This window comes from Ureibacillus sp. FSL W8-0352 (assembly GCF_038004345.1).
GTDB lineage: Bacteria > Bacillota > Bacilli > Bacillales_A > Planococcaceae > Ureibacillus > Ureibacillus thermosphaericus.
This window is the reverse complement of sequence record NZ_JBBOQT010000001.1, coordinates 3094214-3151884: the sequence shown is the minus strand read 5'-3', so window position 1 is coordinate 3151884 and position 57671 is coordinate 3094214. Positions and strand designations below refer to the sequence as shown.

The window sequence follows — 57671 nt, the reverse complement described above, 5'->3', positions numbered from 1 at the left end:
CTTTCTTGTGCAGTTAGAATACCAGTTCGTGTAAATACAATCCTCTCTCAAAAAAAGAGCGTGCATTCATTACTCTGCACACTCTTACAAATTTTATCCATTTATACTTAATTCATATTTACATGCTGTTGTGTTGCCTGTTCGGGATTTACTGTTAGCTTTTAATATTCTAGTTGCTTCGAAACGATTTCTTAATCTTAAGTAGTTCATCGCTTCACTAGGAGATATCGTTTTATTGATCAACATATAATAATCCCTCAAGGCTTTTTCATGGGCGTACATGCTCCGCGTATTACATTTTTCACAATGCCATGTACGTTTGAGTCGTTTCATCGGAATGGTGCCACAATTCGGACATTCTACTCCAGTTCGGATTTCTTGTGGGTTGATGCTGTAATACTGGGTTAGGGGGAAATGATCCCAAATTCGTTCTTTTGAATATTGAATTAATAATTCTCCTACTTGTTTTGAAGGAATGACTTCTTTTTTTGGCAATGACCAAATGTATTGAATAATACCTCTTCCCATAAATAACGGGTATTTGGAAGGCGGTTTATCGATAATTGCATTGTTATACGGTAATACGATTGCACCATAAATGGGGACTTTGATTTGATGTTGTTCCAAAAATGTTGTTAACCCCAAAATATATTGGTCGATTTGGGCTTCTGGGCTGCGATAGGATAGCTTTTTATCTTCTTTCACGCAAATTAGTTGAGGTGGATTGTTTGTAAACGTTAGTTCTCCATTGAGATTTTTCACTTCTAAAATGAGGCACCAGCTTGGTGAAATGAGTATAATGTCGATTTGAATCGTGATGATGGATTTAATACTGATGTTATGAAGAATGTAGGTGTTTTTAGGCAATTGATTTTCTGTCAGGATGGTTAGCAAATGTTTTTCTCCGTTTTCTCCAGCTTCTTGCAACGATAATTCTTCTTCGATTTTGAAAGCTTTTTCGTGACCCGGATTTAAACGTTTGAGAAGAGACTCTAATGCGATTTTGTAATCACTCGTTTTGTATGGTTTGAGTAGCAAATATTTCCCTCCTTTTTTCCTATTAAATTAGCAAATGGAAATTGAGAGGGGAATAGTTTGCTGTAAACTTTTATTTTCGCGGAATTTTTGGTGGGAAAATGAAAATTTCAATGTCTCTGGTACTCCATAAAAAAACTCACAGACGTCCATTTCTTTTCACGCCTGTGAGTTATTTTTTTCCGGAGTTTAGTAGCATTAAGATGGATTGGGCTTGTTGTAGATGGAGCGCAAGAACTTGTTGTGCCGCCATGGCAAGAATGCTTGCTTTTGTATAGTTCATCATTTCTTTCGCGATATCTGCATCTCTTATTCGAGATTCTGCTGCAGTTAAGTTTTCTGCCGTGTTCACTACATTATTATAAGCATGTTCCATTCGATTTTGATAAGCGCCAAGCCGAGAGCGTTCACTGGATACTTGTTGTAAAGCTTTATCTAATGCACCAATCGCTTTGTCCGCACCATCTCTAGTTGTGATGTCGTGATTATCTAGGCCAAGGCTGGTGCTATCTACATTGCCAATATAAATCTCCATATATTGTCCAGCATTCGCACCTATTTGAATTTTTAATGGATTTGATTCGTAGTCACCGTTTAAGAGAGGGCGCGTGTTGAATTCTGTTTGTTTCGCAATTCTAGTAATTTCCTCTTTCAGTTGTTGGAATTCAAGATCTAGGTGCTTTCGATCATCATCAGTAAGTGTGTCGTTTGCAGCTTCGATTGCTAGTTCACGCATACGCTGTATGATGGCATGAGTTTCATTGAGAGCGCCTTCTGCCGTTTGAACGAGGGAGATGCCATCCTGTATATTTTTACTCGCCATGTTGAGGCCGCGAATTTGAGCACGCATTTTTTCTGAAATGGCTAATCCCGCGGGATCATCTGCCGCGCTGTTAATGCGATAACCTGAAGAGATTCGTAATAACGCTTTATTGGCATTCATCCAGTTTTGATGAAGATTATTTAAAATCATCATTCCCGTAGCCGACCATTGCCCCAGCATCGTATTCCTCCTTTCTTATGGCGAAGGTTCTATTGATATTCATATCGGTTTTTTTCAATTAATTTTTATGAGAGAATTAATAATTTTATTATTCATTGAATAGATTGGTTGAAATTAGGTTTAATAATCGTTTTTTTGGGACATACTGGCTCCCAAGGAGGGATTTGTCATGAAAGATATGAAACTTACTTTCGAAGATTGCTTGTTTGGAATTATTGGTTCAGGGATTGCAGTGAGTGTACTTTATTTCTTTATTTCTTAATACTCGCTTTAATGGATGAGGAGTATAGTGGTCAACTGATTTCTTCTAAAGTAGATGGGATTCTAGCTATGTGGATATCTTTTGCATTTAGGTACAGTTTCGTGCAGGGGGATGTCTGATTGTGTTGATAACTTTGCTGCTTGTGTGGTGGATGGCTACTACTCGTGCGGATAATTCCCCTGCTTGTGCATTTACCACTTCTTTTTGTGCATTTGGATGTTTCACTTGTGTGGATGGCAATCTTACACGTGCAGATAACTCTTTCGCTTGTGCATATAATAACCCTACTCGTGCGTTTACTACTTCCTCTTGTGCAGATAGCCCCTGCTCGTGTGGATAATCCCCCTGCTCGTGCGTTTACTACTTCCACTCGTGCAGATAGTTACCCAACTCGTGTAGATAACTCCTTCTCTTGTGTGAATAACATTGCTTCTTGTGCGGATATTTCCCCTACTTGTGCAGATAACTCTTATAGTGGGGCTTAATACATAGCATATTGTAAGGATTGATTTCACCAAAGCCTAAAAATGCCTCATCATCTAATTAAAAATGTAAGCACCTTCAATTTTTTCAAATCGAGGTGCTTCATCATTGACTCTTATTCACTTTACTTCCTCCGTTAACTTCTTGCAATTTCCTACTCACTTGTTCTCCATATTTTTCTTTTTCGCCACTAATTCATAAAATCTTTGTTCGTCACGATTAGATAACGCTTCATCGATCAATCGATCAATATTTTCGGACTCCAATGAGCGGATGAGGTGTTTCACTTCTGCATTTTCTCCATGCGGGACGATATTGATCGTTTCTGATTTGTTGGCTGCCTCTTCAAGTATTGGCGCCAAATGTTCATGGATGTTGGATATCAATAGAAGCTGGTATAGCGGCAATCGAAGAAAGCGATTTCCACGCTGGAAAACAAAAATTTCCGATAAATTTTCGATTTGCATCGTTTTTATGTTAACAATGATTTCTTTTCCTTCGATAGGTACAAAGTGAAACAGTTCGTTGTCTTTCATAATGGAAAAATATTGATAAGCAAAGACGAGACGCAATGTTTCCCCCGAGGCTTTCGTATAAAAAGGTTTCATATATTGGACATGGATCATACCTATTCCTCCTATATTGAATCTCTCTCTTTTTATTAGCCCAAAGTTGATGAAACGAAACTTTTTATTCGTAATCCTCAACTTGGAACTTTATTAGGGTTTTCCAAAAAAGCTTATGTTTAAACTCGAATGATACAAATCACAATTTCTAAATAATTCCAATCACTTATTCAAAAGAAAATAAAGCTTCCATTAAATATTGCTTAATGTATCATACGAATTTTGCTTTCCACATATTCCCCGCTTTTTATTTGGATGATATTCATATTTTTCCCAAATTCCCCTTCTTCATCCAAGGAATCATCAATTTTTTGTATAAAATTTACAACATCAGTAAATAAATGGCAATTATAAGGAATTAATATCATTTCTATTCATTTTAATCTCATTTTCAGATAATTTATCATTATTTTATACTATTTTTCTGAAAATTCATAATAATTTATACCGTTTTATAAAAAACTATTTTATTCAATTTAAGTCTGCTAATTTTATGTGACGACCGCAATTGCGAAAGTTTCAAAGGACAAGTCTTATCAAACACTAAATGCCGTGTTAAAATGAAGGGAAAGACTTTTTTTAGGAGCGAATGTAATGGTATTATCAGTTGCACATATTGCAGAAGAGCAAGAAAAATTTATTCGCCAAACATTACGAACTATTGAGAGAGAGTTGCATCCTTCTGTCACAGAGGATGAAGAGATAATAAGGCGGGCTCTTTTTGCTGTTCGAAATCAATCAGTTGTTTTCCATCGATACGTTTCTGTTTTTTCCGTCCTTACTACAACTGTAAAAGATGTGCACCCAACAGAAGTGACGATTGATTTTCTCAGCAACTCCATCACTTGTACATGCCCGAATAATGGCTGGTGCCGACATAAGGTAAGCGTTCTATTGTCGTTATATCAACATATTGATTCCGTTCAAGAATGGATTAGCAATTGGCGTTCGAAAAAATCGGTCAATTTGCAGGCTCTTGCCAATGTTCGCACCCCTGATAATTGGTTGAAAATGGTCGATGAAGTGCTTAGCCATTATTTGGAGGGGGCGGTTGAAATTCCAAGCTTCCTCTATTTAAATATTGCAGAAAACGCTTTGGAAAAATTAAATAAGCAGATTCCTTTTGAACGGGAATGGCAACCGATTTACCGCTTATTTATGGAACTTGCTGTTGTTTATCAATTATCTCGCCATTTCACTGATTTAGAGTCAGAATTTCATGTCGACCATTACCAACACTTTTTTGATAAACGATTTCAATCTATCCAAAAAATCGTCCGCGAAATCTCTGGAAAATCCCGTCTTTTCGTAACAGATCCGTTCTTTGATAAAATGCAAAGCATGCTTCGAGAAGTAATGCTTGAACGGGAAGGTTTTGTAAGTAGAAGAATGAATCTGTACTTACTGTTTTGGGATGAAGTGTTTTATGAGAAGAGACGGGTGTTAGAAGAATTAATTTTTCTTCAAGAGCAAAAGCATACTAAAATACCAGAACTTTTGATTGTATTCTATATTATTTTAAAAAATCATTCGGCATTAGAAGAAAATATGCGTCATATTCGTCCAGACCATTTAGGACTGTATATAGGATTGGTGAAGTTTGCTTATTCCAAGCAAAATGAACGAGCAGGGGAAATCCTCTTGAGAGGCATTCTTCCGTTTTTAGAGGCAAATATTCAAAAAGTTCAACCTGCCTTTCGTCCCTATGTTGTTTCATCCATTTATTCGTTATATGAAAAAATGGATTTAACAGAAGATGAGGAGCTTTTATTATACTCTTCTTTTGGAAAAGACGGGGTTCAGCCGTATTCGGATTATTTATTGAAACAGAAACGATATGAAGAATGGGTGGCATTGCAACAATTGTACCCTTCTTCAATTGAGTATTTAGAATTTTACGGGTTAAAGGAAGTCGTGGAAGAAGCTCCAGCAGTGGTTCTTCCGTTATATCATTTTTATGCGATGGAGGAAATTAAGCAAAAGTCGCGGCTTCATTACAAACAGGCCGTTCGAATTTGGAAAAAGATGAAAACTGCTGCGAAAAAAGCGGGAAAAATGAATTTTTGGGAAGAATATATTGCTTCCATTCGCAACCAGTATAAAAGACTCCGCGCATTGCAGGAAGAATTGGAGAAAGGAAATTTATTTATATGAAAGATTTGCAATTAAGGAAAGTATCCAAACATACTCCTTTCGCAACCGTATATCAATTATCATTCGAACAACTGAAGCAGGGATTGTACGCTGTTAGGGCTTTCGAAAACGGCTCTGTTGTTTCAGGAGAAAAATTAACATCGGCTTTCTTTTTCCGTTACGAACCAAACTTTTACGGTTTGCATGCTGAATTTAAGGGAGAGGCGCTTTTGATTACAGCTGTTGAATTGTTGGAATGCCTTTCCCCACAGTTCAAGCACCCTTTTGTGCATTTTGTAGGAGCAACAGAGGAAGATGCTTTATTGCTTGATAGTATCGAGCAAGCGCAAATGCTGTGGAACTCCCCTTCCCTATGGAATAATGTAGAAATGGTTGAGGATGAAATAGTCGTTCATTTACCCAATGGTGAAAGTGATCTGCAGAAGGAGTTTTTAACGACTGCGATCTATCAGAAATTGGCAAATCGGGGCTTACAACTTTCCGACGTACCATCACTTATTCCGTTCTTTAAAGAAGGTGGCTGGCCGCTGCAACCGGATCGAACTGTTGGTCATTTGAAAGTAGCACTTCGCTTGAATGAGCCGGAAGAAGATTCTGAGGAATGGTTATTGGAAACCGTAATTCTTTCATCCAGTTCGTCGAAACATTGGACGCCAGCAGTACGGAAGCGGCATCTGCCTATGAATAAGGCGCTTCCTGATAAGTGGAAGAACTATTCGGAAGAGATTAGGCAAACGCAAAAGCAAATGTTGGAATTGTTGATGTTGGATAATGTATCCGATGAATCATTTTTGCATATGCCATTAAGCGATGCCGAGGTGAGAACCCTTCTCCGCGATAAATTTGTAAAGTTAACGGCCTTAGGATTCGAAGTGATTCTTCCGGGCTGGTTGAAAGAATTAAGAAAAACGAAAATGCGAGTTCGTGTGAATGCGCAAAGTGGTTCGCAAAAATCGATGGCTGGGCTTGATGATATTTTATCTTTCCGATGGGAGTTGTCAGTCGGAGGAGAAAAAATTAGCCCGGAAGAGTTTCGCAAAATTGTTGATGAAAAGCGGGAATTTATTCGAATCGGAAATGAATGGTTCCGCATGGATGCCGATTGGATGACGAAAGTGCGAGAATTAATGGACAAAGCTGAAAAAGAAAATTGGACCGTAAAGGAATTAGTTTTCCGCGAGATACCAGAGGAGCTTTTAAATCCATCGTTGGAAGAAGAGGAAGATGCAGAACAGGACGATCCGCTCTTTGCTTTTGAAATGCAGCGTTCATTGCAGGCCTATGTGAATCTGTTGCAAGAAAAACAAGGATTGCCTTCTGTGAAATTGCCTAAATCTTTGAACGCAACGTTGCGGCCTTACCAACAACAAGGGTTTGAATGGCTCGTATTTATGCGAAATCAACAATTTGGTGCTATATTAGCTGATGATATGGGGCTTGGAAAAACGGTGCAGCTTATTAGTTATGTTCTGCATTTATATGAAGTGTTGCGGGAAAAGAAACCGACGCTCATTGTTTGCCCGACTTCCGTTTTAGGAAACTGGCAGAAGGAATTAGCGCGGTTTGCTCCGACGTTAAAAGTTCATACTCATTATTCTTCTAGCCGTTTGAAAGATGAAGAATTTCATCATTTCTTGTTAAAGGAATCACCTCAAGTGGTTTTATCCACATACGGAACAATTTCACAAGATGTGGAGTTTTTGGATTCTATCGATTGGGCAGTGGTGACGTTGGATGAAGCCCAAAATATTAAAAATATGCAAACGATGCAGTCGAAAGCAATTCGCCGCTTACATGGCGACCATCATATTGCGTTGACAGGAACACCTATCGAGAATCGTTTATCTGAATTGTGGGCGATTTTTGATTTTATCCATCGAGGGTATTTAGGAAGTTTCAAGAAGTTCCAAGACGAGTTTATTGTGCCAATCGAGCGTGAAGATTCTGACCAGCATAAAACGAGGTTGCGTGCAAAAATCCGTCCATTCTTGTTAAGAAGAACAAAAAATGATCCAGAATTGCAGTTAAATTTACCGGATAAGCAAGAGACGAAAGAGTTTTGCCCGCTAACAGAAGAGCAAGCCGCCCTTTATGAAGGCTACATTCAAGAGTCATTGGCAGGCTTGGAGCAAATGTCTCCTTTTGAACGCAAGGGGCGCATTTTGCAGATGTTGAGCAAGTTGAAGCAATTGTGCAACCACCCTGCTCTTTATTTGAAGGAACCATTTAGTGATGCACGAATCATGCTAGAGCGTTCTATGAAGTTAAAGCGCATCGTTGAATTGACACAGGAAATTGTTGAGCGCGGCGAGCAGTGCTTGATTTTCACTCAATATATTGGCATGGGACACTTGTTGCAACATTGTTTTTTCGAGCTGTTTGATTGGGATGTGCCGTTTTTGACGGGAAGTATGCGTAAAGAACAGCGGGATGCTTTAGTTGAATCCTTTCAAGCTGGAGATTTTCCTATTTTCCTACTGTCATTAAAAGCGGGAGGAACTGGTTTAAATTTGACGGCCGCTAATCACGTATTGCATGCGGATCGTTGGTGGAATCCTGCCGTGGAAAATCAGGCGACGGACCGTGCTTATCGCATTGGCCAGACGCAATTTGTACAAGTGCATAAGTTTATTACAATTGGGACGATTGAGGAGAAAGTCGATCAAATGTTGGAGATGAAATCCGCATTATCTGCAGAATTAATTCAGTCAAGTCAATGGCTGACGGAGCTAGAGGAAGATAAATTGATGGAATTGCTTAGGTTAGGGTAAGCAATAAAATTGTGATTGGAAAGGGTGCCTGGCACTCCTAGTAAATCCCTGTCTCAAAATCCAAGTAGAGGTGCCTGGCACAAAAAAATCCGAAGCATGTTGCCTCGGACAAAGTTTGGGAGGAAGAAGATTGGTCGAATTCTGATTTCCTCGTTTATCCGTTTATAGCCTCACTGTATTCAATTGTGGATTAATCGATCATGATAGATTCTTATTCCATGCACTGCTGGGCGGTCACAATCCAGCAGTGTTTTTTATCACCTCCAAAAACTTTTATTGCTATCATTTCCCTATTATTATCAATCCATTGCCTTCCGTTAATAAATTGCACCCTTCTACTATGTTTACCCGGAATCCTTTTACTTTTTCATCCTTATAACCTTTTCCCATTTTTAAATGACATGTTGCCTACTTAATAAACCATCTTACTTTCTTCAACCCATTCCTCATTTTAGAGACTCTCACGTAACTGGTAATCCTTCTTCAGTTTCAGGAAGTACAAAATCTTTTTCAACTTCCGATTGCTTATTGGTTGGAGACTTTAGTAAGTAAAATCGGACCTCATCGGCAACGACTTCCGTACTAAACACTTTGAAATTCTCCTTATTAATATAGGAGCGTGATTGCAATCGCCCGTTGACTCCGATTAATGATCCCTTTCCGCAATATTGGACGATGCGTTCTGCCAATTTCCCCCATGCAGTGCATAAAACAAAATCCGCATCCACATCACCCTGATGATTGCGATAATTGCGATTAACAGCTACTACAAAACTCGTGGCTACACGGTTTTCTGCAAATTCCCGAAGAACTGGATCTTTCGTTAATCGCCCGACTAGTCCGACATGATTCATCATTTCACCTCCTTTTTCTCCATCATATCGATTGCGCCTATTTTTGACAAAATCGCAAAATAAAAGAATGAGCCCTTTTTCTAATCCAAAATTTCCTTTTCGATATAGAATAAATGTTTGCAAAAATGCCAATACACTAGATTATTACAGCGTTTATCTGCATTTTCCAAAAATGGTCAAAATAAAAATTTAGCAGTTTTCTCATTTTATTTTTACACATCACCCTATGCTATACTTAACTAATAGTTGGGAGGTAAATTCAATGAAGACTTTCAAAATGATTTCCTTTCAATTGGATCTGGAGGGGATTGAGGTTCCACTGATTGATGGAATTACTATAAATCAAGAAAATAAAGAAAAAACGTGGATTTTGGAACTGTTTATTGAAAAACAATATCGAGAGTTGTTAGAAAAATATTTAGATTCAAAAGAATTCTTTGATGTGCAAGTGACGATTACTTCTCCGGATAATGAACCAGCACCTTTTACGGTGAAAGTGGAATCCATTGAAGAGTTTGAAGACCGAATTTCAATCTTATTGAAAGGCCATTTACGAGTTGTGCGATTAAAATATGCGGAGCAATTGTTACAATCTTTGCTGGAGAAAAACTTGTCCAATGAGGAATTATTAAGTGAATTTAAAAAAGGAATGCGCGAGCGTCCGCGGTTGAAGGGGTAAAATTAGCACCGCGATTTATAGGAGAGGGTCTTTTGCAGTTGACAAATCCTTTTTTATAAACACATGTTGAAGCCCTGCGTTTATATTTACAGATTTTGCTAAAAACAAAGGAGCTATCGCTTTGTGGATAGCTCCTGCATCAGTAAGGGGATTATACGAGGATTATTCATCTTTTGTATCGCGGTCTCTGATATCTCTAGCGTCTTCGATGACATCTTCTTGGTTGCCGCGTTCATCCCCGCGAACTCCTTTATCGTCAGGGATGACATCATTATTGTTCAATACGCCATTGTTATCTTGGACTCCATCATTGATACCATCATTATTCAGATCGACATCATTATTTCTAGTGTCATTGTCAAGCGTTTCGTCGACTCCCTTTCGAACATCATTGATGCCTTCCCGAACGCCTTCACCTACATCTTCTACACCTTCTTTTACGCCATCCCCAACATCATTGATAGCGTCTTCATCGCCATTATTATTACAGCCCACTAATAAAGAAGACCCTAACAATAAGGCACAAAGGGTTGGTTTCCACATAAAAAAATTCCCTCCTTTCTTCGCTAATCGTCACTACTCGTGACTGATTTTAATTTGTGCGAAATAAGAGGGAACTATCCATTATCTATTTTAGAACTTTCTCCATATTATAGGAATAATGCGTGGGCGTTATTTTTGCTTCAATTGCTCTTTCAAAAGCTGTTCTACATAATTCGCTTCCGCCTTGCAGCCGTATGTGTAATTTGTGCCAAGCTCTTTTTGCATTTTTTCAATTGATTCGATCTGTTTCTTTGTTGGCTTTTCACTTAAAATTTTAGCGATTACTTCATCAATTTTTTGTGCAATTTCTTCATGGAATTCTGGGCTCAGCAAGATTTCCTGCGGTACTTTTTCAAACCATGCTGCATTTTCTAGAAAATACTGTTGCCAATTGGCAATAAAGTCTTCCATTGAAAAGCGCTCTTCGTCCCAACCGATGCTGGCCAAATATTGCTCGAACGCCGTAGAAATCGATCGAGTAATACTGATTTTTACGCCCGATGATAGCTGTTTATACATTCTAAAATTAAACCTCCTACGTTTAAAAAAGCCAAGGGTGCGTATACTTGTATCTAAATAAAAAATCAACTTTTATATTCTATCTCTATTGTTAAAATTTTTCAAATTAGGAGTCATTTCAACAAATTTTACCTTTGTACTAAAGGTTGTCACAGTTCCGATGTTTTTATTCCTTTGATTTTTGCACTTCTTTTACGAAAGTTTATTTTGCCTTTGGAGCTTCCGGGCCGATTGCAAATAAAATATCCGCTTCTGCTACGAGTTCGCCATCTACAGTTGCAACGCCATGCCCTTTTCCCATTGTGCCGCGCAATTTGACAAATTCTACTTCCAATTTTAATTGATCACCTGGAACTACTTGACGTTTAAATCGGGCATTGTCGATTCCTGTTAAAAATGCCAATCTTCCTTTGAATTGCTCGGAATTTAATAATGCAACGCCCCCGACCTGTGCCATTGCTTCTACAATTAATACACCAGGCATAACGGGATAGCCTGGAAAGTGCCCATTAAAGAAAGGTTCGTTAATGGAAACGTTTTTAATTCCAACAGCACGTTTGCCCTCTTCAACTTCAAGAATACGGTCTACTAATAAAAATGGATATCTATGTGGCAAAATTCCTTGAATTTGTTCAACACTTAACATATGAATCCCCCCAGTTATTCAAAATAAAACAAACGAAAGTAGTGACTGCTTTTGGACGCAAGATGTCCTTTTATGTCGATTGGCACATTAGGCAAGACGCACATGTTTTTCATCGAAAACATTTGTAGAAACACCCAAAAACATGTCGTTAATGAAATTTGGATAATTGGACTCGTTCAATTCTTATAAACAATGAAATGACAAGACAACCATATGTTTCTATTCACATCGCATAATAGGACAATGTGGAAAGAAAGGATGGAAGTCTCCTCCTATTTGAATTCATCTTTCCACTAATAGAAAATACCTATTCAATTCCGTTTATAATGTCAAGGATGTGTTGATACGTTTCCCATTTTAACGCATCTAATGGGTTGCCGTCACCAATTACGCTGAATCCAATCATTAGTCCAAAAACGCTTGCAAGCAATAGAAGAACTAGCACAATGACGATTCTAAGCCATATAGGAATCAATCTTGTGCGATAAATTTTAAATTTTGGATGTTTCTCATTGCGATCTTGGCGTCTCGCTCTTTTTTGAGGGATGTCCTGATTCGACAAAGTAGAGCCACTTTTCATTTCGTTTGCCATTTTCTATTTCCCCTATTTTCTTAGAAGTATTTCAATATTAACGTATTCCATTGATTAATCCTAACATTTGATCTGCAATGGTAATCGCTCGGGAATTAAACTGATATGAACGTTGCGCTTGAAGTAAATTTGTCATTTCTTTAGTTAAATTAACGTTAGACATTTCTAATTTTTGATTTTCAAGACCGATATTTTCTCGCCCAAATCCTACTAAGTTTGTTAATATATCATTCTCATCATACCCTAATTCGTCTAAATTTGCAGGTATCATTATGTATAAGCCTGTTTGCTCCATTACTTGCGGTAAATGAATTTCTGTAACACCTAGTAAAAATGATTGTTCATCACCATTTATAAATTTGACTTGCAATGTGCCATTTTCATTGAGAATGAATTTTTCTACATCGTCTCTAAAGATAATAGGATTGCCATAGCTGTCTGCTACTGCATAACCGTCAGCATTTACGAGCATCACTTGTCCATCTTCGACAGGCGTAACATAAAAGTTACCTTGACGAGAATAAACCATATTGATTTCATTGTTTTCATTTGGCATTAAGATATTAAAATATTGGCGTTCTTTTGTAAATGCAAAGTCTAAATCCCAGTCTGTGTTTTGCAATGATCCTTGTGCATTGTTTGTTTGAATTTGCGAAATTTTAGCACCAACACCGTAGCGAATGCCTGGTGGCGTCAATCTTGGGGCTTGTTCATCCTTGCGAGTGTTCAAGTATTCTTGGTAAAGCATTTCTGAAAAACGAGCTTCTTTCGCTTTGTAGCCAGCAGTGTTGACATTCGCAATATTATTGCTAATCGTATCGATTTGATGTTGGACTTGATGTAATGCGTTTGTTGCAGTGAGCATTGTTCGGAGCATCCTTAACTTCCTCCTTATACTTTACCAATTTCGTTTACTGCTTTTTCCATACTTCTGTCATATGCTTGAAGTACTTTTTGATTTGCTTCAAAGGCACGGTAAGCTGTAAGTAATTCGGTCATTGCTTGTGCAGGATCTACATTGGAACCTTCCAAGAATTTTTGTTTAATAGCGAAAGTGATATTTCCTTGTGCGAAAGCAGATGGCAACGCTTGTCCATTTTGAGTACGGAATATCCCGTTATTTTGTTTTACAAGTTCGTTGGCATTTTCTACATAGGCTATACCAATAGTCGCGATTTGTTGATTGTTAACGTACACGGCACCGTTGTCAGCGACTTGGAAATCTTCATTCGGTAGTTGGATGCGAGCGCCTGTTTCAGATAGAACATAGTATCCGTCTCCAGTGACTAAATATCCTTGTCCATCTAATGTAAAGTTTCCGTTTCTCGTATACGCTTCGCCACCATCCGGATGAGCTAAACGGAAAAAGATATTGCCTCCTGCTGGGATGTTTCCGTTTACTAAAGCGAAATCCGTATTAAAATTCGTTTCGTACACATCGCCTTGTGTAAAATTAGGCATTGTCTCTTGCAAGTAGATACCAGTTGAAATTGTGCCAATTTGTTGGATTTGGTTTAAATTTAACCCTTTTTTCGTAGGAACGTTTGTATCATCAATGGCAGATAAAAGCATTTCAGGAAATGAACGAATCGACGTTTGTTCAGCTTTGAATCCCGGTGTATTCACATTTGCCATATTGTTTGTTAAAATTTCCGTTTTTCTCTGCTGTGCAAGCATGCCGGATGCTGCAGTGTATAATCCTTTAAACATCTCATTCACCTCTTTTTAGCAGCTGGTTCATTTTTTCTCTTCTTTATATATCGGCGAAAAGTCGCAAATAACTATAGTCCGTTTTTCGCTTTTCTCTAGTTTTGGTAGATGATGTTCAATTCATGTATTGATTAACTATTTGTTTCGGACGTGTGATTAGGTTATCGTTTTGATTTACATTTCCAATAAAAATACTTGCTTTACAATATTCGAATTTATTTTTTAGATTGTAGGCGGTTTTTCATCATAAATTATAGTTTTGAACCAGGTGAACGATCAATGTTGTCTAGCATGATGCCTGTACCAATTGCAACACAGTCCATTGGATTTTCTGCAATGAAGACTGGTACTTTTAATTCTTGCATGAGCAATTGATCAATGCCGTGAAGTAATGCACCGCCACCAGTTAAAATGACGCCTCTGTCAATAATGTCCGCAGATAGTTCTGGCGGAGTCTTTTCCAATACGTTTTTTGCTGATTGAACAATCAATGCAACGGATTCGTGCAACGCTTTTTCAATTTCAGATGAATGAATGGTAATCGTGCGGGGTAAACCTGTTACCATGTCACGGCCGCGAATTTCCATTGTTTCATCGCGACTGCCAGGAAATACAGTTCCAATGTTGATTTTAATTGCTTCTGCTGTACGTTCACCGATTAATAGTTTATATTCTTTCTTTATGTATTGTAGTATATCGTTATCAAATGTATCTCCTGCTACTTTAATAGATTCGCTCGTCACAATATCTCCCATTGAGAGTACAGCTATATCTGTCGTACCACCGCCTATATCGACTACCATGTTACCACTTGGTTGGAAAATGTCCATGCCTGCACCAATTGCAGCCACTTTTGGTTCTTCTTCTAAATAAACTTTTTTTCCACCTGATTTTTCAGCAGCTTCACGAATTGCTTTTTGTTCAACGCTTGTAATGTTTGTAGGACAACAAATTAAGATGCGAGGTTTTGAGAAGAAGCCTTTTACGTCAAGTTTGTTGAGGAAGTGTCTTAACATTGCTTCTGTCAAGTCGAAATCTGCGATGACTCCATCTTTAAGCGGACGAATTGCAACGATATTTCCTGGAGTACGACCTACCATTTTTCTTGCTTCTTCACCAACTGCAAGCACTTTATTTGTTTTTTTGTCGATAGCTACGACAGAAGGTTCATTTAACACAATTCCTTTACCCTTCACGTAAATCAGTACGTTAGCCGTTCCTAAGTCGATCCCTATATCTTTAGAAAACATGATAATCTAATTTCTCCTTCCAAATTATTGCGACTCTAACGTTCAATATATTACACATTATCTAGAATATTTTATCATATAAAAAATCTAATTACATCTAAATTATGGGTATTTTTGACTTTATTCAACCTATTTCAATTTCTTTGTTCATGTAAGATTCCTTTTTATTTTTTGTTGGATTTTGCGATGTGTACATTCAGTATGTGAAAATGAAAAAGCATTCAGCCTGACTTTATGCAAAGCCAAACTAAATGCCTTTTCATTGTTTTTTTTGGGACTGCCACTTTCTACGTGTTGCCTCGCCCCCTCGCAAATGACGAACGGATTTGTGATAGGCTAATATTTCTCTCACTTCTTTTGCCAATTCTTCATTTACTAGTTGTAATCGTTCCGTTAAGTCTTTGTGCACCGTACTTTTTGAATATCCTGTCATTTTCGCAAGGACTCGAACCGTCTCACCCGTTTCCACAAGCAGCTTTCCCAGTCGAACGCAACGGTGCCGAATATGCTCGTGCACGTTCTCTTCCTTTCTATCGGATATAAGAAAGTGCAGTTTTACTAACAATAAACAATCTATTTCGACGTTTTTCTGATACATGTATTTCATTGACGTTTGCAATTAGCGATTTAACGTTTATTCACAATATGTATGTTTCGCATTTTTCAGAACTTTTTTTCCCAGGAAAGTACAAAAGCGCAGCCCAATAAGACGGAATTTGTCTTTCAGGCTGCGCTTTTATCCTTAGAAGTTTAAATAATTTCTTGGGTTTACATGTTTTCCATCTTCTAACACCTCAAAGTGAAGATGGATGCCGGCAGTTGGATTCCATTCGTTTTCAATCGTAGTTGCGATTGGTTGGCCTTGTTCCACTAAGTCCCCTTCTTTTACAAGGATGTCAGATACGGAACTATAGTGGGTTTCCATTCCGTTAGGGTGTGCGATGATAATTTTATTTCCAGTGAAAGAATCGAGTTTCACTTCTTTCACTTCACCGCTCATTGCAGCTAGTACTTCAAATGGCTCGTTGTTAATAGAAATTGACAATCCTGATGATGTTGAGAATGTTTGATCAAATACTAATAGTGCATTTTCACGTGTTTTTGCATCCGCATTCATGTCATAGAAGTCTTGTAATACTTTTACGTTTTCTAGTTGACTTTCATCAAAAGGATATTTTAGTGTTTCTGTTCGTGCATTTGTTTCGATGACTGGTGATTCATCTTGTACAGTTGGTTCGTTCACCGTTTCATTTTCATCTTCACGAGTGAGTGCTGAATAAGTGAAAATTAAACCAATGAGTACTACTGCAATGCCCCCGTATATTGTTGGCCAAAACCATGGTTTTTGCTGCCAGTTTGTTTTTTGAGAAGTTTTATTTTGTTTGTTGTTATCTTCTCTCATATGTCCATCACCTCTAAATGAAGGATGAACAAGTTTTGGAATTTCTAAACAATATTTTTGGAAAATTTCACTATTTTTTGCATATTATTTTTTCGCTCGTAATATTTGTTTATTAGCGTATGAATTTAGGACAATTTGTGTGTGTTGATTCCTCCAGAGTTTGATGATTGTTGAACTGCCCGTTAGTTGTTGATGTTAAATGCTTTTATTTTTTACACATCATTTTTTCAATGGTTGTGCCTTTGTAATAATGTGAAAGAATTTCATGAGCTGATCTTCCTTGTTTAGCCATCGCATCAGCTCCATATTGGCTCATACCAACACCATGTCCGTAGCCTTCTGCTGTGATTTCAATTTTGTCATTCACAACTTGTATGGTGAAATCTGTTGAGCGTAAATCAAGCAATGTTCGAAAATCACGACCTGTCCATTCTTTATTGCCAGCAATTACTTTTTCTACCCTCCCAGTATTGTTTTGTTTCGTACGGATTTTTTTAATATCTTCGAGCGTCATGTTGACCTTTAATAGTTTATTCCATTCTACTAAAGTGAGCGTTTTTTTCGTAACATAGTTTTCTGCATGAAAGTCCGCACTAGCCACTGATTGAAGATATGGTAAGTCGACCCCACTGTAATTTAGGGAGCTTTCTGTTCTGCCGTTACTCATTGAATGAAACATCGCAGTAATAAGTTCCCCGTCATATTTCAGTACTTCTCCTCTAGTGCTTTCTACCGCTTGTCTAATTTTTTGCTCGTATTCATCAAAAGTTGATTGCCAGTTTGCTTTTCTCGTATCTTCATCATAAAATACTTGTCTTAAAACAGTCGGTTCGATTTCCGTTTGGCCATTGTTTGTTGATTTTAGCACGTAGGTTCTTGCGGCAATCGCTTGAGCTTTTAACGCTTCAGGATGAAAGTTTGCCGGCATTTCCGCTGCAACCACACCAACGACATATTCTTCTAGAGGAATAGGATCCTTTTGTCCTGTGATGCGAATATAAATATTGCATTCTTCTTCTGCAACTACTAATGGCCCTGACACTTCTTTTAAAGTTTTGTTTGAGTTTTTGAATAAAAACGGCAAGAAAAATAAAGCTAAAATAAATAGTGCAATCGAGAAAATAGGGATTAGATTTTTGTGATTTTTTAATGGTTTCATACATATTACTTATGATTTGAAATGAGGAAATATATCTTTTTTATAGAAGATTTTTGGATGGGAATTTTCATTTGGTTGGAAGAAGTGGTATTGCTTTAAAGTTGGCGTAGTTCTTACCCCATTTTTTTGTATTTAGAAAGCACATTAGGTTTATTTGGCTAGTATCTAATTACTTTGGAAGAGAATCTTTCGTATGGCTATTATTTTTGCTGACTTGACTATTATTCTGTTTGATTTGGCTATTATCTTCCTAAGTTTGATTATTATCGGATTTCTCATGTAGAGATTTTTTTCGAATGGCTATTTTTTTCGGGGACTTGACTATTATCCTGTTTGATTTGGCTATTATCTTCCTAAGTTTGACTATTATCCGATTTTTCAGGAAGCGATTTTTTTCGAATGGCTATTATTTTCTATGAGTTGGCTATTATCTTGTCAGGTTTGGCTATTATCTTCCTAAGTTTGACTATTATCCGATGTCGCAGGTAGTTATTCTTTTCGAATGGCTATTATTTTCTTTGAGTTGACTATTATCCTGTCGGGTTTGGCTATTATCTTCCTAAGTTTGACTATTATCCGATTTTTCAGGAAGCGATTTTTTTCGAATGGCTATTATTTTCTTTGAGTTGACTATTATCTTGTCAGGTTTGACTATTATCTTCCTAAGTTTGACTATTATCTAATGTCTCTGGAAGGAATTTTTTTCGTGTGGCTATTATTTTTGCTCACTTGACTATTATTCTGTTTGATTTGGCTATTATCTTCCTAAGTTTGACTATTATCCGATTTTTCAGGACACGATTTTTTTCGAATGGCTATTTTTTTCGGGGACTTGACTATTATCCTGTTTGATTTGGCTATTATCTTCCTAAGTTTGATTATTATCGGATTTCTCATGTAGAGATTTTTTCGAATGACTATTATTTTCGGGGACTTGACTATTATCCTGTCGGGTTTGGCTATTATCTTCCCGAATTTGACTATTATCCGATTTTTCAGGAAGCGATTTTTTTCGAATGGCTATTATTTTCTATGAGTTGACTATTATCTTGTCAGGTTTGACTATTATCTTCCTAAGTTTGACTATTATCTAATGTCTCTGGAAGGAATTTTTTTCGTGTGGCTATTATTTTTGCTCACTTGACTATTATTCTGTTTGATTTGGCTATTATCTTCCTAAGTTTGACTATTATCCGATTTTTCAGGAAGCGATTTTTTTCGAATGGCTATTATTTTCGGGGACTTGACTATTATCCTGTCGGGTTTGGCTATTATCTTCTCGAATTTGACTATTATCCGATTTTTCAGGAAGCGATTTTTTTCGAATGGCTATTATTTTCTATGAGTTGGCTATTATCTTGTCAGGTTTGGCTATTATCTTCCCAAGTTTGACTATTATCCGATTTCTCAGGAAGCGATTTTTTTCGTGTGGCTATTATTTTCGAGGACTTGACTATTATCTTATCGGGTTTGGCTATTATCTGTCCCTGTTTGACTATTATCCAATATATAAGGATTATTTTCATAAATTTAACGAATAACTCCCTCCATTCACTATCTTGTCTTTCAAGAAGCAAATAACCCTTTCTGCTTATTAAGGTTCTTTGTCAAATGGTGTTGGTGAATAAATTTTAGTGACATTATTTGGTAATATGTAATCGGATGGCTTAGGGGAAATTCGAGGTTCCCCTAAGCTGTTTTTATTTTCGCTAAGTTTTGGGTAATGAATATTCGGTTTCTAAAGTGATAGAAGGATCGATAACCGAAAGAAATGCGTTTAATCACTTTGATTTTGTTATTAATCCCCTCTAAAATGCCGTTATTATAATCGTACTTTAGCGTATTCTCGACATAATTGATGTATTTGTTGATTGTCTTGATGGCGGTTTTCATATAGCTGGAAACGATATTTTGTTTATTCTCTAATGTTTTCTTTAGGAGCTCAAAGTCTTTGGTTTTGATGTAATGTCGAACGTATTGGTATAACTCATAGGACGCTTTTAATTCAGAATCTAAATCAATGAGATAGTGGAGAATCTCCACCTCACACATATGCTTTTTAAAGCAACGATGATATGTATAGTTCTTATAATCAAGTTTTGTTTGATCTTTCAGAAGGAGCTTCCAGTATTTTTTCAATTTATTGTAATTCTTTTTATCCCGATTCATGACGTTGATGCGCGTTTTGTTTAAAGCTCTGCTAAATAGTTGGAGGATATGGAATTTGTCGAGTACGATTTCCGCTTTAGGGAAAACTTCTTGGATTAAGGAAATATAAGGGCTATACATATCGATGACAATCGTTTTTACCGCATCTCTCGCCTTCTTGGAATACCGTAAGAAATACTCTTTGAGGACAGATAATCTCCGGTCCTCCACGATATCCACAATCTCCCCCGTTTCAGAGTCGCAGAAAATAAAGGACATCGCTCCAGCTGCGGATTTCACTGATTTAAACTCATCAAAACACAAATGCTTTGGAAGGTAGTGAACATTTGGTTGATAGTAGCTATAAAAGCTGTCAATGACACGACTGACAGTGGCATGAGAAACATTATGTTTCATCGCAATATCTTTTTCGGATATTTTATCTTTGGCGTTTAAAGCAATCGATACTTTGGTATTGTTGGAAATACAACAGTTTTTAGCCACGACGCTCGTTTTTAAAGTAAACGTGGAATGACAATGTTTACAGAAATAACGCTGTTTACGCAATTTTAAGTAGGTATGAAAACCTGAAATGCTAGGCATTTTAATGAGAGACGTTTTAAAACCGTGTTTAATGATTTGATCATCGAAGACATGTCCACAAGCATAACAAGCTTTTGGTTGATACGTTAACGTCCCATGAAAGACTTTCGCTTTTACTTTTTTGATTGTTTCGGTAGAACAAAAATTTTCATCAAATGTGATATTTTTGTCTTTTATATTGAGTAGGTTTCGTATAGAATGATGGTGAGACATGTGACACAACTCCTTTGGAAAATGTGTTTTGGCGATTACATTTTACCAGAGTTTTGTCACTGTCTCATTTTTTTTGTTCAAAAAAATTGGTGCTGGTTTATACTCACCAACACCAAATATTATAGAGCCCTTATTAAATGAAAGACAAAAATAAAACGACAAAACCTCACCCACAAGATTTTGTCGTTCTTTCCACGATTGATGGGAATAAATTAAACACACATAACATATTGTACAGTAGAAAAATAGATTGCCCTTAAAATCACTTACACATTTAACGTAGTTTCCGTCGTAACAATTGGTTTCTCTTCAATTGTATTGTTAGAAACGCGTTCAATATTTGCTCCAAGTGCACGCAATTTCTTTTCGAAGTCGACATATCCCCGATCCAAATGATGCAGTTTTGTTACGCGAGTGACTCCTTCTGAAGCTAACCCAGCTAAAATCAATGCTGCAGCTGCACGCAGGTCCGTTGCTGCAACCTCTGCACCTTGCAATTTCACTGGTCCTTCGACAAACGTTGAACGGCCTTCAATTTTCAACGACGCATTCATGCGACGAAACTCTTCAACATGCATAAAGCGATTTTCAAAAACCGTTTCCGTAATGATACTCGTACCTTGAGCTGTTAACATTAACGCCATCATTTGGGCTTGCATATCTGTAGGGAATCCTGGATATGGCATCGTTTTCACATCAACTGCTTTTAACGGTTCAGATGCACATATTCGAAGTCCATTTCCTTCTTCCGTAATCTTCACGCCCATTTCACTCATTTTTGCAATTAAAGCTGTCAAATGTTCAGGAATCACGTTTTCTATTAAAATATCACCACGAGTAATTGCTGCAGCTACCATAAAAGTCCCTGCCTCAATTCGGTCTGGAATTACATGATGAATTGTTCCGTGCAGTTCATCCACACCTTCAATGCGGATTGTGTCAGTTCCTGCTCCTGTGACACGACCGCCCATTTTGTTGATGAAATTTGCTAAATCGACAATTTCCGGTTCTTTTGCTGCATTTTCAATAATTGTTGTTCCTTCAGCTAAAGCAGCAGCCGTCATGATATTTTCTGTTGCTCCCACACTTGGAAAATCTAAATAAATATTCGCACCTTTTAAACGATTTTCCACTTTTGCTTCGACATATCCATGACCGAAGGAAATTTTTGCTCCCATGGCTTCAAAACCTTTTAAATGCAATTCAATTGGCCGGGAACCAATTGCACAGCCACCAGGCATTGCAACACGAGCATATCCATTTCGAGCCAATAGAGATCCCATCACTAAAATTGAAGCGCGCATTTTGCTAACATAGTCAAAGGGAGCTTCACTTAACAATTTCTTTTCAGCATTTATATGAAATTCATTATTTTCAACATCATATTTTACTTCAGCATTTAAACTTTTTAATACTTCATTTATGGTATGAACATCCGCTAAGTTCGGGACGTCTTTTATAACACTAGTATTCTTAGAAGCTAGCAACGAAGTAGTTAAAATTGGCAATACAGCATTTTTTGCCCCTTCTATTTTAACTTTTCCTTGTAATCTTCGGCCTCCTGTAACAATCATTTTATCCACAAATCGTCCCTCCGAATCCATTCTCCAATGATGTCTATCACAATCAATCAATAAAAAAACAAACCATATTCATAGTAATGCTTAAATCAAATATTTACAAGTGACTAAAAATACTAATTTCAGATATTTTTCATCATATATCTACAATTATATATTACGCACAACAAGGATTGATGGTGAATTTTTACGAAATATTAAATTTTGCTTACTTTTCCAACTTTTTATGTCATTTTTGTCTCAAAATTATCTACATGATTGCCCAGGAAATAACACGTATATGTATTGTAACGACAAAGGAGTCATAAATTGTCATTTGCCCTTACAAACCATATAAATAATAGAAGGGAACTGTTGTGCAAAATAAAAGTACATTACGAAAAAATAAACGGTAATTGTTTTGATAAACCTGTAAAATCAAGGACAAACTTTGATACACTGTATCCTAAAACAATGCTTAACAATATATACATGAGTTGAATTTGAAAAGTCTTTCCCTTTTTAAACACGACATCTAATCGAATAGATTGCAATGCATAGAATGCTATACAAATAAATAGAATATGGGAAAATAATCCAATTGCGGCTTGAATTCCAATAGTTTGATAAATATTATTCATATGCACGTCTCCTCAAACAGGATAGTCTAATTAAAATGATGTATCTTCAAAGAAGGATATAACATATTAAAAGCGGACAGTTAAACTGCCCGCTTATTCATTAAATTCTACCCTCATAAACGTTGATACGATTGATCGCACGTTTCAAAGCTAATTCTGCCCGTTTAAAATCAATGTCATCGGACTTACTTTGTAAACGTTCTTCTGCTCTTTTCTTTGCTGCTTGAGCGCGAGCAAGATCAATGTTCTCAGCAACTTCAGCTGAAGGTGCCAGAATCGAGATTTTATCTGGACGAACTTCAATAAAGCCACCGCTAACGGCTACTGCTTTTTGTGAACCGTCTGCTAACTTTAGTTTTACCGCACTGATTTCAAGCGGTGCCACTAAAGGAATATGACCTGGAAGAATACCGATATCCCCAGAAACTGTTTTAGCAATTACCATTGCGATTTCTGAATCGTATACTGGGCCGTCCGGAGTGACAATATTGACTTGAACTGTCTTCATTTTTTTTCCTCCTCCGTCCGTAACATTATACCTCTACGCCCATTGCTTTAGCTCTTTCGATTACGTCTTCAATGCTTCCTACTAATCGGAATGCATCTTCTGGTAAATGGTCATATTTACCTTCTAAGATTTCTTTGAAGCTGCGCACTGTGTCTTTTACAGGAACGTATGAACCTGGTTGACCAGTGAATTGCTCAGCAACGTGGAAGTTTTGTGATAAGAAGAATTGAATGCGACGTGCACGTTCAACTGTTTTCTTATCTTCTTCAGATAATTCATCCATACCTAAGATTGCGATGATGTCTTGTAATTCACGATAACGTTGTAATGTTTGTTGTACACCACGAGCTACTTGATAGTGTTCTTCACCAACGATTTCTGGTGATAACGCACGAGAAGTAGATGCTAGTGGGTCCACCGCAGGGTAAATACCCATCTCAGATAATTTACGTTCAAGGTTTGTTGTAGAGTCTAAGTGAGCGAATGTTGTAGCTGGAGCCGGGTCAGTATAGTCGTCGGCTGGTACATAAATCGCTTGAATAGATGTAATAGAACCTTTATTTGTAGATGTGATACGTTCTTGTAAGTTACCCATTTCTGTAGCAAGTGTTGGTTGGTAACCAACGGCTGATGGCATACGACCAAGTAGGGCTGATACTTCCGAACCTGCTTGCGTGAAGCGGAAGATGTTGTCGATGAATAAAAGTACGTCTTGACCTTGTTCATCACGGAAGTATTCTGCCATTGTTAAACCTGTTAGGGCAACGCGCATACGTGCACCAGGTGGTTCGTTCATTTGTCCGAATACCATGGCAGTTTTACTAATAACTCCGGAATCGCTCATTTCATGATATAAGTCGTTACCTTCACGAGTACGTTCACCTACACCAGCGAATACAGAGATACCACCGTGTTCTTGTGCGATGTTGTGAATTAATTCTTGGATAAGTACCGTTTTACCTACTCCGGCACCACCGAATAGACCTACTTTACCACCTTTAATATAAGGAGCTAATAAGTCAACTACTTTAATACCTGTTTCAAGAATTTCTACTTTTGTAGATAATTCTTCAAATGTTGGAGCTTCGCGGTGAATTGGATCACGACGAGCTTCTCCTGGAATATCTTCTTTTTCGTCAATTGGTTCACCAAGAACGTTGAATACGCGTCCTAGTGTTACTTCACCAACTGGAACAGAGATTGGTGCATTCGTATTTGTTACTTCCGCGCCACGTTGAAGACCGTCTGTAGAGGCCATGGCAATTGTGCGGACAGAGTCGTCACCAAGATGTAATGCTACTTCTAATGTCAAAGTAACAGTATCTTCACCAGGACGATTGATGTTAACTGTTAAAGCATCGTAGATATTTGGTAATTGTCCGTTCGGGAATTTTACGTCAACGACTGGACCCATTACCTGAAGAACATGTCCTTTGTTCATTCCTGTGTACCCTCCTATCGTACATTTATACGCAACAAGAAGCTAGCCTATTGGATGGCTTCTGCTCCACTAACAATTTCAGTAATTTCTTGTGTAATCGATGCTTGACGAGCACGGTTGTATTCAAGTGTAAGTGTTTTAATAAGTTCATTCGCATTATCTGTCGCTGTTTTCATGGCAGTCATACGTGCAGCATGTTCACTTGCTTTCGCATCAAGTAGAGCACCATAAATTAAGCTTTCAGCATATTGAGGGAGCAATACTTCTAGAATTGCTTCCGCATTTGGTTCGAATTCATACGATGCTTGAAGCCCTTCTGTTGCAGGCGCTAAATCCGTAATTGGTAATACTTTTTTCTCTGTCACTACTTGTGAAATAACGCTCACGTAGTGGTTATAGTACATATAAAGTTCATCATATGTACCATCAGCGAACATACCAACAGCTTTTCGTGCGATTTGTTTAATTTGGGAGAATGATGGTTGGTCAGGAAGGCCGACAACGCTATCAACAACATTTAAGCCACGCTTTTTAAAATAATCTGTAGGTACACGCCCTATTGATAAAATGACATACTCGTCTTTTGATTTATGACGTTCTTCTATCGTACGTGATAATTCACGAATTACGTTCGCATTATAAGCTCCAGCCAATCCACGGTCGGAACCAATAATGATATAACCCGTCTTCTTAACAGGGCGAGCTGTCAACATTGGGTGTGAGACATCTGATGCGCCGCTAGCAATCGATGCAACAACGTCTTGCACTTTTTCCATATAAGGAACGTAAGCTTTTGCATTTTCTTCCGCTTTTGATCTTTTAGAAGCGGACACCATTTGCATCGCTTTTGTAATATGCCCTGTTTTACGCGTTGAGTTGATTCGGTTTTTAATATCGCGCAAACTTCTTGCCACTGGTATTTCACCACCTTTTCATTTTAGTCATCATTCGTGCTACGAATCAGCAGAAGATCTTTCAGCAAAGCTGAAAGAATCATTCTTCTGATTTAGCAAATTGGTTTTTGAATTCTGTAAGAGCTGCTTTGAAGTCTTCGTCTGATGGTAAATCTTTTGTAGTACGAATATGTTCTAAAATGTGAGTGTGGTTTACATCTAACCAGCTGTACAACTCATTTTCGAAACGACGGATATCTTTTACTGGAATATCATCTAAGTAACCGCGAGTTAGAGCGTAAATGATTACAACTTGATATTCTACTTTAATTGGTTTGTTTAAGTCTTGTTTTAACACTTCAACTGTACGCTTACCACGTTCAAGTTTTGCAAGTGTCGCTTTATCTAAATCTGAACCGAATTGAGCGAATGCTTCAAGTTCACGGTACGCAGCTAAGTCAAGACGCAATGTACCAGCAACTTTTTTCATCGCTTTGATTTGCGCAGCACCACCTACACGGGATACGGATAAACCGGCGTTGATCGCTGGACGTACACCTGAGTGGAATAGGTCAGATTGTAAGAAAATTTGTCCGTCTGTGATTGAGATTACGTTTGTTGGGATGTAAGCAGAAATATCCCCAGCTTGTGTTTCAACGAATGGAAGAGCTGTAATAGAACCTGCACCCATTGCGTCACTTAATTTCGCAGCACGTTCTAGTAAACGGCTGTGTAAGTAGAATACGTCACCTGGGTAAGCTTCACGACCTGGTGGACGACGTAATAACAATGAAAGCTCACGGTAAGCTGCTGCTTGTTTAGAAAGATCATCGTACACAATTAAAACGTGTTTACCTTGTAACATGAAGTGCTCAGCCATTGAAACCCCAGCATATGGTGCTAAGTATAATAATGGTGCTGGTTGAGAAGCTGATGCTGTGATAACGATTGAATAATCTAACGCACCGTTTTTACGAAGCGTTTCAACAACCGTACGAACTGTAGATTCTTTCTGACCGATTGCAACGTAAATACAAATCATGTTTTGGTCAGCTTGGTTTAAGATTGTATCGATTGCGATAGATGTTTTACCTGTTTGACGGTCACCAATGATTAACTCACGTTGACCACGGCCGATTGGTACTAATGCGTCAATCGCTTTAATACCTGTTTGCAATGGTTCGTGTACAGATTTACGAGCCATAACCCCGAAAGCTGGGCTTTCGATTGGACGAGTTTTTGTTGTATTGATAGGTCCTTTTCCATCCACTGGCATACCAAGTGGGTTTACTACACGACCGATTAATTCTTCACCAACTGGAACTTCCATGATACGACCTGTGCGACGAACTGTATCGCCTTCTTTGATGCCAAGGTAGTTACCTAGAATAACGATACCGACGTTGCCTTCTTCTAGGTTTTGTGCCATACCCATTACACCATTTTCGAACTCAAGAAGTTCTCCTGCCATACAGTTGTCGAGGCCATGAGCGCGTGCGATACCGTCACCAACAGTGATTACAGTACCAACTTCATTTACTTCTAATTCAGATTGGTAGTTTTCAATCTGCTTTCTTAACAGAGCGCTGATTTCTTCAGCCTTGATGCTCATGAATGTCACCTCTCACTTTTCTATTTATTAACGACTAACGTGCGTCTGAGACTATCTAATTTATTCGCTACAGTGTTATCGAAAATCATGTTTCCAATTTGAACTCGAACTCCACCAATCACTGATGGTTCAATCACATTCGTAATGTTCAATGACTCTTTGCCAACTAATTTTGCGAAAGAAGTAGAAATGTCTTTTTTCTCTTCTTCTGTTAGTTCGCGTGTTGAGTATACTGTAGCTTCCGCAGTGCCTTGAGCGTCAGCTGCTAATGTTTTAAATGCTTCTGCAATATTCACTAATTCATTGATACGTTTTTTATCAATTAATAATTTGATTGTATTTAGTAAGATTGAATTCGCTTCCTTGAAAAGTTCGGAAACGATTTCCTTTTTTCGTTCAGAAGAAAACTTTGGATTCGTCAATAATGAAATGAAATCACGATTTGCACTTACGACTTTTGTCACTTCTTGAAGTTCTTGATTCACTTCATCGACGATATTTTGTTTTTGTGCTACAGAAAAAAGTGCTTCGGCATAGCGATTAGCTACAGTAGATTTACTCATTTCGCTTCGCCTGCCTTAGCAATCGTTTCTTTAATTAATGCACTGTTATCTTCTTCAGAAATTTCTTTTTCAAGCACTTTAGATGCTGCAAGAACTGAAAGTGAAACCACTTCTTCACGCAATGAAGCGATCGCTTTTTCTTTTTCTGTTTCGATTTCACGAACAGCAGATTCTTTTAAGCGATTTGCTTCTTGACGAGCTGTTTCAACGATTTCATCACGCTGTGCTTCAGCTTGCTTTTTCGCGCTTTCAATGATTTTTTGTGCTTCTGTGCGAGCTTCTTTTAATAATGCTTTTTGCTCTTCTAAAGCTTTTGCAGCTTCTTTGCGAGCATTTTCAGCCGCGTCGATTTCACTTGCAACTAATTCCTCACGCTGTTTCATGATGCCCATTAACGGACCCCATGCAAATTTCTTTAATAATGCCATTAATACGAGGAAGATTACTAATGTTGCAAGAATATCTCCAAGGTTAACTACTTCAGCAACATCTGAACCTAATACTAGATATTCAAAATTCACGATTGTTTCACTCCCTTCAAGAGCTTCAAATTCCATTTAGTCTGCCCTACTTCAGTTCATTTCCAATCGAAAATTTGAAGAGAGCCTTTTATTTTCAAATCTATTGTTTGTGATTTAAAATTGTTTCTAACAGTCATTTTTATAAAAAATGGTTGCAGTTAAACCTTTAAATAAAAGGAATGGCGAAGTTTCTTATACAAATCATCCTTCGCCACACGGAACCAATTATCGGTTCATTACGATGAACGCAACTACTACAGCGATGATCGGTAAGGCTTCTACTAACGCTACCCCGATGAACATTGTAGTTTGAAGAACGCCACGTGCTTCTGGTTGACGTGCAATTCCTTCTACTGTACGAGATACGATTAAACCGTTACCAATACCTGCACCTAGTGCTGCTAAACCAATTGCAATTGCTGCTGCTAATAAACCCATCTTAATATTTCCTCCTTGGAATTATTTTTATTTTTTTGAGATGAAATGCATAATGTGAATATTACACTATGACTTTATAAAATTAATGGTCTTCACTCACTTTGTGTGAAATATAAACCATTGTTAACATTGTAAATACGAAGGCTTGGATAAAGCCGATAAAGATTGAGAATCCTAACCATGCCATTGTTGGGATAATGGCACCGATAAAGCCGAATATTGTTGAGCTAGCTAGTCCAGCAAGTAGACCTAATAGAATCTCACCTGCATAGATGTTACCGTAAAGACGCAAACCAAGGGTTAACGTGTTTGCAAACTCTTCGATTATTTTTAATGGTAATAAGAATGCTTTTGGCTGAACAAACGTTTTAGCATAGTGTCCTAAGCCATGCAACTTAATACCATAGAATGTTGCAAGTACTGTTACCATTGATGCTAACGTTAATGTTACTACAGGATCTGCAGTTGGTGATTTCCACCATAAATCACCATGAATATAAATACCTGAGAATGGTAGACCTAAAAGGTTCGCAACTGCAATAAACATAATAAGCGTGATTCCTAGAACGTGGAATCGTCCACCTGTTTTCCAGTCCATGTTGCTTTTTATAATCCCTTTTACAAAGTCCATTACCCATTCCATGAAGTTTTGCATTCCCGTCGGCTTCAACTTTAAGTTTCTCGTTGAGATGAACGCGATTAAAAATACTATTGCTGCTGTTACTAATAACGTTAAGACAGTCGATAAATTAAATACGATAGGAAGGCTTCCTAAAGACAGAGTAACCTCCGGTGCTCCATGTTCCATTTCTTGCACTCACCTCACTTTCAAATGACCTATTTTCTAGTTTTGAGTAAACTGATGAAGGCCTCGATAAAGAGGAAAATATAAGGAATCATTAGCCCGATGACTGAGCTAACAACATTGAAGTATTTTGGCAACGCGATCGGTATTGCTACTGCAGCTACTGCAGAGGCAAAGCGTAAACCTGAACCAAGAGAAACTGTTCGTTTTCCCTCTTGATAGGAACGGTCAAACTTGTCCATTCTTCGAACAAGAATCCAAAAGTTGTAAGTACCAAAGAGCGCACCAATCCCCATTCCCGAGAAAATCGTCGGATATGGCGTAAAAAACCATCCTATTATACATAGGGCAAGCAAAAAAAATAAAGCTTTTTTCTGCTTAATAAAAATTTGGTGCAAATCCAACATTGGTTCAATCTCCTGAATCCTTTTTATTCGCCGTGCCTATTGAGTTATACAAGAGTTTAGTGTCAAGTGGAAACAAATTTTACATATTTTCTCTGAGGGCAAAATTTTTTACCGCTATGTATTTTTCCCTTTTTATTACTCTTGTATTCAGACTCTTCCAACGTTGCAAAATTTCATTCTTTGTTTCCACTGTTTGTATAGTAGAAACTTGATATTACAAGGGTTTGAAAATCATTTTGTAATAGAATCCCCTTAATATTCATACACTTTGTAAGCATACAATAGGGGCTTTTTGATGTCAATTAGTTTTAGTGAAAAACTTCACAGTGAACTTACTTTGTCAAAATATTGACAAATTTCCAACAGAGAATCTATTTTAGACGATTTTTATTGTTACAAAATTTAATTTTCACAATATTTTCTACTTATTTAATAGAATCGAATTTCATGTAAAATTATTGTTTCTTCTCAAGGAAATATGTTAATAGCGCATCAACAATTCGACGAGATGCGAAGCCGTCACCATATGGATTGGATGCTTTCGCCATTTTCTCATATGCATTTTGATCTTCTAACAATTCCTTCGCTAAATGATAGATAGTTTCTTCATTTGTTCCAGCAAGTTTTAATGTCCCCGCTTCAATGCCTTCTGGACGCTCTGTTGTATCACGCAATACTAGTACAGGTTTTCCTAATGATGGTGCTTCTTCTTGCACGCCTCCTGAATCCGTTAAAATCATATACGAGCGGGCAGCAAAATTATGGAAGTCAAATACTTCAAGCGGTTCGATTAAATGAATTCTCGGATCATCACCTAAAATTTCATTTGCTACTTCTCTTACAGCTGGATTTAAATGAACCGGATAAACTACTTGCACATCTTCATGTTCTTGAAGCAAGCGTTTAATTGCTCGGAACATGTGACGCATCGGTTCTCCTAAATTTTCACGTCGATGCGCTGTTAAGAGAATCATGCGATCGTTTCCGATTTTATCTAAAATCAGATGTGTATAGTGTTCTTTCACCGTTGTTTTTAATGCATCGATAGCTGTGTTGCCTGTGACAAAAATCGTGTCGGGATTTTTGTTCTCTTTTAGCAAGTTTTGTCTAGATTGTTCAGTTGGTGCAAAATGCAAGTCAGCCATGATGCCAGTAAGTTGTCTGTTCATTTCTTCTGGATACGGTGAATATTTATTGTGAGTTCTTAATCCTGCTTCAACATGTCCAATTGCAATTTGGTTATAAAAGGCAGCAAGGCTACCTACGAAAGTTGTTGTTGTATCACCATGAACTAAAACGATGTCTGGTTTTGCTTCCTTCATGACTTGATCTAAACCTTGAAGGGCATTCACCGTTACATCGATTAACGTTTGTCGATCTTTCATGATATTCAAATCGTAGTCAGGTGTAATATCGAAAGTTTCAAGCACTTGATCAAGCATTTGTCGATGCTGTGCCGTTACTGTGACAATCGATTCGATTTGATCTTGATATTTTTTTAGCTCCAACACGACCGGTGCCATTTTGATTGCTTCTGGCCTAGTACCGAAGATGGTCATTACTTTAATTTTATTTGTCAACGGATGATACTCCCTTCTGATTGTGAAAAATTTGCAGAAAACGCCCTTCATTTTGAAGGACGCATCTATTTTTATTTATTTCGTACCGAATAGACGGTCACCCGCGTCACCTAAACCAGGAACTATGTAGCCATGTTCATTCAATTTTTCATCTAAAGCTGCAATGAAGATGTCTACATCCGGATGAGCTTCTTGTAATACTTGTACTCCTTCCGGTGCTGCAATTAAACACATAAATTTAATGTTTACTGCTCCTCGCTTTTTCAACGCGTTAATCGCTTCTACAGCAGAGCCACCTGTTGCAAGCATTGGGTCTACTACGATAAATTCACGTTCTTTTACATCTTGAGGAAGTTTTACATAATACTCAACTGGTTTTAACGTTTCAGGATCACGGTATAATCCGATATGACCAACTTTAGCTGCAGGAATTAATTTTAATACTCCGTCAACCATTCCGATTCCCGCACGCAAAATCGGAACAAGAGCGATTTTCTTACCTGCAAGTACTTTTGTTTTTGCTCTTGTAATCGGTGTATCGATTTCAATTTCTTCTAATGGCAAATTGCGAGTGATTTCGAATGCCATTAATGTTGCTACTTCATCAACAAGTTCACGAAATTCTTTCGTACCAGTATTTTTATCGCGAATATACGTTAACTTATGTTGGATTAGTGGATGATCAAATACATATACTCTACTCATGTAGTTCGCTCCTAACTTCTGAAAATATTAAATTTTTATCGTCTATACGGACTAAAGGTGGATTTTATTGTTCCACATTATCCAAATCAGTATAACAAAAAACATTTCATTAGAAAACAAATAATCGATGCATTTACATAGTTGTCAATTTCTTTTAAAAGTCGAAAATGTTTTGGAAGTTTATTTATGTCCTATGTAATTTTCGCAGGTTTTCAAGTGAATTATTACAGTATTCTGTGCGATGAAGTCTGTTTCTACAAGGGAATTGGGACGTGGATTTTATTGATGGCTGCTAGGGTGGTGACTATTATCCCTTCTTTTTGGAGCGATTTTTTCCATTGGCTATTAAGTTTAAAGGTTTGGCTATTATTTCCCTCAGGTTGACTATTATGCTTTTGATTTTGACTATTATCCATTTATTCAAGTAGTTATTTTTCCCCATTGGCTATTAAGTTTAAAGGTTTGGCTATTATTTCCCTCAGGTTGACTATTATGCTTTTGATTTTGACTATTATCCATTTATTCATGTAGTTATTTTTCCCCCTTTGGCTATTATGTGCACAGGATTGACTATTATCTTCCTCTGGTTGGCTATTATGCTTTAAATTTTGACTATTATCCATTTATTCATGTAGTTATTTTTCCCCTTTGGCTATTATGTGCACAGGGTTGACTATTATCTTCCTCTGGTTGACTATTATGCTTTTGATTTTGACTATTATCCATTTATTCAAGTAGTTATTTTTCCCCTTTGGCTATTATGTGCACAGGGTTGACTATTATCTTCCTTTGTTTGGCTATTATGCTTTAAATTTTGACTATTATCCATTTATTCAAGTAGTTATTTTTCCTCTTTGGCTATTATATGCACAGGGTTGACTATTATCTTCCTCTGGTTGGCTATTATGCTTTTGATTTTGACTATTATCCATTTATTCAAGTAGTTATTTTTTCCCTTTGGCTATTATGTGCACAGGGTTGACTATTATCTTCCTCTGGTTGGCTATTATGCTTTAAAATTTGACTATTATCCGTTTATTCGAAAAGTCATTTTTCCCCTTTGGCTATTATGTGCACAGGGTTGACTATTATCTTCCTTTGTTTGGCTATTATGCTTTTGATTTTGACTATTATCCGATTTTTCAGGAAGCGATTTTTTCGAATGGCTATTATTTTCTATGAGTTGACTATTATCCTATCGGGTTTGGCTATTATCTTCCCGAATTTGACTATTATCTAATGTCTCTGGAGAATTTTTTTCGTGTGGCTATTATTTTCGGGGACTTGACTATTATTCTGTTTGATTTGGCTATTATCTTCCTAAGTTTGACTATTATCCGATGTCGCAGGTAGTTATTCTTTTCGAAAGGCTATTATTTTCTTTGAGTTGGCTATTATCTTGTCAGGTTTGGCTATTATCTTCCTAAGTTTGACTATTATCCGATGTCGCAGGTAGTTATTTTTTTCGAATGGCTATTTTTTTCGGGGACTTGACTATTATCCTGTTTGATTTGGCTATTATCTTCCTAAGTTTGATTATTATCGGATTTCTCATGTAGAGATTTTTTTCGAATGGCTATTATTTTCGGGGACTTGACTATTATCCTGTCGGGTTTGGCTATTATCTTCCCGAATTTGACTATTATCCGATTTTTCAGGAAGCGATTTTTTTCGAATGGCTATTATTTTCTATGAGTTGGCTATTATCTTGTCAGGTTTGACTATTATCTTCCCGAATTTGACTATTATCCGATTTTTCAGGAAGCGATTTTTTTCGAATGGCTATTATTTTCTTTGAGTTGACTATTATCCTGTCGGGTTTGGCTATTATCTTCCTAAGTTTGACTATTATCCGATGTCGCAGGTAGTTATTCTTTTCGAATGGCTATTATTTTCTTTGAGTTGGCTATTATCTTGTCAGGTTTGACTATTATCTTCCCGAATTTGACTATTATCCGATTTTTCAGGAAGCGATTTTTTTCGAATGGCTATTATTTTCTATGAGTTGACTATTATCCTATCGGGTTTGGCTATTATCTTCCCGAATTTGACTATTATCCGATTTTTCAGGACACGATTTTTTTCGAATGGCTATTATTTTCTATGAGTTGGCTATTATCTTGTCAGGTTTGACTATTATCTTCCCGAATTTGACTATTATCCGATTTTTCAGGAAGCGATTTTTTTCGAATGGCTATTATTTTCTTTGAGTTGACTATTATCCTGTCGGGTTTGGCTATTATCTTCCTAAGTTTGACTATTATCCGATGTCGCAGGTAGTTATTCTTTTCGAATGGCTATTATTTTCTTTGAGTTGACTATTATCCTGTCGGGTTTGGCTATTATCTTCCTAAGTTTGACTATTATCCGATTTTTCAGGAAGCGATTTTTTTCGAATGGCTATTATTTTCTATGAGTTGACTATTATCCTATCGGGTTTGGCTATTATCTTCCCGAATTTGACTATTATCCGATTTTTCAGGACACGATTTTTTTCCAATGGCTATTATTTTCTATGAGTTGGCTATTATCTTGTCAGGTTTGACTATTATCTTCCCGAATTTGACTATTATCCGATTTTTCAGGAAGCGATTTTTTTCGAATGGCTATTATTTTTGCTGACTTGACTATTATTCTGTTTGATTTGGCTATTATCTTCCCAAGTTTGACTATTATCCGATTTCTCAGGAAGCGATTTTTTTCGTGTGGCTATTATTTTCGGGGACTTGACTATTATCCTGTCGGGTTTGGCTATTATCTTCCCGAATTTGACTATTATCCGTTCATTCGAAAAGTCATTTTTCCCTTTAGCTCTTTTATTTGTAAAAAGCCGTTTCTGGATTAAATATTCTCCACTCCCTCATAAAAAAATCCCGCTCAAACAGCTTGAGCGGGCATAAGAGGAGTTATTCCCCTACTACTAAGTCTTCATAAATAGGATATTTATCTGTTAAAGCTTTAACTCGTGCAAGTGCTTCCTCTTTTACAGCTTCATCTTCAGGGTTTTTCAATACTTTCGCAATGATTAAACCAACTTCTTTCGTGTCTTCTTCTTTAAAGCCACGTGTTGTAATTGCAGGTGTACCGATGCGAATACCAGAAGTAACGAATGGTTTTTCTTCATCGAATGGAATAGAGTTTTTATTTACTGTAATTTTTACTTCATCTAATAATTTTTCAGCTACTTTACCAGTTAGACCTACGGATTTAACATTTACAAGCAATAAGTGGTTGTCTGTTCCGCCTGAAACAATTTGTAATCCTTCAGAAATTAAAGTTTCCGCAAGAACTTGAGCATTTTTCTTAATTTGTTTTGCATATTCTTTGAATTCCGGTTTTAACGCTTCTCCAAATGCAACCGCTTTTGCAGCAATAACATGCATTAATGGTCCACCTTGAATTCCAGGGAATACTGCTTTATCGATTTTCTTTGCTAATTCTTCATCGTTTGTAAGTATTAACCCGCCGCGAGGACCACGTAACGTTTTATGCGTTGTTGTAGTTGTGAAGTGAGCATATGGTACAGGAGACGGATGTTCACCAGCAGCAACAAGGCCAGCGATGTGAGCCATATCCACCATGAAATAAGCGCCAACTTCATCCGCAATCTCGCGGAATTTTTTGAAATCAATTTCTCTTGGATATGCTGAAGCTCCCGCAACAATCAATTTTGGTTTATGTTCTAATGCTTTTGCACGAACATCATCATAATCAATCACATTTGTATCTTTTGTTACGCCGTAATCAACGAAATTGTATTGAACACCAGAGAAGTTTACTGGTGAACCGTGTGTTAAGTGACCACCATGAGATAAATTCATCCCTAATACTGTATCGCCAGGTTGTAAAATTGTATAATACACCGCCATGTTTGCTTGAGCGCCAGAGTGTGGTTGAACATTGGCAAATTTTGCACCGAATAGTTCTTTGGCACGCTCGCGGGCGATCTCTTCTACTACATCCACATGTTCGCATCCACCGTAATAACGTTTACCTGGATAACCTTCTGCATATTTGTTTGTTAACACTGAACCTTGTGCTTCCATTACGGCTTCAGTCACGATATTTTCAGATGCAATTAATTCAATGTTTTCTTGTTGACGTTTCTTTTCATTTAAAATTGCTTCTAAAACTGCCTTGTCCTGTGCTGCTAGTTTTTCGTAAGCCATCAAAGATCCCCCTATTGTTAAGTTTTTAAAATTAAGTGGGAAAAGGTTCCACTTATTATACAACTAGTTTAAATAGAAGTTTTCCAACTGCTCGAAACTTTAAATTATTTTAACTATTCTTTCTGATTTAAATATAAAACAAATCACAGTTATTTTCACTATTATATAGGTACATTGAGTTATCGAAAATTATTAAAAAATCTATCAATTAAAATGATTAATGTCATGTTTTTCCTTCTTGCCGTTCATAAACTGCACGGCTACCACCGATGAGCTTTGGCCGAGTTTTTGCCGTAGTAACAATCGCTTCTCCGATTTGACGTACCGATGTGCGAACAGGAACGACTACTTCTTTTAAATGCATGCCAATGAAAGTTTGTCCTATGTCTATTCCTGCATGCGCGCGAACATGTTCTACGACGACTGGATTGTTCATTTTCGTATAAGCGTATGCACTCATCGATCCTCCAGCAGTTGCAACAGGAATTACAGAGACTGGCTCTAGGCCATACTTCACCGCCGCTTCGTGTTCTAATGTTAATGCGCGGTTAATGTGCTCACATCCTTGAAAAACAAGATAAATATGATGTTTCTTCGCAAATTCATCCAATGCTTCATATAGCACTTGAGCAATTTCCATAGAGCCAGCAGTTCCTATTTTAGAACCTTTTACTTCTGATGTAGAGCAGCCTACGACAAATAACTGTCCAGGCATCATTTCAACTTGCTCTTCAAACTCTTTCAATAGCTGTATTATTTGATTCCGAATGGTTTCTAGAGCCATTGGACGACTCACCCTTCAAGTTCAGTAATTTTATTTACACGACGTTCATGACGACCGCCTTCAAAATCAGTATTCAACCATGTTTTTACGATTTCTCGCGCAAGACCTGGACCAATGACTCTTTCTCCCATTGCAAGTACATTTGAGTCATTGTGACATCTCGTAGCTTTGGCACTAAATACATCGTGAACTAGTGCGCATCGAACACCTTTTACTTTATTGGCAACGATGGACATACCAATTCCCGTTCCACAAATTAAAATGCCTCGGTCGTACTTTCCGCTTGCTACTCCTTCCGCCACTGGAAGAGCATAGTCTGGATAATCAACCGATTCAGATGTTTTTGGACCAAAATCTTCATATTCAATATTCATCTCGTCTAACAGATCCATGATTTCTTTGCGTAAATTCATGCCACCATGGTCTGATGAAATTGCTACTTTCACCTGTTTACCTCCTAAAGCTTATTTACCAACAGTGTACCACTAATTATAAAAGATTAACACGGATTTTCCCATCCTTTTCAGCCTATTTTTTATGAAAATACGAATATTTTTTCACCAAACATAAAAAATCGTTCATTTTTTATATAAAATCTTATCATATTTTCCTCTTTGCTTAAAATTATTCGGAAATTTTCTTTACATCAAATTAAATAGTTCTTCAATCCTTCCCCATACCGCATGGATAATCTTAATTTTTATACTTTCAATAAATGGTGTAATCTGGCGATAATATCTATAAATAGAAATCAATTCTATCTAACACTCTTCCAAAATAAAAAACCCGAACGTCATCATTTTCGTTCGAGTTTTGTATCAATTGCTTGTCCTACTTTCATGTCAATAAATATTCGGCCACTTCTTCTTCCTTGCCGTTTGCAGTACCAGGTGGCATTGATTTTCGGCCTTTTAATCTAATCTTTTGATAATGAGAGATTATGTAAATTTTGATCAACATTACCTGAAAAATCAATTCCGTGGCAACCCGTACAACTTGATTTTACAATCTTTTCACCCTTAGCAGTAAGAGTACTATTTATTGATTCTTCTGATGCGTTTCAGTTGATTCATTACCCACTGCATGCACTGATTCCCAAGATTAATTCGATGATGCCCCCTTTTGCATCGTTTCTAATATATCTCCCTAGAAAAGTTCCTATAAAGATATCCCAAGTTTCATAGAAATTAGTTTGAACGATCGAATTGTTGAATGAATCTGTATAATTGCTCAGACTGTTGTTTTAATTCTTGGGAAAGTTTTTCTACTTGCTCTAAACTTACAGCTTGTTCATCTGTTGAACCTTTCACTTCCGTCGCACCAGCAGATGTTTCTTCTGCAATCGCTGCAACTTCTTGGGATTGACGAGCAGTCGTTTCAATATTTTCCATTTGTTTCTCAATTAATTGTGAAATTTGAATAACAGCATCTGCCATTTCGCGTACGCTAGTTGACATTTGCTCAACAATCGCTGTTGCTTCTGTAATTTTCGTTGATTCTTTTTTCGCGAATGATACTTGTTCATTCATTTGTCTTACAACGACATGCACGTTTTCTTGCATAGTTTTAATTAAATCTGCAATTCCTTGTACTGCCTTCGCACTTTCATCTGCAAGATTGCGCACTTCTTCAGCTACAACAGCAAAACCTTTTCCATGCTCACCAGCTCTCGCTGCCTCAATTGATGCATTCAGTGCAAGCAAGTTTGTTTGTGCTGCAATGTCACCAACAAGACTAATGATGTTCCCAATTTGCTCAGCATTTTTTTCCAATTGATGAATGCTCTCAAGTGCTTTTTCATTTCCTAACGTAATTTTTTGAATGCTTTCAATCAAGTTGTTAAAAGCACTCGAAGTAATTTTTAAGTTTTCGATAATTTGCAAAGATTCTTCTCTTGAGTTCAATGCTTTTCGGTTTACTTCCGAAGCCAATTGTCTCACATCTTCAATGGCTTCAACTGTTTCTTGAACCGCAATTGCAGAAGCTTCTGCCCCCGCTGAAATTTGTCCAACGGTTTCAGCAATACCCTCTGCTTTTCTTGTAGCTCTCGTTGTTTGCTCGGATAGTTCAATAATGGTTTCATTCGTTTTTTGGAAGTTTACATCAATGCTTTCAACCATTTGACGTAAATTTTGCAACATCAGTTGGAAAGCTTCTGCCACTGAACGAATTTCGTCATGAGTTTTTGGCATTTCCACATCTTGCCCAATTTTACCTTCCGCTACTCTCGTTGCTGTTTTCTCAAGTTTTTCAAGCGGTTTCGTCAATACAACGCTACATACGGCAGCTAAAATACATGACCAAGTAATACCTAGTAAGTATGTAATAATCTCAAAGATAAGTTTGTTTGAAAATATGCTAAATTGCGAGAAAAAGTAAGGATGTAAAAAGCGGATGAATACAAAGCTTGTTGAATAAGTAACAATGGCTAAAACTCCAACAAATAGAACAAGCTTCCAGCGAATACTAAATGTTTTCTTCATCTTCTTTACCACCTCCAGTTATTTTGTTCACTAATTCCTCAATTAGTCGATTTAATTCTTCATATGTGTTTTTATATGTGTTCAAATCACCACCATAAGGATCGGATACATCCAAAGAACTATATGGTGTTACATATTCTTTAAGAGTATAAGTTTTTCCTCTTGCTTGTTCATAAAATTGTAGAATCATATCGCGGTGAGCGGCTGTCATCGTTAAAATTAAATCTGCCCATGCAATATCTTCTTCATTTACTTGTCTTGTTGTGTGATGAAATTGAATATTTTCTTGCTCTAAAACGCTTTTAGAATGTTCTGATATCTTCCCTCCTTCTAGTGCGTATATCCCTGCTGACTTCACTTGGATGCCATCGATATTTTTGTGCTTTAAGATGGCTTCTGCCATCGGACTTCTACATGTATTTCCTGTACAAACAAAATAAATATTCATGGTACCCTCTCACTCTTCCTTATTACTGATCCCATAATGTATATACACTTATTGTAATCAAAGATAAGCCCGCAATCCATTTAAATGGCGTACCTTTAAATAAAATGCCAGCTTTTGCTATATGTAATGCTATATATGATAGGATAAAAGTCCATATTCCTGCACTTAGTATAAAGTAATACTTTTGTAAGTTAAGCATACCAAAAGAAATGCTCACTGAAAAGGTGTCTAAACTTGCTGTAATGGCTAATAATCCAATCGGAAGAGTGCGATGTCCATTTTTTGAGGATAAAATAATTTGTAATCCGATAAAAAATAAAAGAATGCTAGATACAATATTGGACCATTGCATAAAAATCTGAAGCATCCAATTTCCTAAAGTAAATCCGATGACTGGAAAAATCATATGGAGAATGGCTGTCCACATAGAAAGCAAAAAACGGTTTTTTACATCTGTAATTAATAAATAGAGTGCTACCACATCAAGTGAAACAATAAGACCCGAAAAAATTTCTTGCAATCAGCGTCCTCTTTTCTCCCAGAAAGATTTATACCATCTTATGAATTAGAAGACACAAATATTAAGGGAGCCAGGCACTTTTCAGGAGGTGCCTGGCTCTTCTATGATTGTCTCAATTTTCAAGTAGTGGTGCTAGGTGTTCCATACCATTTTCCTCCAGCAGCTTTGTGGAGGCGATTCATAATTGCTGCGCCAACTCCTTCAGTTGTAGTGGTTGTTGCTAATATGATTGAAGCATCCGTTTTATCACACGCGCGGAGATCGTCGTATAATTTCGCCGCCATTTGCTCTTTATCTTCCTCTTCACCATACGGGAAAAAATAGTCCGCTGTTGTTGATGAAAAGTTAGATGGAGCAAGGAGAGCCACTTTATGTCCTTCTCGTTTCAATTCGTCAATGGCTCGTTCGATTCGCTCTCGATTATTTTCAATTAAATAAACAGGTGCATCTGGGGCATAATGGGTATACTTCATGCCAGGAGCTTTCGGAGTGGATTCAAGTTGCTGTTCTTTTGGAGTCGGTTCAATAACTTCACCGATTTCCTTCTCTATCATCTCCTTCGTTACACCACCTGGACGTAAAATAACTGGTGGATTTACCGTTACATCTATTACCGTTGATTCAATACCGATTCCAGTAGTGCCACCGTCCAAAATTAATGGGATTCGTCCTTGTAAATCTTCATAAACGTGCTCTGCTTTTGTAGGACTCGGCTTTCCGCTGCGGTTTGCACTAGGAGCTGCTACCGGTTTTTTCAACATTCTAAGCAAAGTCAATGCCACTTCATGATCTGGCATGCGAAGTCCAACCGTTGATAAGCCTGCTGTCACGCTTTTAGCAAGTACGTCTTTTTTTGCTTTCATAATTAAAGTGAGTGGACCAGGCCAAAAACGTTCCATTAAAGTTTTTGCCTTTTCTGGAATCTCTTCCACAAAATCCGTCACTTCTTCAACCGTTCCAATATGTACAATGAGGGGATTATCGGATGGGCGCCCTTTTGCTTCATAAATTTTTTTCACAGCTTCATCGTTTGTTGCCACTGCTCCAAGACCGTATACGGTTTCAGTTGGAAAAGCAACAACTTCCCCTTGATTTAATAAATCCACAGCTTGTGAATAAATTTTTTCTTTGTCCACGTTTTTATTCACAGTTAGTTGGATTGTTTCCATGTATGTCATCTCCTGAAAAAACTGAATTTCTGAAATATTATCCACATTTTGTGGATAGTTTTGTGCAAAATGTGTATAACTTTTCTGAAAATAGTGGAAAACTATGTCGAAATTTTTCTATTGGGTACCCAAAATCAAACTCGTATGTGTATAACTTTAAGCAAACAACTTTTTTAGCCATTCCCACACAATGAAACGAACTTCTTTTTGCTCTTCTTCTTGTTTCACTTCTTCTTTTTCGCTTGGACGTTCGCACAAATTAGAGAAAATACTGCACCAGAAGTTGTCCCCGCGTCCTGCACCAATCGTTAATACTAATGTATCGTAATACGCTTGTGGATAAAAAGTATTCCCTTCGATTTTTGGTGGCGTTAAATGTTCACCGATATTAATTTTTACATCGTATTGTGAATAATTTTGCTGAACATATGTGGCTAATTTTGCGAAAGCTTCATCATTATCCACATTGTTATATTCATTGTGTAAAATTTCTGCAAAGATTGGCTGCAGGTTTGCAACCATCTCATTTTTTAATTGTTGATCGGCCTTTGTGTTGCTGTTTGCAATGACGCGGATTTTTAATGAATCATCTAGCATGTTTTCTCGAGCTTCATAGAATTTTTCTACCATATCTGGAACCATTAATAGAAAACAATATACAGCTAAACTAGAAGCAATTAATTTTAAAATACTGATTATCGGCTGAATTGGGTCTTTTTCATTTCTTATAATCTCGTAATCATTTAACATAATTCAATCCCTCCCTGCCATCATAATGGACAGGAAGGAAGATTTTTATACATCGATTATACAAAAAACAAATCTATTTTTTTTGTTAATATCTTTTACTATTTCTACTTTAGCTTGTGGAAAACTTGATTTTAAAAGATTTGCCACCGCTTCTCCTTGTTTGTATCCGATTTCTACTCCCACCAAAGCTCGTTTATTTAATAAGTTTGGTAGTGATTGAGCTAATCGCTTGTAAAACTCGAGCCCATTATCCTTTGCAAAGAGCGCAAGATGCGGTTCGTGATCCAATACAACATCAGACATTTCTTCTGCTTCTTGATAGGCAATGTATGGTGGATTCGATAAAATCACATCCCATTTTTCATTTGCGATTGGTTCTGTTAAATCGCCTAAGCGAAAATCAATAGCTGCCTGCAAATTTTCTGCATTGCTTTTAGCAGTATTAAGGGCTGCCTCTGAAATATCCGTAGCTGACACTTTTGCGTTTGGCCATTCAAGCTTCATCGTAATCGCAATAATGCCGCTGCCTGTACCGATGTCTGCAATGTTTAGTTCCTCATTTTCACCGAAAAGTTGTTTCATGCGGTCAATGGCTCCGACAATCAATTCTTCCGTTTCAGGACGTGGAATTAATACAGATTCATCTACATGAAAGGTTCTTCCATAAAATTCTTCTATCCCCGTAATATATTGAACCGGTCTCCCATTCGCATGTTGCTCCACCATTTGTTGGTATTGTTCCAGCTTTTGTTGTGGCATTTCTTCGTGCATGCGCATCATGAGCCCTGAGTAATTTGTTTCGTATAAATATTGCAATAAAATTCTTGCAGCATTTTCGTCACGACCATGTTCCGTTAAAAAAGAAGAAGCCCAATGGAGGGCCTCAAACACAGTATTATGCTTCTTCATTTAGCTGCGCTAGTTTGGAAGCTTGTTCGTCCATGATGAGTGCATCAATGATTTCATCAAGCTTCCCTTCCATTACTTGATCTAGTTTTTGAATGGTTAAACCGATACGATGGTCAGTGACGCGATTTTGTGGATAGTTGTACGTGCGAATGCGCTCTGAACGGTCTCCTGTACCAACAGCAGATTTTCTCGCTGCATCTAATTCTTGTTGCTTTTCTCGGTTGTATAAATCTGCTACACGCGCACGAAGAATTCTTAACGCTTTTTCACGGTTTTTAATTTGGGAGCGTTCATCTTGCATAGAAACGACAATCCCAGTTGGAATATGCGTCATACGAACAGCAGACATTGTTGTGTTAACGGATTGTCCACCTGCTCCGGATGATGCGAAAGTATCAACTCGAATATCTTTTTCATGAATTTCTACTTCCACTTCTTCCACTTCTGGTAGGACGGCAACTGTTGCAGTAGATGTATGAATACGTCCTTGGGATTCTGTTTGTGGTACCCGTTGTACGCGGTGAGCACCGTTTTCGAATTTAAATTTCGAATAAGCGCCATGACCATTAATCATAAAGATAATTTCTTTATATCCACCACTTGGGCTTGGAGAAGCTTCCATCACTTCTACTTTCCATCCTTGAGATTCAGCGTAACGAGTATACATGCGGAATAAGTCCCCAGCGAAAATGTTTGCTTCATCCCCACCAGCTGCTCCGCGAATTTCCATAATAACGTTTTTGTCATCATTCGGGTCTTTAGGAATTAGCAGAATTTTTAATTGCTGTTCAAGGTCTTCGATTTTCCCTTTTAAAGTGTTGAACTCTTCTTTCACCAGTTCATGCATCTCTGGATCGAGTTTTTCTTCAAGCATTTCTCTTGCTTCTTCTAATTCAGCTTTTGTTTTTTTATATTCTCTGTATACTTCAACCGTTTCTTGTATGTCTGATTGTTCTTTTGAGTATTGGCGAAGTTTTTTGGCATCGTTTACGATGTCAGGATCGCTGAGTAATTCGTTTAATTTTTCGTAGCGATCTTCCACTGCTTGCAGTTTATCAAACATGTAGTTCACCTCTATTTTTGTTCGGTTTATATGAAAGAGTGTTGTGCTTTGTAATTTCTTAGACTTTATTAGTATAAAGAAAATGCAAGTGATGTGCTACTAGTTCATCAATTTTTGGAAAGTGATACTTTCTTGTGCAAATGGATGCAATGCCTGGGTAATTGGTGCTTGCTCATGAGAATAGGAAATTCCCACTTGTACGGATTAATCCTCTGCTCGTGAGGATAGCACTACCACTTGTGTGGATAACTCCCTTGCTCGTGCGGATACATTCCCACTTGTGTGGATAACATCCTCGCTCGTGCGGATGAATCCTCGGCTTGTGTGGATAGCACCCTCGCTCGTGAAGATACATCCCCACTTGTGTGGATAGCACCCTCGCTCGTGCGGATACATTCCCACTTGTGTGGATAACACTCTCGCTCGTGCGGATACATTCCCACTTGTGTGGATAACACTCTCGCTCGTGCGGATACATTCCCACTTGTGTGGATAACACTCTCGCTCGTGCGGATGAATCCTCGGCTTGTGTGGATAATACTCCAGCTTGTGCAGATAGATCCTTGGCTTGCGCGGATAGCACTACCACTTGTGTGGATAACACCCTCGCTCGTGCGGATACATTCCCACTTGTGTGGATAACACTCTCGCTCGTGCGGATGAATCCTCGGCTTGTGTGGATAATACTCCAGCTTGTGCAGATAGATCCTTGGCTTGCGCGGATAGCACTACCACTTGTGTGGATAACACCCTCGCTCGTGCGGATAGTACCACTGCTTGTGAAGGTACTACCTTATCTCGGTTAACACCCTAACAACATTGCGTAGTTAATCACAATGGCGGATTGGCATGGCATTTACGGCAGACAGGATAATATGTATCATTACCACCAATTTGTATTTGTTCACCAACGTAAATCGGTTTTCCATTTTCATCAATCCGCAAATTCATCGTTGCTTTTTTATGGCAGAACCAACAAATGGTTTTCATTTCTTCAATTTTATCCGCGTAAATTAACATATATTTGCTACCTTCAAACAACTCATTTTGAAAGTCGTTTTTTAAACCGAAGCCCATCACCGGAATATCTAATACATCCACAATTTTCGTTAATTGTAATACATGTTCCTTCTTTAAAAATTGCACTTCATCAACAAGGATGCAAAACAATTTTTCTGGATGGCTTTTCACGATTTCAAAAATGTTTGTATCGTCAAAAATAGGAATAGCTTTTCTGCGTAATCCAATGCGACTTGAAACGTATCCGACTTCATCCCGATTATCGATTCCAGACGTAAACATTAATACCGGTTTATTCTGCTCTTCATAATTATGTGCAACTTTTAAAATTTCAATTGATTTTCCGCTGTTCATTGCACCATATTTAAAAAATAGTTGAGCCATCGTTCTCCCTCTTTTTTACTACTTGGTGGTATGTAGAAATACTAATCGAGTAGGAGGGAGCGATTAACTCCCGTCCTCTCACACCACCGTACGTACGGTTCCGTATACGGCGGTTCAATTAAGATAATTGACGCAAGTTTTCATAACGAGCTTCAAGACTTTTCAGCCCTTGGTTTCTCCAATAGGAGTTACCAAGGGTTCTGTGTAATATTGGACTTTTTGAAATACGCCAATAACTCTTCCGAGTATTTCCCCATTCATACGCTTGCCATTGTGGTACGCCAAGTTGAATAAGGTTGCGTATCTTTGTTTTCGGTTTCTTCCAGTTCTTCCATAGACACATTCGAAGTCTTCTACGAATCCATTTATCTAATTCAGGGAATATAGATTTGGTGTCTGCTAACGCAAAATATCCACACCATCCCATTAGATATTGATTCAGTTTCTGAATGCGGTATTCCATCGGGTAGGGCATCTTGCGTGATGTGATTTCACGAACTTTATTCTTCATTCGTTTAAGGCTTTCTTTTGCGATACGAACCTTTGGCTCTTTATGATAGGTAAAGCTAAATCCTAGAAACTTACGTTTCCATGGACGGTCGACCGCTGATTTCTTTTCATTTACTTTCAGTCGTAGTTTTCCTTCAATAAATCGCTGGATACTTGCCATTGTGCGAAGTCCTGCTCGTTTACTTTTCACGTAAATGTTACAGTCATCCGCATATCGAACGAATTTGTGTCCTCTTCTTTCCAATTCTTTATCTAGTTCATCTAGTACAATGTTAGATAGTAGCGGACTTAATGGTCCTCCTTGTGGAGTTCCTTCTAATGTGCTTGACACCACACCATTAATCATGACGCCCGATTGTAAATACTTACGAATCAATTTCAGTAATGGTTTATCTTGGATTCTCTTCGCGAGTGTACCCATTAATCTGTCATGGTTGACCTTATCAAAGAATTTCTCCAAGTCCATATCTACAACCCATCGATATCCATCTCTTATATATTCTTTCGCTTTTCTCATCGCATCATGAGCACTTCGGTTTGGTCGAAATCCGTAGCTGTTTTCAGAGAATGTAGGGTCATACACTTTTGAAAGTACTTGGGCGATTGCTTGTTGAATCAAACGGTCTGTTACGGTAGGGATTCCTAGTAAACGAACACCGCCATCAGGTTTCGGGATTTCGACTCTGCGGACTGGCATCGGTTCATAAGTTCCCTTGAGAATTGCTTCTTTAATCGATAGCCAGTTTTCAACTATGTGCTGTCGTAGATTTTGTACGGGCATCATATCTACTCCGTGGCTTCCTTTATTCTGTTCTACACGTTTTAGTGCTTGAAGCATATTCTCCCGTGACAGGATTTGATTCAAAAGCATCGTTATTCTCCTTCCGTGAATAGCTTATCTTCTTATGCCAGTGGTCACTCCACCCTCCAAGAGGTCCCCCACGGGATTCACCGCTTCCTCCCTCAAGTGAGGTACTACGTTTTCTGTGTTCATCATGACTCACTGAATGCCAAGGGCTATTCTCTCTTAATTGTTCGGTCCTTCTCAGTTGTTCTAGACCAACTAATACTATGACCTCTGCTGACTTCTGACGGTTCAGCTACTTATCACTAAGTAGGTTATGAAGTGTACTTCACGTATCCATCAGACCTCCCTGGGTAAGAATGTAATCTTTCCTTCCATCTATCTGCTTCATTTACTCTGTATCACCTTCGGCAGAAAGGACTTTGTTTTGTTGAGCAAACTCATCCAATGATACCTAGCCTTGTATGAAGTTCGTGTTCCTCAGACCGGAAGTTTGCCGCTCGCTTCCTTCAGATTCCGCGTCACCACAGACACCCTTGCGTTAAGCTAACCGTTACTTCTGCCTTCACGGCTCGGGACTTGCACCCTATAGATTACATCCATGCCAGGCGCACTCAATCAAAACCACCCGTGTGAACGGGTGGTTTGTTCTGCGGCTAGAAGCCTTTATTACTGGCCAACCCCTAAAGGGGCATCGAATGGTTCGCCAACCGCACTACTTTTCCAGCTGACCCTTAAAGGGTCTCTTTTATTTTTTCCTCGATTTTCTTTTTATCTCTTCACCTGTAAATGGATCAATAAATTCTTCCATACTGAGTTGATCCGCAATGATATCATCTTGTATTTGATTTCGAATATATTCTTCTATTACCTTTTTATTTCTGCCTACCGTATCCACATAAAATCCTCTACACCAAAATTTTCTGTTTCCATATCGATATTTTAAATGGGCATGTCGATCGAATATCATTAAACTACTTTTTCCTTTTAAATATCCCACGAATGATGAAACACTTAATTTCGGTGGAATACTAACCAACATATGTATGTGGTCTTTACATGCGGTAGCTTCAATAATTTCTACACCTTTTCTTTCACATAGTTGTCTTAATATTTGTCCTATATCTTTCTTTATCTTTCCATAGATTATCTGTCTTCTATATTTTGGTGCAAATACAATGTGATACTTACAATTCCATTTAGTATGTGCTAAACTATTTATGTCAGAAGACATAATAGGTCCCTCCTTGATACTAAAATTTGGTTGGCGAACCAAAATTTATTTTAGCATCAAGTGGGATCTTTTTTAATACCTCGCTATAAGCTATACGGAACCCCCTGCCTAGCAGGGGGTTTTCTTTTTTACAAAAAATGCCTGCCATTTTGTTGGCAGGCATTTTATGCTTCCTATTTGAGACCGTATTTTTTGTTGAAACGATCCACACGGCCATCAGCAGCCGCGAATTTTTGACGTCCAGTGTAGAATGGGTGACATTCGTTGCAAACCTCAACGCGAATGTCTGCTTTCACTGAACCTGTTTGGAATGTGTTACCACATGAGCAAGTAACTGTTGCAGTGTAGTACTCTGGATGAATTCCTTGTTTCATATTCGTTTACTCCTCCCGCCCTGAACCATTCTGGAACAGAGTTATTTATCGTACTGTGCCTTACGTAACCCGAATATGCCAGTTACATATGCACACGTTACATACTCGACTATATTATCATACTACTTTTGAATATTCAAGGTAAAGTATAAATGAATTTAAAATAGAAATCAAAGGATTAATCCTTTATAAAAGACCTCTACCTTTTGCTTTTTTCATTTCTTCGTTTAAAATTTCAAAAAACTCTTCGTTAGATTCTGTTGAACGAAGTTTTTTCAAGAAACGTTCTGTAAAGTCTGGAGCATCGGTAAAGGTTTTTCGAATTGCCCATAGTTTATCTAATTGCTCTTGCGGAATTAACAATTCTTCTTTCCTTGTGCCGGATCGACGAATATCGAGCGCCGGGAAAATTCGGCGTTCTGCAAGATTACGATCTAAATGCAACTCCAAGTTACCTGTCCCTTTAAACTCCTCGTAAATTACTTCGTCCATACGTGACCCCGTATCGATTAAAGCAGTCGCTAATATTGTTAAACTGCCGCCCTCTTCAATATTTCGCGCTGACCCAAAGAAGCGTTTTGGTCGATGGAATGCCGCAGGGTCAATACCACCGGATAATGTTCTTCCACTTGGCGGAATAACTAAGTTGTAAGCGCGTGCAAGTCTTGTGATAGAATCCATTAAAATAATCACATCTCGCTTATGTTCAACGAGGCGACGTGCACGTTCCAATACTAATTCTGCAACTTTCACATGGTTTTCTGGTAATTCATCAAATGTCGAACTAACGACATCTGCTTTAACAGAGCGTTCAATATCAGTTACTTCTTCTGGACGTTCGTCAATTAATAAAACAATTAGTTCAGCTTGCGGATAGTTTGTAGTGATAGCATTAGCAATTTCTTTTAACAATGTAGTTTTACCAGCTTTTGGTGGCGCCACAATTAATCCTCGTTGTCCAAATCCAACGGGAGCAACTAAATCCATTATTCTTGTCGATAATTTATCAGGTGTTGTTTCGAGTTTGATTTGCCGATTAGGGTAGAGTGGAGTTAGAGCTGGGAAGTGAACGCGTTCTTTCGCAATTTCCGGGTCTTCTCCGTTAACCGCGTCTACTTGAAGTAATCCGTAATATCGTTCGTTTTCCTTTGGTGGGCGTACTTTACCAGAAACTTTATCACCATTTCGAAGGTCAAAACGGCGAATTTGAGATGCAGAAATATAAATGTCTTCTTTGGAAGGTGAATAGTTAATCGGTCGCAGGAAGCCAAACCCTTCAGAATTGACAATTTCTAATATCCCTTCCATAAAGAAGTACCCTTCTTGTTCTGAACGAGATTTTAATATGGCAAATATCAATTCTTTTTTTGTTAATTTGCTATAATAAGAAATCTTATATTCCCTTGCGAGATTATATAATTCTTTCAATGTCATGTTTTCTAATTGAGCAATCGTAAGAGTCATAACATTACTCCAGTCTTTATAAATTTTTAATGTCTATGGAAAATTACTAGTGGATTTAGAAGGTAGAAGATGTCTGATGCATATTTTTAATATACTATCAGACATCTTAATATGGGAAGAATTTATTTATTTTTCGTAATTTGGCTTTTTAATCATATTGTGGCGACCTTCAATGAAACGAACTGTACCTGTTTTTGCACGCATAACAAGGGAGTTTGTTAAACAATATTCCCCTTTATATTGAACGCCTCTTAATAGTTCACTATCTGTCACTGCTGTTGCAGCAAAAATAGCATCATCACCTTTTACAAGGTCATCCAAGTATAATACTTTCGAAACATCGATTCCCATGCTGATGCATCGTTTTAATTCTTCATCGTTTTGTGGGACTAATCGCCCTTGGAAATCTCCGCCTAAACATTTTAATGCTACAGCGGATATCACGCCTTCTGGTGCTCCTCCAGTACCGAACATGATGTCGATACCCGTTTCATCGAATGCTGTGCTAATTGCAGCACTCACGTCACCATCTTGAATGAATTTAATGCGGGCTCCAGCAGCACGAATTTCATCTACGATATGTTGGTGGCGAGGTCTATCAAGTAAAATTGCAACGACGTCAGAAATTGATTTATTTTTTGATTCTGCTACTGCTCTTAAATTATCTGTAACAGAAGCGTTTATGTCAACTTTTCCTCGGCTTTCAGGACCAACCGCAATTTTTTCCATATACATATCCGGCGCATTTAATAAATTTCCGCGGTCAGCAATAGCAACAACCGTAATCGCACCATTTCCACCTTTAGCAACAATGTTTGTTCCTTCTAAAGGGTCTACGGCAATATCCACTTCTGGACCACCATTGCGAAGGCCTAGTTCTTCACCAATATACAACATTGGTGCTTCATCCATTTCACCTTCACCAATCACAACTCTACCGTGCATAGGGATTGTATCAAACAAAGCACGCATTGCTGAAGTAGCTGCTTGATCTGCTTCATTTTTCAGACCGCGCCCCATCCATTTGGCGGATGCAATTGCTGCTGCTTCAGTGACGCGAACTATTTCCATCGTTAAACTACGTTCCATTATTTTATTTTCCTCCTGCTACAAGTACGAAAACTTCCATATACCATTGTACCATAATTGTAAACTGCCCACCACCTAGTATGGAGTGTGGGCATTTAACCTTTACTTGTATCAACATTTACGAGAAAATTCGTCTCTCCCCTAGGCTAACAATTACATTTTTCTGGTGAGAGACTTCTTACGGTCATGTTTAAATTTTCTCAACTCTTTCAACAGTGTTTACCGTTATTGATTCTTTGCGTATATTTGCTCCGAGACTGCGCAATTTCTCAATAAAATTACTGTATCCTCTTTCAATATGATAAATATCTCGGATTTCTGTTTCTCCTTCTGCTAATAAAGCAGCCAGCACTAAAGCTGCACCTGCTCGAAGATCTGTTGCAGTCACCTTTGAACCGTGCAATTTTGTTGGTCCTTGAATGATTGCCGTATTTCCTTCTACTCGAACATTTGCGTTCATTCGTCTTAATTCATCAATATGTTTAAAACGAGAAGTATAAATGGTTTCCGTTATTTTTGAGGCACCGATTGCTTGTGTCATCAATACAGAGAGTGGTTGCTGAACATCAGTGGGAAATCCTGGATATACAAGGGTTTTTACGTCTACCGCTTGCAATTCATCCGATTTTGGAATAAAGATGCTCTCTTCTCCTTCTTCCACTCTTACTCCCATTTCACGCAATTTTGCTGTTACCGCTTCTAAATGGAGCGGAATGATGTTATCAATCGTGACTCCATCTCCTAACGCAGCCGCCATAATCATATAAGTGGCTGCTTCAATACGGTCTGGAATAATCACATGCTTCGTACCATGAAGTTCATCGACACCTTCAATACGAATGACACTTGTTCCAGCTCCTTTAATGTTTGCACCCATGTTCGTCAAGAGTGTGGCAACATCAATAATTTCTGGTTCTTTCGCAGCATTCTCGATAATCGTTCTGCCTTTCGCTCGAACAGCTGCAAGCATAATGTTAATCGTCGCACCAACGCTCGCAACGTCCAAATAAATTTTCGTACCAATTAATTCTTCTGCTCTTAAATAAATTGCGCCGTGTTCATTTGTCACTTTCGCCCCTAATGCTTCAAATCCTTTTATATGTTGATCGATTGGGCGCGGTCCTAAAAAGCATCCTCCAGGAAGACCGATGACAGCTTTTTTAAACCGACCTAGCATCGCTCCCATGAGGTAATAGGAGGCACGAAGTTTTTTCACATTGCCATTTGGTAATGGAATCGGCGTCATATTTGTAGGATCAATCGTCATTTGTCCATTTTCGAAAATAACTTCTCCACCTATTTCCTCAAGTAGAACTTTCAACGTGAAAGCATCTGAAATTTCGGGAATCCCACCGATTGTCACCGGAGAATTAGCTAGGATTGACGCGGGTATTAACGCAACGGCACTATTTTTGGCTCCACTGACTTTGACTGTTCCTTTAAGACGATTTCCGCCAATAATTTTATATACATCCATAAGCGTTCTCCCTCGTGATTGGAAAGTTTCCTTTATTATGGTCTTTTTTCCGCTTAACTACGCATTTTTAAAATAAATTCATTTGTAATATTTAGTTTATTTCTACATCACAAAAAGTGAGATAACAATTTTGTCTTTTCTTTATTCTTTTCTGATAATGGAACAAACTAAACTACATCCTGGGAATTATATTATTTATTACTACGTTTTTCCCAGTCAGCTAAAAATGCTTCAATTCCTTTATCCGTTAATGGATGATGAAACAGTTGTTTTAGCACTTTAAATGGCACTGTGGCAATATCCGCACCAGCTAAAGCAGCCTCTACTACATGTTGCGGATGGCGAATGGACGCAGCAATGATTTCCGTTTCAATTTGATGAATATTAAAGATTTCTGCAATTTGCGCCACTAGTTGTACACCATTTTGTCCGATATCATCTAATCGACCTAAGAAGGGAGATACGTATGTGGCACCAGCACGAGCAGCTAGAAGGGCTTGGTTAGCACTAAATATTAAAGTGACATTTGTTTTGATGCCTTTTTCTGAAAAATATTTACATGCTTTTAATCCTTCTGGTGTCATCGGTAATTTCACTGTAATATTCGGAGCAATTTTTGATAATTCTAGTCCTTCTTTAATCATTCCTTCTGCATCTAGCGAAATCACTTCTCCACTAACAGATCCGTCAACGAGTTCCGCTATTTCACGTAGTCTGTCATGGAAAGAGATTCCTTCTTCTTTTGCAACTAATGAAGGATTCGTCGTTACTCCTGAAAGAATCCCCCAAGAGTGCGCTTCTTTTATTTCATCGAAGTTCGCTGTATCAATAAAAAATTTCATGATAGCCCTCCCCAATTTCATTAAAAATGAAGAGAAGGTCGTACGCTCGACACTTCTCCTTGTATTGTTTTCGAAGTGATATTTTTGTTATTAAAAACTATACTAGACACTTATTGTTAAAAAATAAACGATTATTTTGAACTATTTTTATGCTTTGTTTGAGCTTCCAAATTCACGAATTTTTCCGATTACTGTTTCTTTAATTGCTTCACGAGCTGGACCTAAGTATTTTCTTGGGTCATAAAGGTTCGCATCTTTTTCTAGAATTTCACGAACAACTCTTGTTGCTGCAATTTGGTTTTCAGTATTTACGTTAATTTTTGCTGTACCTAATGAAATTGCACGTTGAATATCTTTTGTTGGGATTCCAGTTCCGCCGTGAAGTACGAGTGGAAGGCCTGTTAATTGAGAAATTTCCTCCATCTCTTTGAAGCCAAGTTTTGGTTCGCCTTTATACGGACCATGAACAGAACCAAGTGCTGGAGCTAAGCAATCAATGTCAGTCAACTCCGCTAATTGTTTACATTCTTGCGGATCAGCATAAATAATACCTTCTCCAACGACATCATCTTCTTGTCCGCCTACGATACCAAGTTCCGCTTCTACAGAAACACCTTTTGAGTGTGCATATTCAACAACTTTTTTTGTAATTTCTACGTTTTCTTCAAATGGTTTGTGGGATGCATCAATCATAACAGAAGTGAAGCCAGCATCTACTGCCTCTTTACATTTTTCAAAGCTGGAGCCGTGGTCTAAGTGGATGGCAACAGGAACTGTAATGTTGTAGCTTTCCATTAAGCCTTTCACCATGTGTACAACAGCAACGAATCCGCCCATATATTTTCCGGCACCTTCAGAAACGCCAAGAATTACCGGTGATTTTTCTTCTTCAGCAGCTTGTAAAATGGCTTGTGTAAATTCTAAGTTGTTAATATTAAATTGACCAACCGCATATTTTCCTTCTTTCGCTTTAATCAACATTTCTTTCATCGATACTAATGGCATTATACAAATCCTCCTCAGGATGGTTAATTTAATAATGTTTTCCGTTTTAATAGTACCAAAATCAACTTTCCCCCACAAGTAGTGAGCAAATGTTGTGGAACGCTTGAGTTTGTGTGTTGGATCCTTACTCGGGCGGGTACTTCTTATGTGGATGTATTCTTACTGGAGAGGGTACTTCTTTGGCTTGTTCGGATGAATCCTTATTCAGGGGGTGCTTCTTTGGCTTGTTCGGATGAATCCTTATTCAGGGGGTGCTTCTTTGGCTTGTGCAGATACAACCTTAACTCGTGTAGATGCAACCTATTCTCGTGCAGATACAACCTTAACTCGTGCGAATGCGCCCTATTCTTGTGCAGATAGAACTTTGCTATTATACCTGTAAAGTTTACACATTAAAGCGCCCATAAGATGAGCATAATAAATATAAAATGTGGGAATTTATTGGGTTTATTAAAAAGCCACAGCGTAGCTGCAATGCCATTGACACCTACCACGATTCTTAGTACTTGGTGGATGGGGTCGGGGCCCCGCCAACAAGTACTTAGAATCGATTTGTCCGTAGTACAATGACAAACGGAGTGAGCGCAAGGAGCTATTTTTTGAGATCATCTGCAATCTACAATCACTACGGACAATCAGGTAGGTGTCAATGGTGGCGTACTTCGTACATGAATGGAGGATATGGAAATGGCGAAAAAATATCGATATTACACATTTGAATTCAAAAAACAAGTCATTGAAAAATATTTCGAAGGGTATTCTTCCACAGAGGTAGCTAAAATATATAACATTCATCGGAGAAGAGTCTCTGAATGGGTGAAAATTGTGAAAGAAGGAGGCTATGAAGCTCTCTTAACCAAAAGAGAAAAAGTAGCTAAACAGAAACAGTCGCCTGTTGAAAAATCTTTGGAAGAAAAATATCTTCTATTACAGTTGGAGAACGAATACTTAAAAAAGTTGTTAGATCTAAGAAAGGGGTGAATGATAAAGAACAACAATTTGCCTTTATTCACGCTTACGCAGAACAATATCCGATTTCTATTTTAGCGGAAATCGCCAATGTATCCCGTGCGGGTTATTATAAATGGTTAAAGAGAAATGGAGAAAAACATCGTGATCAAATTGATGAACGGTTAATCCCTTATATCCTAAAGGTGTTTAACGATCACCGTGGTACTGTGGGGAGAAAACGAATCAAAATTGAATTGGAAAGACAATATGGGTTAGTCATCAATGAAAAACGGATTGCCCGTTTAATGAGGAAATATGGATTGGTATGCAAAATTCGCCAAAAGAAATTTAGATATCGTCCAAGTGTTCATGGAAAAATTCCCAATCTTCTTAGCCGTAACTTCAAAGCCATTCGAGAAGGAGTAAAGTTTTCCATTGATATTACGTATATTCGCGTGAAAAGAGGACGTCAAAAATGGGTATATCTCTGTGCCATTAAAGACTTATTTAATGAGGAAATCGTGGCTTATTCAATGGGGACAAGTTTGGAAATGAAATTAGTGTATCGCGCCTTAGAAATGCTTAAAAAAAGGGGATATAGTAAAGGAGCGATTCTCCATAGTGACCAAGGCACTCACTTTACTAATCCCGATTATCAAGAGTATCTCCGTGAGATGGAGATAACTCAATCCATGTCCCGCAGAGGCAACTGCTGGGACAATGCCTGCATTGAAAATTTCTTTAGTCATCTGAAGGTTGAACTTGGATGTTTTAGTCAACCCGAAACTGTACGAGAAATTTACGAAGCAGTAGAAAACTATATTAATTATTATAACACCAAACGTATCGTAACTAAACTAAAAATGAGCCCGATGGAATATAGAACAAAAGCAGCATAAATTTGGATTAATACGGGGCGGATAAAAATGTCTACTTGACAGGAGCATGAGCACCTACTCTCGTGCAGATACAACCTTAACTCGTGTAGATGCAACCTATTCTCGTGCAGATAGAACCTTAACTCGTGCGAATGCGTCCTACTCTCGTGCAGATACAACCTTAACTCGTGTAGATGCAACCTATTCTTGTGCAGATAGGATCCTAGCATGTGTGTCTACACTTATTCTTCATCCCAATTATGATGAATCTTTTCTTCTACGATTACCTGAAAAAATAACCGTCCCAAAACTTGGAACGGCCATTTATTCGGATAAAACTTTCTTTCTATTTATCATCTTAATCACAGCATCTTTTAATTCAAAAATATTAAAGGGTTTCGTAAAATAATAGTCAGCTCCATAACAATTAGCTTGTTCCATCATTTCAGCTTCTTCACATGCGGACATGATAAATACTGGCATTTCAGGGTACAAAGTTTTCATTTTCCTTAGTATCTCTTTTCCATCAATTCCTGGTAATTTCATATCAAGAAGGACACCGTCCATTCTCGAATTTTCTATTAATTGAAGTGCTTCAGGCCCATTTGATGCTAAATACGTTTTCATCCCTTCCCTTTTGAAAATCTCGTCGAGCAACATTCTGATTCCTCTTTGATCGTCTACAATCAATATTTTTTTCACAGTCTTTTCCCCTTAAAACATTTTTTCCCCTACCCTTCCTTTTCCCTTAATTTTATTATAATAAACATGAATTTTACTTTGATATATAAAAAATTTACATACTTCCATCACAATTATGTAATTTTGCATTTCAAAGAGTAGAAAATTATAATTGGTTTGAGGTGGAAATATGTCAAAAATACTCGCTACACAATTAAATGGTTTATATCAAAAAATTGTTCAAAACGAAGAGGATGCAATTGAACAAACTGCCCGCCTTCTCGCACAAGCCAGTGTCGGTGAAGGGAGTGTTTACTTTGCTTGTTTTGATGAACTG

General features: G+C 37.8%; 56 protein-coding genes (1 of these 56 cut by a window edge). 6 read left to right on the top strand and 50 right to left on the bottom strand.

The features are described from left to right. Window positions 1–93: 93 nt before the first annotated feature. The 4 genes from NST98_RS15870 to NST98_RS15855 all read right to left on the bottom strand — a co-directional run bounded on the left by NST98_RS15870 (window position 94) and on the right by NST98_RS15855 (window position 3409). A complete protein-coding gene (locus NST98_RS15870; RefSeq protein ID WP_340715521.1) occupies window positions 94–1038 on the bottom strand; it encodes a nuclease-related domain-containing protein in 945 nt (314 codons plus the stop codon). 169 nt (window positions 1039–1207) lie between these two features. Further along, window positions 1208–2038 carry a flagellin N-terminal helical domain-containing protein gene (locus NST98_RS15865; protein ID WP_340715520.1) on the bottom strand — a complete coding sequence of 277 codons (831 nt, stop codon included), beginning with the start codon at window positions 2036–2038 and terminating at the stop codon, window positions 1208–1210. Window positions 2039–2387: 349 nt separating this feature from the next. Continuing rightward, window positions 2388–2540, bottom strand: a complete 153-nt coding sequence (locus tag NST98_RS15860) for a hypothetical protein (RefSeq protein WP_340715519.1) — start codon at window positions 2538–2540, stop codon at window positions 2388–2390. Between the two features lie 401 nt (window positions 2541–2941). Continuing rightward, entirely contained in the window at window positions 2942–3409 is a 468-nt protein-coding gene (locus NST98_RS15855) for an IDEAL domain-containing protein (protein WP_340715518.1), read from the bottom strand. Between the two features lie 594 nt (window positions 3410–4003). Here NST98_RS15855 and NST98_RS15850 point away from each other — a divergent pair. Both NST98_RS15850 and NST98_RS15845 read left to right on the top strand, forming a co-directional pair. Next, the gene (locus NST98_RS15850; RefSeq protein WP_340715517.1) at window positions 4004–5563 is read left to right on the top strand and encodes an SWIM zinc finger family protein; all 1560 of its coding nucleotides are present in this window, start codon (window positions 4004–4006) and stop codon (window positions 5561–5563) included. Continuing rightward, window positions 5560–8334: a DEAD/DEAH box helicase gene (locus NST98_RS15845; protein ID WP_340715516.1), complete on the top strand. Its 2775-nt coding sequence runs from the start codon at window positions 5560–5562 to the stop codon at window positions 8332–8334. The genes NST98_RS15850 and NST98_RS15845 overlap by 4 nt, the downstream gene beginning before the upstream one ends. Before the next feature lie 461 nt (window positions 8335–8795). Here NST98_RS15845 and NST98_RS15840 read toward each other — a convergent pair whose 3' ends face one another. After that, on the bottom strand, window positions 8796–9188 hold the full coding sequence (locus NST98_RS15840) for a single-stranded DNA-binding protein (RefSeq protein ID WP_168412732.1): 393 nt from the start codon (window positions 9186–9188) through the stop codon (window positions 8796–8798). Window positions 9189–9450: 262 nt separating this feature from the next. Here NST98_RS15840 and NST98_RS15835 point away from each other — a divergent pair, with 262 nt between their 5' ends. Then, a complete protein-coding gene (locus tag NST98_RS15835; RefSeq protein WP_096550345.1) occupies window positions 9451–9867 on the top strand; it encodes a YwpF family protein in 417 nt (138 codons plus the stop codon). A gap of 162 nt (window positions 9868–10029) precedes the next feature. Here the strand turns inward: NST98_RS15835 and NST98_RS15830 are convergent, their stop codons facing one another. The 44 genes from NST98_RS15830 to NST98_RS15620 form a co-directional block, all read right to left on the bottom strand. After that, the gene (locus NST98_RS15830; RefSeq protein ID WP_340715515.1) at window positions 10030–10410 is read right to left on the bottom strand and encodes a hypothetical protein; all 381 of its coding nucleotides are present in this window, start codon (window positions 10408–10410) and stop codon (window positions 10030–10032) included. 129 nt (window positions 10411–10539) lie between these two features. Continuing rightward, window positions 10540–10929: a hypothetical protein gene (locus NST98_RS15825; RefSeq protein ID WP_340434092.1), complete on the bottom strand. Its 390-nt coding sequence runs from the start codon at window positions 10927–10929 to the stop codon at window positions 10540–10542. Window positions 10930–11131: 202 nt separating this feature from the next. After that, complete coding sequence (gene fabZ / locus NST98_RS15820; protein ID WP_016839311.1) at window positions 11132–11575, bottom strand: 3-hydroxyacyl-ACP dehydratase FabZ; 444 nt, start codon at window positions 11573–11575, stop codon at window positions 11132–11134. 307 nt (window positions 11576–11882) lie between these two features. Next, entirely contained in the window at window positions 11883–12167 is a 285-nt protein-coding gene (locus tag NST98_RS15815) for a DNA-directed RNA polymerase subunit beta (protein WP_340715514.1), read from the bottom strand. Between the two features lie 37 nt (window positions 12168–12204). Next, window positions 12205–13044, bottom strand: coding sequence for a flagellar hook-basal body protein (locus NST98_RS15810; RefSeq protein ID WP_340715513.1), 840 nt, complete (start codon window positions 13042–13044; stop codon window positions 12205–12207). Between the two features lie 14 nt (window positions 13045–13058). Next, the gene (locus NST98_RS15805) at window positions 13059–13877 is read right to left on the bottom strand and encodes a flagellar hook-basal body protein (protein ID WP_016839308.1); all 819 of its coding nucleotides are present in this window, start codon (window positions 13875–13877) and stop codon (window positions 13059–13061) included. Window positions 13878–14128: 251 nt separating this feature from the next. Beyond that, on the bottom strand, window positions 14129–15127 hold the full coding sequence (locus NST98_RS15800; protein ID WP_016839307.1) for a rod shape-determining protein: 999 nt from the start codon (window positions 15125–15127) through the stop codon (window positions 14129–14131). Window positions 15128–15386: 259 nt separating this feature from the next. Then, window positions 15387–15644 carry a sporulation transcriptional regulator SpoIIID gene (locus NST98_RS15795; protein WP_016839306.1) on the bottom strand — a complete coding sequence of 86 codons (258 nt, stop codon included), beginning with the start codon at window positions 15642–15644 and terminating at the stop codon, window positions 15387–15389. 225 nt (window positions 15645–15869) lie between these two features. Then, window positions 15870–16529, bottom strand: coding sequence for a M23 family metallopeptidase (locus tag NST98_RS15790; protein WP_016839305.1), 660 nt, complete (start codon window positions 16527–16529; stop codon window positions 15870–15872). Between the two features lie 205 nt (window positions 16530–16734). Beyond that, complete coding sequence (gene spoIID, locus NST98_RS15785) at window positions 16735–17688, bottom strand: stage II sporulation protein D (protein ID WP_340715512.1); 954 nt, start codon at window positions 17686–17688, stop codon at window positions 16735–16737. A gap of 1689 nt (window positions 17689–19377) precedes the next feature. After that, window positions 19378–20652 (bottom strand): ISL3 family transposase, encoded by a 1275-nt coding sequence (locus NST98_RS15780; protein ID WP_340715043.1) that lies wholly within the window; start codon window positions 20650–20652, stop codon window positions 19378–19380. Between the two features lie 266 nt (window positions 20653–20918). After that, complete coding sequence (murA, locus tag NST98_RS15775) at window positions 20919–22235, bottom strand: UDP-N-acetylglucosamine 1-carboxyvinyltransferase (RefSeq protein WP_340715511.1); 1317 nt, start codon at window positions 22233–22235, stop codon at window positions 20919–20921. A gap of 371 nt (window positions 22236–22606) precedes the next feature. Continuing rightward, window positions 22607–22852, bottom strand: coding sequence for a DUF1146 family protein (locus tag NST98_RS15770; protein ID WP_016837232.1), 246 nt, complete (start codon window positions 22850–22852; stop codon window positions 22607–22609). 100 nt (window positions 22853–22952) lie between these two features. Then, complete coding sequence (locus NST98_RS15765; RefSeq protein ID WP_016837233.1) at window positions 22953–23360, bottom strand: F0F1 ATP synthase subunit epsilon; 408 nt, start codon at window positions 23358–23360, stop codon at window positions 22953–22955. Between the two features lie 25 nt (window positions 23361–23385). Beyond that, entirely contained in the window at window positions 23386–24801 is a 1416-nt protein-coding gene (gene atpD / locus NST98_RS15760; protein WP_096550335.1) for a F0F1 ATP synthase subunit beta, read from the bottom strand. Window positions 24802–24848: 47 nt separating this feature from the next. Next, window positions 24849–25715: an ATP synthase F1 subunit gamma gene (gene atpG, locus NST98_RS15755; protein WP_016837235.1), complete on the bottom strand. Its 867-nt coding sequence runs from the start codon at window positions 25713–25715 to the stop codon at window positions 24849–24851. A gap of 79 nt (window positions 25716–25794) precedes the next feature. Further along, on the bottom strand, window positions 25795–27306 hold the full coding sequence (atpA, locus tag NST98_RS15750) for a F0F1 ATP synthase subunit alpha (protein ID WP_016837236.1): 1512 nt from the start codon (window positions 27304–27306) through the stop codon (window positions 25795–25797). Window positions 27307–27326: 20 nt separating this feature from the next. After that, window positions 27327–27869: a F0F1 ATP synthase subunit delta gene (locus NST98_RS15745; protein WP_340715510.1), complete on the bottom strand. Its 543-nt coding sequence runs from the start codon at window positions 27867–27869 to the stop codon at window positions 27327–27329. Then, on the bottom strand, window positions 27866–28426 hold the full coding sequence (atpF, locus tag NST98_RS15740; RefSeq protein ID WP_016837238.1) for a F0F1 ATP synthase subunit B: 561 nt from the start codon (window positions 28424–28426) through the stop codon (window positions 27866–27868). Before atpF ends, NST98_RS15745 begins: the two co-directional genes overlap by 4 nt. A 189-nt stretch (window positions 28427–28615) precedes the next feature. Further along, window positions 28616–28828: a F0F1 ATP synthase subunit C gene (gene atpE / locus NST98_RS15735; RefSeq protein ID WP_016837239.1), complete on the bottom strand. Its 213-nt coding sequence runs from the start codon at window positions 28826–28828 to the stop codon at window positions 28616–28618. A gap of 82 nt (window positions 28829–28910) precedes the next feature. Beyond that, window positions 28911–29636, bottom strand: a complete 726-nt coding sequence (atpB, locus tag NST98_RS15730) for a F0F1 ATP synthase subunit A (RefSeq protein WP_340715754.1) — start codon at window positions 29634–29636, stop codon at window positions 28911–28913. 29 nt (window positions 29637–29665) lie between these two features. Continuing rightward, entirely contained in the window at window positions 29666–30040 is a 375-nt protein-coding gene (locus tag NST98_RS15725) for an ATP synthase subunit I (protein WP_096550333.1), read from the bottom strand. Between the two features lie 455 nt (window positions 30041–30495). After that, complete coding sequence (gene wecB, locus NST98_RS15720; RefSeq protein WP_340715509.1) at window positions 30496–31620, bottom strand: non-hydrolyzing UDP-N-acetylglucosamine 2-epimerase; 1125 nt, start codon at window positions 31618–31620, stop codon at window positions 30496–30498. 75 nt (window positions 31621–31695) lie between these two features. Continuing rightward, window positions 31696–32325 (bottom strand): uracil phosphoribosyltransferase, encoded by a 630-nt coding sequence (gene upp / locus NST98_RS15715; RefSeq protein WP_340715508.1) that lies wholly within the window; start codon window positions 32323–32325, stop codon window positions 31696–31698. Window positions 32326–35231: 2906 nt separating this feature from the next. Then, entirely contained in the window at window positions 35232–36494 is a 1263-nt protein-coding gene (gene glyA, locus NST98_RS15710; protein ID WP_340704474.1) for a serine hydroxymethyltransferase, read from the bottom strand. Window positions 36495–36717: 223 nt separating this feature from the next. Further along, the gene (locus NST98_RS15705) at window positions 36718–37278 is read right to left on the bottom strand and encodes a TIGR01440 family protein (protein ID WP_340715507.1); all 561 of its coding nucleotides are present in this window, start codon (window positions 37276–37278) and stop codon (window positions 36718–36720) included. A gap of 8 nt (window positions 37279–37286) precedes the next feature. Then, window positions 37287–37724 (bottom strand): ribose 5-phosphate isomerase B, encoded by a 438-nt coding sequence (gene rpiB / locus NST98_RS15700; RefSeq protein WP_096550329.1) that lies wholly within the window; start codon window positions 37722–37724, stop codon window positions 37287–37289. A gap of 470 nt (window positions 37725–38194) precedes the next feature. After that, entirely contained in the window at window positions 38195–38287 is a 93-nt protein-coding gene (locus NST98_RS17365; RefSeq protein WP_445684062.1) for a hypothetical protein, read from the bottom strand. A 178-nt stretch (window positions 38288–38465) separates the two neighbouring features. After that, window positions 38466–39761, bottom strand: coding sequence for a methyl-accepting chemotaxis protein (locus NST98_RS15695; protein WP_016837251.1), 1296 nt, complete (start codon window positions 39759–39761; stop codon window positions 38466–38468). After that, window positions 39745–40209 carry a low molecular weight protein arginine phosphatase gene (locus tag NST98_RS15690; protein ID WP_016837252.1) on the bottom strand — a complete coding sequence of 155 codons (465 nt, stop codon included), beginning with the start codon at window positions 40207–40209 and terminating at the stop codon, window positions 39745–39747. The genes NST98_RS15695 and NST98_RS15690 overlap by 17 nt, the downstream gene beginning before the upstream one ends. A gap of 22 nt (window positions 40210–40231) precedes the next feature. Further along, the gene (locus tag NST98_RS15685) at window positions 40232–40729 is read right to left on the bottom strand and encodes a manganese efflux pump MntP (protein ID WP_340715506.1); all 498 of its coding nucleotides are present in this window, start codon (window positions 40727–40729) and stop codon (window positions 40232–40234) included. A gap of 119 nt (window positions 40730–40848) precedes the next feature. Continuing rightward, window positions 40849–41898 carry an L-threonylcarbamoyladenylate synthase gene (locus NST98_RS15680; protein WP_340715505.1) on the bottom strand — a complete coding sequence of 350 codons (1050 nt, stop codon included), beginning with the start codon at window positions 41896–41898 and terminating at the stop codon, window positions 40849–40851. A 156-nt stretch (window positions 41899–42054) separates the two neighbouring features. Then, window positions 42055–42648 (bottom strand): stage II sporulation protein R, encoded by a 594-nt coding sequence (locus NST98_RS15675; protein ID WP_016837255.1) that lies wholly within the window; start codon window positions 42646–42648, stop codon window positions 42055–42057. Window positions 42649–42693: 45 nt separating this feature from the next. Then, window positions 42694–43557, bottom strand: a complete 864-nt coding sequence (gene prmC / locus NST98_RS15670) for a peptide chain release factor N(5)-glutamine methyltransferase (RefSeq protein WP_340715504.1) — start codon at window positions 43555–43557, stop codon at window positions 42694–42696. Further along, on the bottom strand, window positions 43544–44620 hold the full coding sequence (gene prfA, locus NST98_RS15665) for a peptide chain release factor 1 (protein ID WP_016837257.1): 1077 nt from the start codon (window positions 44618–44620) through the stop codon (window positions 43544–43546). Before prfA ends, prmC begins: the two co-directional genes overlap by 14 nt. An 831-nt stretch (window positions 44621–45451) precedes the next feature. After that, on the bottom strand, window positions 45452–46024 hold the full coding sequence (locus NST98_RS15660; RefSeq protein ID WP_096550323.1) for a thymidine kinase: 573 nt from the start codon (window positions 46022–46024) through the stop codon (window positions 45452–45454). Window positions 46025–46142: 118 nt separating this feature from the next. Continuing rightward, window positions 46143–47405 carry a group II intron reverse transcriptase/maturase gene (ltrA, locus tag NST98_RS15655; RefSeq protein WP_340714478.1) on the bottom strand — a complete coding sequence of 421 codons (1263 nt, stop codon included), beginning with the start codon at window positions 47403–47405 and terminating at the stop codon, window positions 46143–46145. A gap of 682 nt (window positions 47406–48087) precedes the next feature. Beyond that, on the bottom strand, window positions 48088–48573 hold the full coding sequence (gene tnpA / locus NST98_RS15650) for an IS200/IS605 family transposase (RefSeq protein WP_340433309.1): 486 nt from the start codon (window positions 48571–48573) through the stop codon (window positions 48088–48090). Window positions 48574–48746: 173 nt separating this feature from the next. After that, window positions 48747–48947: a 50S ribosomal protein L31 gene (gene rpmE / locus NST98_RS15645; protein ID WP_016837259.1), complete on the bottom strand. Its 201-nt coding sequence runs from the start codon at window positions 48945–48947 to the stop codon at window positions 48747–48749. A gap of 186 nt (window positions 48948–49133) precedes the next feature. Then, the gene (gene rho, locus NST98_RS15640) at window positions 49134–50411 is read right to left on the bottom strand and encodes a transcription termination factor Rho (protein WP_016837260.1); all 1278 of its coding nucleotides are present in this window, start codon (window positions 50409–50411) and stop codon (window positions 49134–49136) included. 126 nt (window positions 50412–50537) lie between these two features. After that, a complete protein-coding gene (gene glpX, locus NST98_RS15635; RefSeq protein ID WP_340715503.1) occupies window positions 50538–51500 on the bottom strand; it encodes a class II fructose-bisphosphatase in 963 nt (320 codons plus the stop codon). A 190-nt stretch (window positions 51501–51690) separates the two neighbouring features. Then, window positions 51691–52977, bottom strand: coding sequence for a UDP-N-acetylglucosamine 1-carboxyvinyltransferase (locus tag NST98_RS15630; protein WP_340715502.1), 1287 nt, complete (start codon window positions 52975–52977; stop codon window positions 51691–51693). Between the two features lie 191 nt (window positions 52978–53168). After that, window positions 53169–53819 (bottom strand): fructose-6-phosphate aldolase, encoded by a 651-nt coding sequence (fsa, locus tag NST98_RS15625; RefSeq protein WP_340704482.1) that lies wholly within the window; start codon window positions 53817–53819, stop codon window positions 53169–53171. A gap of 147 nt (window positions 53820–53966) precedes the next feature. Next, window positions 53967–54824 carry a class II fructose-bisphosphate aldolase gene (locus NST98_RS15620; RefSeq protein ID WP_016837264.1) on the bottom strand — a complete coding sequence of 286 codons (858 nt, stop codon included), beginning with the start codon at window positions 54822–54824 and terminating at the stop codon, window positions 53967–53969. Between the two features lie 687 nt (window positions 54825–55511). On the opposite strand from NST98_RS15620, the gene NST98_RS15615 reads away from it, so the two are divergent. Further along, window positions 55512–55805 carry a helix-turn-helix domain-containing protein gene (locus NST98_RS15615; protein ID WP_172597841.1) on the top strand — a complete coding sequence of 98 codons (294 nt, stop codon included), beginning with the start codon at window positions 55512–55514 and terminating at the stop codon, window positions 55803–55805. Continuing rightward, the gene (locus NST98_RS15610) at window positions 55802–56674 is read left to right on the top strand and encodes an IS3 family transposase (protein ID WP_096550742.1); all 873 of its coding nucleotides are present in this window, start codon (window positions 55802–55804) and stop codon (window positions 56672–56674) included. Before NST98_RS15615 ends, NST98_RS15610 begins: the two co-directional genes overlap by 4 nt. Before the next feature lie 303 nt (window positions 56675–56977). On the opposite strand, the gene NST98_RS15605 is transcribed toward NST98_RS15610, so the two are convergent. Then, window positions 56978–57355 carry a response regulator gene (locus NST98_RS15605; protein WP_096550318.1) on the bottom strand — a complete coding sequence of 126 codons (378 nt, stop codon included), beginning with the start codon at window positions 57353–57355 and terminating at the stop codon, window positions 56978–56980. Window positions 57356–57524: 169 nt separating this feature from the next. Between NST98_RS15605 and NST98_RS15600 the strand changes: the two genes are divergently transcribed. After that, window positions 57525–57671: the start of a DUF2529 family protein gene (locus NST98_RS15600; RefSeq protein WP_016837267.1), read on the top strand. Its footprint extends 384 nt past the window's final position; only the first 147 of its 531 coding nucleotides appear in the window; its start codon is at window positions 57525–57527; its stop codon lies off the right edge, out of view.

Coding starts and splice junctions, on each gene's coding strand:
- NST98_RS15865 (WP_340715520.1), bottom strand. CDS start 2,038: ATGCTGGGGCAATGGTCGGCTACGGGAATGATGATTTTAAATAATCTT.
- NST98_RS15855 (WP_340715518.1), bottom strand. CDS start 3,409: ATGATCCATGTCCAATATATGAAACCTTTTTATACGAAAGCCTCGGGG.
- NST98_RS15850 (WP_340715517.1), top strand. CDS start 4,004: ATGGTATTATCAGTTGCACATATTGCAGAAGAGCAAGAAAAATTTATT.
- NST98_RS15845 (WP_340715516.1), top strand. CDS start 5,560: ATGAAAGATTTGCAATTAAGGAAAGTATCCAAACATACTCCTTTCGCA.
- NST98_RS15840 (WP_168412732.1), bottom strand. CDS start 9,188: ATGAATCATGTCGGACTAGTCGGGCGATTAACGAAAGATCCAGTTCTT.
- NST98_RS15835 (WP_096550345.1), top strand. CDS start 9,451: ATGAAGACTTTCAAAATGATTTCCTTTCAATTGGATCTGGAGGGGATT.
- NST98_RS15830 (WP_340715515.1), bottom strand. CDS start 10,410: ATGTGGAAACCAACCCTTTGTGCCTTATTGTTAGGGTCTTCTTTATTA.
- NST98_RS15825 (WP_340434092.1), bottom strand. CDS start 10,929: ATGTATAAACAGCTATCATCGGGCGTAAAAATCAGTATTACTCGATCG.
- fabZ (WP_016839311.1), bottom strand. CDS start 11,575: ATGTTAAGTGTTGAACAAATTCAAGGAATTTTGCCACATAGATATCCA.
- NST98_RS15815 (WP_340715514.1), bottom strand. CDS start 12,167: ATGGCAAACGAAATGAAAAGTGGCTCTACTTTGTCGAATCAGGACATC.
- NST98_RS15810 (WP_340715513.1), bottom strand. CDS start 13,044: ATGCTCCGAACAATGCTCACTGCAACAAACGCATTACATCAAGTCCAA.
- NST98_RS15805 (WP_016839308.1), bottom strand. CDS start 13,877: ATGTTTAAAGGATTATACACTGCAGCATCCGGCATGCTTGCACAGCAG.
- NST98_RS15800 (WP_016839307.1), bottom strand. CDS start 15,127: ATGTTTTCTAAAGATATAGGGATCGACTTAGGAACGGCTAACGTACTG.
- NST98_RS15790 (WP_016839305.1), bottom strand. CDS start 16,529: ATGAGAGAAGATAACAACAAACAAAATAAAACTTCTCAAAAAACAAAC.
- spoIID (WP_340715512.1), bottom strand. CDS start 17,688: ATGAAACCATTAAAAAATCACAAAAATCTAATCCCTATTTTCTCGATT.
- NST98_RS15780 (WP_340715043.1), bottom strand. CDS start 20,652: ATGTCTCACCATCATTCTATACGAAACCTACTCAATATAAAAGACAAA.
- NST98_RS15770 (WP_016837232.1), bottom strand. CDS start 22,852: ATGAATAATATTTATCAAACTATTGGAATTCAAGCCGCAATTGGATTA.
- NST98_RS15765 (WP_016837233.1), bottom strand. CDS start 23,360: ATGAAGACAGTTCAAGTCAATATTGTCACTCCGGACGGCCCAGTATAC.
- atpD (WP_096550335.1), bottom strand. CDS start 24,801: ATGAACAAAGGACATGTTCTTCAGGTAATGGGTCCAGTCGTTGACGTA.
- atpA (WP_016837236.1), bottom strand. CDS start 27,306: ATGAGCATCAAGGCTGAAGAAATCAGCGCTCTGTTAAGAAAGCAGATT.
- NST98_RS15745 (WP_340715510.1), bottom strand. CDS start 27,869: ATGAGTAAATCTACTGTAGCTAATCGCTATGCCGAAGCACTTTTTTCT.
- atpF (WP_016837238.1), bottom strand. CDS start 28,426: ATGGAATTTGAAGCTCTTGAAGGGAGTGAAACAATCGTGAATTTTGAA.
- atpE (WP_016837239.1), bottom strand. CDS start 28,828: ATGGGTTTATTAGCAGCAGCAATTGCAATTGGTTTAGCAGCACTAGGT.
- atpB (WP_340715754.1), bottom strand. CDS start 29,636: ATGGAACATGGAGCACCGGAGGTTACTCTGTCTTTAGGAAGCCTTCCT.
- NST98_RS15725 (WP_096550333.1), bottom strand. CDS start 30,040: ATGTTGGATTTGCACCAAATTTTTATTAAGCAGAAAAAAGCTTTATTT.
- upp (WP_340715508.1), bottom strand. CDS start 32,325: ATGAGTAGAGTATATGTATTTGATCATCCACTAATCCAACATAAGTTA.
- glyA (WP_340704474.1), bottom strand. CDS start 36,494: ATGGCTTACGAAAAACTAGCAGCACAGGACAAGGCAGTTTTAGAAGCA.
- NST98_RS15705 (WP_340715507.1), bottom strand. CDS start 37,278: ATGGCTCTAGAAACCATTCGGAATCAAATAATACAGCTATTGAAAGAG.
- NST98_RS15695 (WP_016837251.1), bottom strand. CDS start 39,761: ATGAAGAAAACATTTAGTATTCGCTGGAAGCTTGTTCTATTTGTTGGA.
- NST98_RS15690 (WP_016837252.1), bottom strand. CDS start 40,209: ATGAATATTTATTTTGTTTGTACAGGAAATACATGTAGAAGTCCGATG.
- NST98_RS15680 (WP_340715505.1), bottom strand. CDS start 41,898: ATGGAAACAATCCAACTAACTGTGAATAAAAACGTGGACAAAGAAAAA.
- NST98_RS15675 (WP_016837255.1), bottom strand. CDS start 42,648: ATGTTAAATGATTACGAGATTATAAGAAATGAAAAAGACCCAATTCAG.
- prmC (WP_340715504.1), bottom strand. CDS start 43,557: ATGAAGAAGCATAATACTGTGTTTGAGGCCCTCCATTGGGCTTCTTCT.
- prfA (WP_016837257.1), bottom strand. CDS start 44,620: ATGTTTGATAAACTGCAAGCAGTGGAAGATCGCTACGAAAAATTAAAC.
- NST98_RS15660 (WP_096550323.1), bottom strand. CDS start 46,024: ATGGCTCAACTATTTTTTAAATATGGTGCAATGAACAGCGGAAAATCA.
- ltrA (WP_340714478.1), bottom strand. CDS start 47,405: ATGCTTTTGAATCAAATCCTGTCACGGGAGAATATGCTTCAAGCACTA.
- tnpA (WP_340433309.1), bottom strand. CDS start 48,573: ATGTCTTCTGACATAAATAGTTTAGCACATACTAAATGGAATTGTAAG.
- rpmE (WP_016837259.1), bottom strand. CDS start 48,947: ATGAAACAAGGAATTCATCCAGAGTACTACACTGCAACAGTTACTTGC.
- rho (WP_016837260.1), bottom strand. CDS start 50,411: ATGACTCTTACGATTGCTCAATTAGAAAACATGACATTGAAAGAATTA.
- glpX (WP_340715503.1), bottom strand. CDS start 51,500: ATGGAACGTAGTTTAACGATGGAAATAGTTCGCGTCACTGAAGCAGCA.
- NST98_RS15630 (WP_340715502.1), bottom strand. CDS start 52,977: ATGGATGTATATAAAATTATTGGCGGAAATCGTCTTAAAGGAACAGTC.
- fsa (WP_340704482.1), bottom strand. CDS start 53,819: ATGAAATTTTTTATTGATACAGCGAACTTCGATGAAATAAAAGAAGCG.
- NST98_RS15620 (WP_016837264.1), bottom strand. CDS start 54,824: ATGCCATTAGTATCGATGAAAGAAATGTTGATTAAAGCGAAAGAAGGA.
- NST98_RS15615 (WP_172597841.1), top strand. CDS start 55,512: ATGGCGAAAAAATATCGATATTACACATTTGAATTCAAAAAACAAGTC.